The sequence below is a fragment of the Aeromonas sp. R7-1 genome, assembly GCF_040908115.1.
Classification (GTDB): Bacteria; Pseudomonadota; Gammaproteobacteria; order Enterobacterales; family Aeromonadaceae; genus Aeromonas; species Aeromonas caviae.
Genome location: NZ_JBFODD010000037.1, coordinates 56468 through 112774, shown reverse-complemented (window position 1 = coordinate 112774; position 56307 = coordinate 56468). Strand labels below are relative to the sequence as shown.

The 56307-nt window shown below is 62.3% G+C and carries 50 protein-coding genes, 2 tRNA genes, 1 pseudogene and 1 other annotated feature (2 of these 54 only partly in view); of the genes and pseudogenes, 23 read left to right on the top strand and 30 right to left on the bottom strand.

Annotation, left to right across the window (positions count from 1 at the left end; translation table 11 throughout):
• From pykF to AB5Y51_RS08650, 4 genes are all read left to right on the top strand, one after another.
• Positions 1–139, top strand: the 3' end of a protein-coding gene (pykF, locus tag AB5Y51_RS08665) for a pyruvate kinase PykF (protein WP_010673615.1). Its footprint begins 1274 nt before the window's first position; the window shows 139 of its 1413 coding nt (coding positions 1275–1413); its start codon lies off the left edge, out of view; the stop codon is at positions 137–139.
• A gap of 149 nt (positions 140–288) precedes the next feature.
• Positions 289–3606, top strand: coding sequence for a mechanosensitive channel MscK (gene mscK / locus AB5Y51_RS08660; RefSeq protein WP_139737575.1), 3318 nt, complete (start codon positions 289–291; stop codon positions 3604–3606).
• 121 nt (positions 3607–3727) lie between these two features.
• Positions 3728–4336 carry a LysE family translocator gene (locus AB5Y51_RS08655; protein ID WP_102948720.1) on the top strand — a complete coding sequence of 203 codons (609 nt, stop codon included), beginning with the start codon at positions 3728–3730 and terminating at the stop codon, positions 4334–4336.
• A gap of 57 nt (positions 4337–4393) precedes the next feature.
• Positions 4394–5392 carry a beta-propeller fold lactonase family protein gene (locus AB5Y51_RS08650; RefSeq protein WP_368178286.1) on the top strand — a complete coding sequence of 333 codons (999 nt, stop codon included), beginning with the start codon at positions 4394–4396 and terminating at the stop codon, positions 5390–5392.
• Between the two features lie 79 nt (positions 5393–5471).
• Here the strand turns inward: AB5Y51_RS08650 and AB5Y51_RS08645 are convergent, their stop codons facing one another.
• Positions 5472–6212, bottom strand: coding sequence for a dienelactone hydrolase family protein (locus tag AB5Y51_RS08645; RefSeq protein WP_368178285.1), 741 nt, complete (start codon positions 6210–6212; stop codon positions 5472–5474).
• 145 nt (positions 6213–6357) lie between these two features.
• A complete protein-coding gene (locus AB5Y51_RS08640) occupies positions 6358–7596 on the bottom strand; it encodes a uracil-xanthine permease family protein (protein ID WP_041213272.1) in 1239 nt (412 codons plus the stop codon).
• Positions 7597–7913: 317 nt separating this feature from the next.
• On the opposite strand from AB5Y51_RS08640, the gene AB5Y51_RS08635 reads away from it, so the two are divergent.
• Positions 7914–9062, top strand: coding sequence for a Hint domain-containing protein (locus tag AB5Y51_RS08635; RefSeq protein ID WP_368178284.1), 1149 nt, complete (start codon positions 7914–7916; stop codon positions 9060–9062).
• Between the two features lie 117 nt (positions 9063–9179).
• Here AB5Y51_RS08635 and AB5Y51_RS08630 read toward each other — a convergent pair whose 3' ends face one another.
• On the bottom strand, positions 9180–10889 hold the full coding sequence (locus AB5Y51_RS08630) for an NAD-dependent malic enzyme (RefSeq protein WP_200164700.1): 1710 nt from the start codon (positions 10887–10889) through the stop codon (positions 9180–9182).
• 221 nt (positions 10890–11110) lie between these two features.
• Here AB5Y51_RS08630 and mobA point away from each other — a divergent pair, with 221 nt between their 5' ends.
• The 3 genes and pseudogenes from mobA to AB5Y51_RS08615 all read left to right on the top strand — a co-directional run bounded on the left by mobA (position 11111) and on the right by AB5Y51_RS08615 (position 13632).
• A complete protein-coding gene (gene mobA / locus AB5Y51_RS08625; RefSeq protein WP_274799203.1) occupies positions 11111–11725 on the top strand; it encodes a molybdenum cofactor guanylyltransferase MobA in 615 nt (204 codons plus the stop codon).
• Positions 11722–12207, top strand: a pseudogene (gene mobB, locus AB5Y51_RS08620) (molybdopterin-guanine dinucleotide biosynthesis protein B); the annotation flags it as partial. The gene mobA and the pseudogene mobB, both read left to right, overlap by 4 nt.
• Positions 12208–12552: 345 nt before the next feature.
• Positions 12553–13632 (top strand): FUSC family protein, encoded by a 1080-nt coding sequence (locus AB5Y51_RS08615; protein WP_319904337.1) that lies wholly within the window; start codon positions 12553–12555, stop codon positions 13630–13632.
• Positions 13633–13701: 69 nt separating this feature from the next.
• Here AB5Y51_RS08615 and AB5Y51_RS08610 read toward each other — a convergent pair whose 3' ends face one another.
• The 10 genes from AB5Y51_RS08610 to AB5Y51_RS08565 all read right to left on the bottom strand — a co-directional run bounded on the left by AB5Y51_RS08610 (position 13702) and on the right by AB5Y51_RS08565 (position 21108).
• Positions 13702–15075, bottom strand: a complete 1374-nt coding sequence (locus AB5Y51_RS08610; protein ID WP_323946301.1) for an HD domain-containing phosphohydrolase — start codon at positions 15073–15075, stop codon at positions 13702–13704.
• A gap of 84 nt (positions 15076–15159) precedes the next feature.
• Positions 15160–15717, bottom strand: a complete 558-nt coding sequence (locus AB5Y51_RS08605; RefSeq protein WP_368178283.1) for a DUF3332 domain-containing protein — start codon at positions 15715–15717, stop codon at positions 15160–15162.
• 144 nt (positions 15718–15861) lie between these two features.
• Entirely contained in the window at positions 15862–17157 is a 1296-nt protein-coding gene (locus tag AB5Y51_RS08600) for a PAS domain-containing methyl-accepting chemotaxis protein (protein WP_324050269.1), read from the bottom strand.
• Positions 17158–17359: 202 nt separating this feature from the next.
• Positions 17360–17824 (bottom strand): GNAT family N-acetyltransferase, encoded by a 465-nt coding sequence (locus tag AB5Y51_RS08595; protein ID WP_151028717.1) that lies wholly within the window; start codon positions 17822–17824, stop codon positions 17360–17362.
• A gap of 60 nt (positions 17825–17884) precedes the next feature.
• Positions 17885–18340, bottom strand: coding sequence for a DoxX family protein (locus AB5Y51_RS08590; RefSeq protein ID WP_368178282.1), 456 nt, complete (start codon positions 18338–18340; stop codon positions 17885–17887).
• Positions 18337–19089 carry a putative DNA-binding domain-containing protein gene (locus AB5Y51_RS08585; protein ID WP_368178281.1) on the bottom strand — a complete coding sequence of 251 codons (753 nt, stop codon included), beginning with the start codon at positions 19087–19089 and terminating at the stop codon, positions 18337–18339. The genes AB5Y51_RS08590 and AB5Y51_RS08585 overlap by 4 nt, the downstream gene beginning before the upstream one ends.
• Positions 19090–19203: 114 nt before the next feature.
• The gene (locus AB5Y51_RS08580) at positions 19204–20046 is read right to left on the bottom strand and encodes a DUF692 domain-containing protein (RefSeq protein WP_223930619.1); all 843 of its coding nucleotides are present in this window, start codon (positions 20044–20046) and stop codon (positions 19204–19206) included.
• A gap of 59 nt (positions 20047–20105) precedes the next feature.
• Entirely contained in the window at positions 20106–20369 is a 264-nt protein-coding gene (locus tag AB5Y51_RS08575) for a DUF2282 domain-containing protein (RefSeq protein WP_010673595.1), read from the bottom strand.
• 4 nt (positions 20370–20373) lie between these two features.
• A complete protein-coding gene (locus AB5Y51_RS08570) occupies positions 20374–20664 on the bottom strand; it encodes a hypothetical protein (protein ID WP_368178280.1) in 291 nt (96 codons plus the stop codon).
• 63 nt (positions 20665–20727) lie between these two features.
• Entirely contained in the window at positions 20728–21108 is a 381-nt protein-coding gene (locus tag AB5Y51_RS08565) for a hypothetical protein (protein ID WP_368178279.1), read from the bottom strand.
• A 397-nt stretch (positions 21109–21505) separates the two neighbouring features.
• Between AB5Y51_RS08565 and AB5Y51_RS08560 the strand changes: the two genes are divergently transcribed.
• Positions 21506–22447, top strand: a complete 942-nt coding sequence (locus tag AB5Y51_RS08560; protein ID WP_254231619.1) for a hypothetical protein — start codon at positions 21506–21508, stop codon at positions 22445–22447.
• Positions 22447–24171 carry an RNA-directed DNA polymerase gene (locus AB5Y51_RS08555; RefSeq protein ID WP_368178278.1) on the top strand — a complete coding sequence of 575 codons (1725 nt, stop codon included), beginning with the start codon at positions 22447–22449 and terminating at the stop codon, positions 24169–24171. Before AB5Y51_RS08560 ends, AB5Y51_RS08555 begins: the two co-directional genes overlap by 1 nt.
• 260 nt (positions 24172–24431) lie before the next feature.
• On the opposite strand, the gene AB5Y51_RS08550 is transcribed toward AB5Y51_RS08555, so the two are convergent.
• The 5 genes from AB5Y51_RS08550 to AB5Y51_RS08530 form a co-directional block, all read right to left on the bottom strand.
• Positions 24432–24830: a DUF4440 domain-containing protein gene (locus tag AB5Y51_RS08550; protein WP_368178277.1), complete on the bottom strand. Its 399-nt coding sequence runs from the start codon at positions 24828–24830 to the stop codon at positions 24432–24434.
• 124 nt (positions 24831–24954) lie between these two features.
• Positions 24955–26229: a threonine synthase gene (gene thrC, locus AB5Y51_RS08545; RefSeq protein ID WP_049636630.1), complete on the bottom strand. Its 1275-nt coding sequence runs from the start codon at positions 26227–26229 to the stop codon at positions 24955–24957.
• On the bottom strand, positions 26226–27218 hold the full coding sequence (gene thrB / locus AB5Y51_RS08540; RefSeq protein WP_029314022.1) for a homoserine kinase: 993 nt from the start codon (positions 27216–27218) through the stop codon (positions 26226–26228). Before thrB ends, thrC begins: the two co-directional genes overlap by 4 nt.
• Before the next feature lies 1 nt (position 27219).
• Entirely contained in the window at positions 27220–29679 is a 2460-nt protein-coding gene (thrA, locus tag AB5Y51_RS08535) for a bifunctional aspartate kinase/homoserine dehydrogenase I (protein ID WP_042015804.1), read from the bottom strand.
• Between the two features lie 57 nt (positions 29680–29736).
• Positions 29737–29867 (bottom strand) — a sequence feature (Thr leader region).
• A 72-nt stretch (positions 29868–29939) separates the two neighbouring features.
• On the bottom strand, positions 29940–30647 hold the full coding sequence (locus AB5Y51_RS08530) for a tRNA/rRNA methyltransferase (protein WP_368178276.1): 708 nt from the start codon (positions 30645–30647) through the stop codon (positions 29940–29942).
• A 195-nt stretch (positions 30648–30842) separates the two neighbouring features.
• On the opposite strand from AB5Y51_RS08530, the gene aceK reads away from it, so the two are divergent.
• On the top strand, positions 30843–32570 hold the full coding sequence (gene aceK / locus AB5Y51_RS08525) for a bifunctional isocitrate dehydrogenase kinase/phosphatase (protein WP_213320690.1): 1728 nt from the start codon (positions 30843–30845) through the stop codon (positions 32568–32570).
• A gap of 102 nt (positions 32571–32672) precedes the next feature.
• On the opposite strand, the gene AB5Y51_RS08520 is transcribed toward aceK, so the two are convergent.
• Positions 32673–33062 (bottom strand): META domain-containing protein, encoded by a 390-nt coding sequence (locus tag AB5Y51_RS08520; RefSeq protein WP_368178275.1) that lies wholly within the window; start codon positions 33060–33062, stop codon positions 32673–32675.
• A 166-nt stretch (positions 33063–33228) separates the two neighbouring features.
• On the opposite strand from AB5Y51_RS08520, the gene AB5Y51_RS08515 reads away from it, so the two are divergent.
• A complete protein-coding gene (locus tag AB5Y51_RS08515; RefSeq protein WP_323944126.1) occupies positions 33229–33705 on the top strand; it encodes a hypothetical protein in 477 nt (158 codons plus the stop codon).
• A gap of 3 nt (positions 33706–33708) precedes the next feature.
• Here AB5Y51_RS08515 and AB5Y51_RS08510 read toward each other — a convergent pair whose 3' ends face one another.
• Both AB5Y51_RS08510 and AB5Y51_RS08505 read right to left on the bottom strand, forming a co-directional pair.
• Complete coding sequence (locus AB5Y51_RS08510) at positions 33709–34188, bottom strand: putative 4-hydroxy-4-methyl-2-oxoglutarate aldolase (RefSeq protein WP_048208766.1); 480 nt, start codon at positions 34186–34188, stop codon at positions 33709–33711.
• 107 nt (positions 34189–34295) lie between these two features.
• Positions 34296–34694 carry a DUF3293 domain-containing protein gene (locus tag AB5Y51_RS08505; protein WP_323882690.1) on the bottom strand — a complete coding sequence of 133 codons (399 nt, stop codon included), beginning with the start codon at positions 34692–34694 and terminating at the stop codon, positions 34296–34298.
• Positions 34695–35079: 385 nt separating this feature from the next.
• On the opposite strand from AB5Y51_RS08505, the gene arcA reads away from it, so the two are divergent.
• Positions 35080–35799: a two-component system response regulator ArcA gene (gene arcA, locus AB5Y51_RS08500; protein WP_010673581.1), complete on the top strand. Its 720-nt coding sequence runs from the start codon at positions 35080–35082 to the stop codon at positions 35797–35799.
• Between the two features lie 147 nt (positions 35800–35946).
• Here arcA and AB5Y51_RS08495 read toward each other — a convergent pair.
• Positions 35947–36021 (bottom strand) — tRNA-Gly (locus AB5Y51_RS08495).
• A 94-nt stretch (positions 36022–36115) separates the two neighbouring features.
• Positions 36116–36189, bottom strand: a tRNA-Gly gene (locus tag AB5Y51_RS08490).
• Between the two features lie 201 nt (positions 36190–36390).
• Between AB5Y51_RS08490 and cydD the strand changes: the two genes are divergently transcribed.
• From cydD to AB5Y51_RS08470, 4 genes are all read left to right on the top strand, one after another.
• A complete protein-coding gene (gene cydD / locus AB5Y51_RS08485) occupies positions 36391–38166 on the top strand; it encodes a cysteine/glutathione ABC transporter permease/ATP-binding protein CydD (RefSeq protein ID WP_113977878.1) in 1776 nt (591 codons plus the stop codon).
• Positions 38159–39904, top strand: a complete 1746-nt coding sequence (gene cydC / locus AB5Y51_RS08480; protein WP_368178274.1) for a cysteine/glutathione ABC transporter ATP-binding protein/permease CydC — start codon at positions 38159–38161, stop codon at positions 39902–39904. Before cydD ends, cydC begins: the two co-directional genes overlap by 8 nt.
• A gap of 107 nt (positions 39905–40011) precedes the next feature.
• Entirely contained in the window at positions 40012–40383 is a 372-nt protein-coding gene (rcsF, locus tag AB5Y51_RS08475) for an Rcs stress response system protein RcsF (RefSeq protein ID WP_010673578.1), read from the top strand.
• Between the two features lie 8 nt (positions 40384–40391).
• Entirely contained in the window at positions 40392–40778 is a 387-nt protein-coding gene (locus tag AB5Y51_RS08470) for a DUF488 domain-containing protein (RefSeq protein WP_039039351.1), read from the top strand.
• Positions 40779–40849: 71 nt separating this feature from the next.
• On the opposite strand, the gene AB5Y51_RS08465 is transcribed toward AB5Y51_RS08470, so the two are convergent.
• Positions 40850–41845 (bottom strand): NAD-dependent epimerase/dehydratase family protein, encoded by a 996-nt coding sequence (locus AB5Y51_RS08465; RefSeq protein WP_324061754.1) that lies wholly within the window; start codon positions 41843–41845, stop codon positions 40850–40852.
• A 316-nt stretch (positions 41846–42161) separates the two neighbouring features.
• Between AB5Y51_RS08465 and tsaA the strand changes: the two genes are divergently transcribed.
• On the top strand, positions 42162–42866 hold the full coding sequence (tsaA, locus tag AB5Y51_RS08460; protein ID WP_368178273.1) for a tRNA (N6-threonylcarbamoyladenosine(37)-N6)-methyltransferase TrmO: 705 nt from the start codon (positions 42162–42164) through the stop codon (positions 42864–42866).
• 70 nt (positions 42867–42936) lie between these two features.
• Here tsaA and AB5Y51_RS08455 read toward each other — a convergent pair whose 3' ends face one another.
• The 3 genes from AB5Y51_RS08455 to AB5Y51_RS08445 are packed head-to-tail and all read right to left on the bottom strand — an operon-like array spanning position 42937 to position 46123.
• A complete protein-coding gene (locus tag AB5Y51_RS08455; protein ID WP_039039348.1) occupies positions 42937–44058 on the bottom strand; it encodes a beta-ketoacyl-ACP synthase III in 1122 nt (373 codons plus the stop codon).
• Between the two features lie 55 nt (positions 44059–44113).
• Positions 44114–45277: a VWA domain-containing protein gene (locus AB5Y51_RS08450; protein WP_368178272.1), complete on the bottom strand. Its 1164-nt coding sequence runs from the start codon at positions 45275–45277 to the stop codon at positions 44114–44116.
• A gap of 3 nt (positions 45278–45280) precedes the next feature.
• Entirely contained in the window at positions 45281–46123 is an 843-nt protein-coding gene (locus tag AB5Y51_RS08445; RefSeq protein WP_277856100.1) for a MoxR family ATPase, read from the bottom strand.
• A gap of 163 nt (positions 46124–46286) precedes the next feature.
• On the opposite strand from AB5Y51_RS08445, the gene cysK reads away from it, so the two are divergent.
• The 5 genes from cysK (at position 46287) to AB5Y51_RS08420 (ending at position 51081) form a co-directional block, all read left to right on the top strand.
• A complete protein-coding gene (gene cysK, locus AB5Y51_RS08440) occupies positions 46287–47255 on the top strand; it encodes a cysteine synthase A (RefSeq protein ID WP_010673571.1) in 969 nt (322 codons plus the stop codon).
• 443 nt (positions 47256–47698) lie between these two features.
• On the top strand, positions 47699–47956 hold the full coding sequence (locus AB5Y51_RS08435; RefSeq protein ID WP_005303128.1) for an HPr family phosphocarrier protein: 258 nt from the start codon (positions 47699–47701) through the stop codon (positions 47954–47956).
• 44 nt (positions 47957–48000) lie between these two features.
• Positions 48001–49728, top strand: a complete 1728-nt coding sequence (ptsI, locus tag AB5Y51_RS08430; protein ID WP_041213301.1) for a phosphoenolpyruvate-protein phosphotransferase PtsI — start codon at positions 48001–48003, stop codon at positions 49726–49728.
• Between the two features lie 43 nt (positions 49729–49771).
• Positions 49772–50281 carry a PTS glucose transporter subunit IIA gene (gene crr, locus AB5Y51_RS08425; RefSeq protein WP_010673569.1) on the top strand — a complete coding sequence of 170 codons (510 nt, stop codon included), beginning with the start codon at positions 49772–49774 and terminating at the stop codon, positions 50279–50281.
• Positions 50282–50535: 254 nt separating this feature from the next.
• Entirely contained in the window at positions 50536–51081 is a 546-nt protein-coding gene (locus AB5Y51_RS08420) for a cytochrome b (protein WP_368178271.1), read from the top strand.
• An 81-nt stretch (positions 51082–51162) separates the two neighbouring features.
• Here AB5Y51_RS08420 and AB5Y51_RS08415 read toward each other — a convergent pair whose 3' ends face one another.
• The 3 genes from AB5Y51_RS08415 to AB5Y51_RS08405 form a co-directional block, all read right to left on the bottom strand.
• Positions 51163–54918, bottom strand: coding sequence for an AAA family ATPase (locus AB5Y51_RS08415; protein WP_368178270.1), 3756 nt, complete (start codon positions 54916–54918; stop codon positions 51163–51165).
• A complete protein-coding gene (locus tag AB5Y51_RS08410) occupies positions 54915–56141 on the bottom strand; it encodes an exonuclease SbcCD subunit D C-terminal domain-containing protein (protein ID WP_319915563.1) in 1227 nt (408 codons plus the stop codon). The genes AB5Y51_RS08415 and AB5Y51_RS08410 overlap by 4 nt, the downstream gene beginning before the upstream one ends.
• Positions 56142–56251: 110 nt before the next feature.
• Positions 56252–56307, bottom strand: the 3' portion of a protein-coding gene (locus AB5Y51_RS08405; RefSeq protein ID WP_010673565.1) for a GNAT family N-acetyltransferase. 373 nt of this gene lie beyond the right edge of the window; only the last 56 of its 429 coding nucleotides appear in the window; its start codon lies beyond the right edge, outside the window — the gene reads right to left on this strand; the stop codon is at positions 56252–56254.

The following is a 56307-nucleotide window of genomic DNA, read 5'->3' as shown; positions in this document are numbered from 1 at the left end:
CACCGACGACTTCTATCGCATCGGCAAAGAAGCCGCGCTGGAAATCGGCATGGGCGTGAAGGGTGACGTGGTTGTCATGGTCTCCGGTGCCCTGGTACCGAGCGGTACCACCAACACCGCCTCCGTTCACGTACTGTAATCAGTCCTGAACCGATGAAAGCGGCGCCTGCGGGCGCCGTTTTTTTTTATCTCTCCCCCTGCTGCCCCTCTTGCGCCGGTGCTAGAATCCACGCGGATTTTACCCTGGTGGAAAATCCCCCGAACATCGCATAATCACCCGGACGCTTTATGCTCTCAACACGCTTCAAAAGAGCCTCGGCCACCCTGCTGCCGCTGCTCTGTTTACTCATCACCTTCTGGACCCCGAGCACCCTGGCGCAGGATCTGCCCCAGCGCGCCACCGTGCAGCGGGCGCTCGATGCCCTCGGCAAGTCGGACACCCCCACGGCCAGCCAGCAGGCGGACCAGAAGTTCCTGACTGATACCCTCTCCCTCCTCGACAGCATCGACAAGGAGAAGAGCAAGGCCAAAACCCAGAGCGAACGCCTGCGCACCCTGCCGACAGAGCTCAAGGAGATCGGCGCCAAGCTCGACGCCCTGACCCAGGGCAAGAGCCCGGAGCAGCTCAAGAGCGAATACGCCACCATGAGCCTGGCGGAGCTCGATGCCCGCCAACCCGAGATCATGGCCAACATGCAGGCGGCCCAGGAGGCCCTTGGCACCATCGGCAGCCAGATCACCAACCTGCAGACCCTGCCGGAGCGGGCCCAGGCCAGCATGAGCCGCGCCTATCAGCGCAGCCAGGAGATCCGCACCCGCCTCAACGCCGGGGACGGGGTGAGCAGCGCCGAGAAAATGAAGCTTAATGCCGAGCTGGCCCTGCTGGATCTGCAACTGGCCAACCTGCAAAAGGAGCTGGACAACCGCACCAGCATGCAGGATCTGGTGGTCAAGCAACGGGACTACCAGAGTGCCCGTCTCGCCAGTGAAGAGCAGAAACTGCAGGCATTGCAGGAGCAGAGCAGCGCCAAGCGCCTGGGGGATACCGAGAAGACCGCCGAAGAGACCGGCGAACTGGTGGCCGCCGAAGACAACCCCCTGGTGCAAAAAGAGCAGGAGCTCAACTACCAGCTCAGCCAGCAACTCATCAGCTCCACCAACAGCCTCAACACCCTGGCCCAGAAGAACCTGCAGGCGAAGAGCATGCTGGAGCGCGGCACCCAGACCGAGCGCAACCTCAACGAACAGGTGCAGATGCTCAAGGGCAACCTGCTGCTCTCGCGCATCCTCTATCAGCTCTACCAGCAACTGGAAGCGGCCCCCTCCACCCTGGTGAAGAACCTGGAGGAGCAGATCGCCGACCTGCACCTGGCCCAGTTCGAACTGAGCCAGCAGCGTGACCAGCTGTTCCAGAAGAACCAGTATCTGGACAACCTCATCGCCAGCAGCGGCGAGACGGTGAGCGACGAAGACAGGGCCAGCCTTGCCAAGCTCATCGACACCCGCATCGGCCTGCTGGATCAGCTCAACCGCCAGATGGATGCCCAGCTCACCAACGCCATCAGCCTGCAACTGACCCAGCAGCAGCTGACCCGGGTCTATGCCTCCATCGAGTTCACCCTGCAACAGCACATCTTCTGGGTGAGCAGCAACAAGCCCATCGACGCCAAGTGGTTCATCACCTGGCCGGCCCAGGCCTTCAAGCAGGCCTCCGACTGGGTGCTGAAACCGGACTGGAGCGGCTGGGGCGACATGCTGCTGGCGGTCTCTCTGCTGGCACTGCCCCTGCTGCTGGTGGGGGGCCTGCTGCTGTGGAAGCGCGGCACCCTGCTCGAGCGCCAGAAGAAGATCGTCAAGGATCTGGGACGTTTTCGTCAGGACAGCCAGTGGCACACCCCCCGTGCCCTGCTGTTCACCGTGCTGCAACGCCTGCCGGGCACCCTCTTCATCCTGGCCGCCGGCCTGCTGCTCGCCTATTGCGGTCTGCTGAGCCCGAAACTCATCTTCCAGATCACCCTTAACCTGGCCCTCGGCTACCTGGTGTTCAGCGTCTACCTGTCGGTGATGCGACCGGGGGGCATCGGCGAGACCCACTTCCGCATGCCGCGGGACGAGCTGCAGGCCAAGCGCAACAGCATGCGCTACCTCTGGCTGCCCCTGCTGCCCCTCATCATGTTGTCGACCAAGGCGGTGGTGGAACCCTCCTCCCTTGGCAACGACGTCATCGGCCAGGGCATGACCATGCTGCTGCTGGGGCTGACCGCCTACCTGGTGCTGCCCATCTCCCGCGCCCGCATCAAGGGCGAGGCGAGCATGTTGCAGACCCTGACCGCCGTCGCCCTGGCGCTGGCGCCGGTGGCCCTGATGGTGCTGGCAGCCCTTGGCTACTACTACACGGCCCTGAAACTCACCGGCAGGCTCATCGAGTCCTTCTACCTCATCATCATCTGGGGTCTGGTCTATCGCACCGCCCTGCGCGGTCTTGAGCTGGCGGCCCGTCGTCTGGCCTATCGCCGCGCGGTCGCCAAGCGGGAGCACAAGACCCAGGAGGATGCAGAAGGGGGCGAAGCCATCGAAGAGCAGCCCATGGATCTGGAAGAGGTCAGCCAGCAGTCCCTGCGTCTGACCCGCATCATGCTGCTGCTGGTGTTCGGCGTCGCCTTCTACTGGCTCTGGTCTGATCTGGTGGCGGTCTTCACCTACCTCGACAGCGTGGTGCTGTGGCACAAGAGCGAGGGGACCGGGGCCAACGCCGTGCTCTATCCCATCAGCCTGAGCGACGTGCTGACCGGCCTGTTCGTGTTTGGTGCGGCTCTGTCGCTGGCCCGCAACCTGCCGGGCCTGCTGGAGGTGCTGGTGCTCTCCAAGCTGCGCCTTGCTCAAGGCACGGCCTACGCCTTCACCACCATGCTCAACTACGCCCTGATCGGGGTGGGCAGCCTGACGGCGCTGGCCATGCTGGGGGTCCAGTGGGAGAAGCTGCAGTGGCTGGCCGCCGGTCTCTCGGTCGGTATCGGTTTCGGCATGCAGCAGATCGTCTCCAACTTCATCTCAGGCATCATCATCCTGTTCGAGCGCCCGGTGCGGATCGGCGACACCGTCACCATCGGCACCATCTCGGGCACGGTCAACAAGATCAGGATCCGCTCCACCACCCTCACCGACTTCGACCGCAAGGAGGTGATCATCCCGAACCAGCAGCTGATGATAGAGCGACTCATCAACTGGTCCCTGTCCGACACCGTCACCCGGGTCATCGCCCGGGTCGGGGTGGCCTATGGCTCGGATCTGGATCTGACCCGCAAGCTGTTGATGCAGGCCGCCATGGAGAACAGCCGGGTGCTGAAAGACCCGGCCCCCATCGTCTACTTCCTCACCTTCGGGCCCAGCACCCTGGATCACGAGCTGCGCTTCTTCGTGAGCGAGCTGGGGGATCGCAACCCGGCCATCGACGAGCTGAACCGCCGCATCGACGTGCTGTTCCGCGAGCATGGCATCGAGATCGCGTTCAACCAGATGGACGTCTACATCAAGAACATGCAGGGAGACGAACAGAAGGTGGAATCCCGCCCGGCGCTGCCGCCGGCAGGGAACCAGCCCGTCTGATCCCGCCCGCTTCACAGGCCCCGTCACGGGGCCTGTTTTTTTTCTGCCCGCCCCCCGCCTTGGAAAGCGCAGATCGCCCCCAATATAGGGAAGACAACGGACTGTCTGCACGAGGAACCCAATGGACTCGCTCTACGCCGTGGTGCTCTTTGCCATCTCGGCATCGGTCACCCCCGGCCCCAACAACATCATGGTGATGAGCGCCGGCGCCAGCGTCGGGATACGCAAGAGCCTGCCCCTGCTCATGGGGATCTGCGTCGGCTTCACCCTGATGCTGTTGCTGGTGGGGCTGGGCTTTGGCCAGCTCTTTACCCGCTTCCCCGAACTCCACTTGTTCATCAAGTGCGCGGGCACCCTCTATCTGCTCTATCTTGCCTGGCTCATCGCCCGCCCGACGGACGGGATGGCTGACAGCAACGGGACCCGCCCGTTCGGCTTTTTCAAGGGAGCCCTGTTCCAGTGGGTCAATGCCAAGGCCTGGGTGGTCGCCACCGGCGCCATCGCCGCCTTCACCAGCGCGGGGAGCGACCCTTTTGAACAGCACCTCGTCATCGCCCTGACCTTCTTCATCGTCTCTTTCCCCTGTGTCGGACTCTGGCTCCTGTGCGGTTCCCTGCTCAAGCGCTGGCTGGCAAACGATCTTGCCCGTCGCCGCTTCAACCAGGTGATGGCAGCCCTGCTGGCACTGTCAGTGGTGCCCGTCATTCGCGAGATCCTGATCCCCGCCTGAGACGCCGGGACTCCCCTTTCCCTTGACCCGACGGACGGCCGTCGCAAAGGAGATGCAATGCAACAAGTGGTCTATGTGGCCAACCCGGTGAGCGGGTTGATCCATGTGTTTCGCCTCGAGGCAGGCACCCTCGCCCCGCTGCAGGAAGTGCAGACCGGCGGCGAGGTGCAGCCCCTGGTCATCAGCCCGGACCGGCGCTGGCTCCATGCGGGGGTGCGCCCCGATTTTCGGGTGCTGAGCTTCCCCATCTCCGCCGATGGGCGGCTCGGCGCGCCGACCTCGGCGCCGCTGCTCGGCAGCGCCTCCCATACCTGCACCGATGGGAGCGGCCGCCTCTTCTTTGCCGCCTCCTACGCCTTCAACCACGTCACCGTCTCCCGCCAGGATCAGGCGGGCCGGATGCAGCCCCCTCACCAGCGTCTCGACCACCTGATGGCGGCCCACTCGGTCACCTGGCTTGCGGGGCAAAACGGGGAGCAGGAGCTGCTGGTGGCCTGCCTGAAGGAGGACAGGGTGCGCCGCTTTGCCCTGGTGAACGAGAAGCTGGTTCCCCATCCCTTGGGGGACATTCACACCGCACCCGGCGCCGGGCCCCGCCATCTGGCCCTGCACCCGGACAACGGCGATCTCTATTGCCTCAACGAACTCGATGCCACCCTTAATCGCTACCACAGGGAGGCGGACGGACAGATAGTGGCGCGCGAGAGCCTGGACATGCTGCCCCCAGGCCATGAGGGGGAGCGCTGGGGCGCCGACCTGCACCTGACCCCGGATGGACGCTTTCTCTACACCAGCGAACGGGCCAGCAGCCTGCTCACCCTGTTCGGCGTCTCCCCCCAGGATGGCGCCCTCACCCCCCTCGGCCACTTCCCGACCGAGGCCTGTCCCCGGGGCTTTGCCATCGACCACAGCGGCCACTGGCTCATCGCGACCGGGCAGCAATCCCACGAGGTGGCACTGCATGCCATCGACCCCGAAAGCGGCCAACTCACCCCGGGCCCACGTCGCGAGGTGGGCAAGGGGGCCATGTGGGTGAGGGTGCTATCCCTCCCTTGAGATGGCGAAAAACGGGCATAAAAAAAGCCATGGCACTGCCATGGCCTGCGTAAGCCGGCCCCCTCAGGAGCCGGTCACCTCAGGAGCCGGTCACCTCCTTCAGGAAACCGGTGAAACGCTGCCAGGACTTGGCATCGGCATCGGCGCGGTAGTTGTCCGAGCCAAAGACGCTGAACGCGTGGGGAGCACCGCTGTAGCTGGTCGCCTCGTGCTTCACCCCGGCGCTCTCCAGCTCGGCCACCAGCGCCGCAAACTGACCCAGAGAGACCGCCTCGTCGGCGCTGCCGTGCTGGACAAGCAACTCTCCCTTCACCTCTTTGTAGTCCTGCCCGGCCGGGGTCTCCAGCCCGCCGTGTACGCTCACCACCCCTTTGAGATCCGCCCCGCTGCGGGCCAGCTCCAGCACGGCGGCGCCGCCGAAGCAGTAACCGAGGGCCACCGCATTGTCGAGCCGCCCCCCCTGCCTGCCCGCCTCCGCCAATCCCCCTTGCAGCAGGATGCGCATCCTGGTCCTGTCCTGATAAAGGGCCCCGGTGAGGCGCTTCTTGTCTTCCACCGTGCTCGGCCTGACCCCGGCACCGAACAAATCGACGGCAAAGACACTGTAGCCCAGGGCCACCAGCATCTCGGCCCGCTTGATCTCGTAACCGTTGAGCCCGTCCCAGTCGTGCACCAGCACCACCAGAGGGGCCTGCTTGTCGGCAGCCGCCAGGTAATAGCCCTCGAACGGCTTGCCTTCGACCTCGTAGCGCACCGCACCGGCCTCGGCCGCTCCGCTTCCCATCAGCCCCAGCAGGGCCAGGATCCATGCCCTCTTCATCCTTTCGTCCTCTCCCGTCAATGGTGCCCCTGAGTGTAGCCGCTTGACATGGGGAGCCCGGGTTCAGTGGTACGCAGGCAAAAAGAGAGAGGCCACCCGAAGGTGGCCTCTTTTTCATCATCTCAACGTACAGCAAGCCAGGCGCTTAATCCTTGGCGCTCTCCATGGCACCCGTTTCGGAGTGCTGGGGCAGGATGAGGTTCAGCAGGATCGCCGCCACCGAGGCCAGCCCCACGCCCGCCAGGGCGAAGTCACCGATCTTCATCTCCAGGGCGCCGACACCCACGGTCAGGGTCACCGCCACGATGGCGATGTTGCGGGACAGCCCAAGATCCACCTTGGACTCCACCAGGGTCTTGAGACCGATAGCGGCGATGGATCCGAACAGCAGCAGCATGATGCCGCCCATCACCGGCATGGGGATGGAGGTGAGCAGGGCGTTGAACTTGCCGAAGAAGGCCAGAATGATGGCGAACACCGCGGCCCAGGTCATGGTGACCGGGTTGAAGTTGCGGGTGATCATCACGGCGCCGGTCACTTCTGCATAAGTGGTGACGGGGGGACCACCGATGAAACCGGCGAAGCAGACGCCGATGCCGTCACCGGCCAGGGTGCGGTGCAGGCCGGGATCCTTGGTGTAGTCCTTGCCGGTCACGCCGCCGATGGCCAGCACGCCGCCGATGTGCTCGATGCAGGGGGCGATGGCCACCGGCAGCATGAAGAGCGCCGCGGCCCAGTTGATCTCCGGGGTCTCGAAGTGGGGCAGCGCCAGCCAGGGGGCGTTGACCATGCCGTCGAAACTCACCTGGCCCATCAGCACGGCAGAGACATAACCGGCGATGACACCGCACAGGATGGGGATGAGCTTGATCCAGCCCTTGCAGAACACGGCGGCAATCAGGGTGACCGCCAGGGAGATGCCCGCCAGGGTCAGCGCCGTGGTGGCAGGCACCACCTGCTCACCGCCGGCACGGCCCATGGCCATGTTGCAGGCTACCTGGGCCACCGACAGGCCGATCACCATGATGACGGGACCGATGACCACGGGGGGCAGCAGCTTGTGCACGAAGCCCATGCCACGAGCGCGGATGATGGCCGCCAGGATGAAATACATGAAGCCCGCGGCAAACAGACCGAACATGGTGGAGGGCAGGCCCCAGGTCTGGGTGGCATAGATGATGGGGGCGATGAAGGCGAAGCTGGAGCCGAGGAAGATCGGCACCTGACGACGGGTGCAGAGCTGGAACAGCAGGGTGCCTACACCGGCGCCAAGCAGGGCCATGGAGGGGTTCAGACCGGTGAGCAGGGGCACCAGCACCATGGCACCGAAGGCGACAAACAGAATTTGCAGCCCGGCGACGCTTTGCTTGACCAAGGAAAACATGGGTATCCTTAATTTTTTGATAACTGACAGGGATATTTGACACTTTTCAGTCATCACAAGACGTTTTCAAGGCAGCCAACGGGCCAAACGGCGTCGTTTGTTACCTTTTACTGCTTGGGGAGGGCATGAAACTGGCTTTTTAGGCGGGATTCGCTGCTACAAGCATCGAGGAAGCGATTTTACGCACTTTTATGGCCAACGCCAATCGTTTTTCCGGTGAGTTGACATGACAAGGCTTTCAACTGGTCGACGCAGATATCGCCCCAACCCCCTCTCTATACTCGAAGGCGTGACCCCACACCGACAAGGAGTTCCCCATGTCACTGCCCTCGTTCAAACCCAGCCAGCGCCGACTGCTGCTGGGCTCGGCCATCGCCCTGGCCCTGTTCGTCACCCCGCTGAGCTATGACTTCGACCACCACCAGTGGCAGGCAAACCAGGCCCATGCCAAGTCCTGCTTCATCGCCGGTACCCGCATCCTGATGGCCGATGGCTGCGAACGCCCCATCGAGACCCTGCGGGTCGGCGATCGGGTGCGGGACAGGCACGGGCAGAGCAACCGCATCCAGGCCATCGAGCGGGTGGCGCTGGGGGCGCGCAGGCTCTACGGGCTCAATCATCTGCCCCCCTTCTTTACCGCCGAGCACCCCTTCCTCACCACCCGGGGCTGGGCGGCCATCGCACCGGCCATGACCCGCACCGAAAACCCGGCCCTCGCCGTGCTGCCGCTCTTTACCGGCATGCACCTGCTGGGTTGGTCAGAGGGGGGTAGCGCGGGCAACCTGGCGCTGGCGCCGCACCCTGTCGAACTGCCGGTGGCCTCCCTCTCCTGGGTTGATGCCCCGCCCGCCACGGCGCTGTTCAACCTGATCCTCGATGGCAGCCACAGCTATGTGGCCAATGGGCTGATCGTGCACAACAAAGGGGGGGATGGCGGCGGCAACAGTGGTAGCGGAGGCGGCAACAGCGGCGGCGGAGGCAGCAACAGCGGCGGCGGAGGCGGCAACAGCGGCGGCGGAGGCAGCAACAGCAGCGGTGGGGGCAATAGTAGCCACAGTGGAAACAATAGCGGAAATGGAGGCGATAGTAGCCATAACGGAAACAATGGCGGGGACGACAGCGGCCACGGCGGCGATGACCGTGGTCAGGGCGAACATGCCAGTGGCGACCAGCACGCTGGCGGCGATCGCCACGGCGGTGGCGACAAGCATGCAGGTGGGGAGCGTCATGCCGGTGGCCGGGTGGACGACAACGGTGTGGACGCCGTCGACGCCAATGGCAACAAGCTTCGAGGCGATGGCAGCGTGGATGACAACGGCGTGGACGCCGTCGACGCCAATGGCAACAAGCTTCGAGGCGATGGCAGCGTGGACGACAACGGTGTGGACGCCGTCGATGCCAATGGCAACAAGCTTCGAGGCGACGGCAGCGTCGATGACCGCCTGGTGCCCCCGCCCGCTCAATAGGTGGCAGCGTCCTGCCCCGCACACACAGCAGGGCAGAAAAAAGAGAGGGTGGCCTGGGCCACCTTCTCTTTTTCTATGGCATCGTCATGCCCGCGACACGTGCGGGCAGGTCGCACCTCAGACCCGGCGGTACGGCAGGTAGACCGGCTCCCACATATGGCTCAGGATGTGCTCTTGCAGATCCTGACCGATGAGCGGGTGGGAGGGGTCGCGGCGCACGATATCCTTGAGCACCGCGGTCGCCACGTGCACCGAGATGTTGCGCAGCTCGCTGATCCTCGGGTAGACGGTGCCCCGGGCGAGATCCGCCTCGCTCACGCATTCCGCGAGCGCAAAGGCGGCGGTGGTGAAGATGTCCGGGCTTATCTCGCGGATCTGGCTGACGATGGCCGCCAGCCCCACGCCGGGGAAGATGAAGACGTTGTTGCCCTGACCGATGCGATAATCCTGCCCCTCATGGTGCACATCCTTGAACGGGCTGCCGGTGGCGACGATGGCGCGCCCCTGGCTCCAGCGGAAGATGTCTTCCGGCAGGGCCTCGCAGTTGGCGGTGGGGTTGGAGAGGGGGAACACCATGGGGCGCTCGCAGTGGGTCAGCATCAGCTGGATGTGCTCCTCCTGGAAGGCGCCACCGGCGCCGCTGGTGCCGAGCAGCACTGTGATGGGCACGTGGCGCAGCACCTCGGTCAGCCCCGCCTTGCCCTGCAGATCCCACTGGGCCAGCAAGAGGCCCGGCTTGGCGTAGCGGCGCTTGTACTCATCCAGCCCCTCGCGGTTGTCACACACCAGCCCCTGGGTATCCAGGATGTAGATGCGATCCCGCGCCGCCTGCGGGTCAAGCCCCTCGCGGATCATCCCCGCGCAGATCTGATCCGCCACCCCGACCCCGCCAGCACCGGCCCCGTAGACCAGGTAGTGCTGCTGGCCCAGGGTTTCCCCCTTGGATTTGACGGCGCCTATGATGCCCGCCAGCACCACGGCCCCGGTGCCCTGGATGTCGTCGTTGAACGACGGCAGCGCCTGCTGGTAGCGGGCCAGGTTGTTGAAGGCGTTGGACTTGCTGAAGTCCTCCCACTGCAACACGGCGTTGGGGAAGTGGCGCTTGACCCCGGTCACGAATTTGTCGATGAAGTCATCGTACTCCTTGCCGCGAATGCGCCTGTGGGGCTGACCCAGGTACATGGGGTCATCCAGCAGCGCCTGGTTGTCGGTGCCCACGTCCAGCGCGATGGGCAGGCAGCAGGCGGGGTGGATGCCCGCCCCCAGGGTATAGAGGGCGAGCTTGCCGATGGGAATGCCCATGCCCCCCACCCCCTGATCGCCGATGCCGAGGATCCCCTGGCTGTCGGTCACGACGATGATGCGCACCGCCTTGGCATCCATGTGGCGGGCGAGAGAGCCCATGTCATCGACGTTCTTCGGGGTGATGTAGAGGCCGCGCGGCTTCTGGAAGCGGTGGCTGAACTCCTGGCACGCCTTGCCCACGGTCGGGGTGTAGATGTAGGGAGTCATCTCCTCCACGTGGCGGGACAGGAGGGCGTAGAACAGGGTTTCGTTGCGATCCTGCAGGGCTCGCAGGTTCTGGTACTTCTCGATGTCGCTGCAGGCGCTCAGGAAGGCCTCATAGACCCGCTCCAGCTGGGCTTCGAAGGTCTGCACCTGGGGCGGCAAGAGGCCGTCGAGCTCAAAATCGGCCCGCTCCTGTTCGGTGAAGGCGGTACCCTTGTTGAGGTTGCGATCGTTGAGCAGATTGGTGCCCGTCAGCGCAACGGGGCGAAAATCGTGACCCTGTGCATCTTTCCACAGCAGATATTGTCCGGTAGCCATAGTCATTCTCTTTGATTTACATGAAGTTGCCATCAGGCAGGAGAGCAAGACTCAGAATGCTGGGGATCATATGACGTTTGCCGATCCGGTTTTGTGAGCTTGGACAAACCCTGCGGCCAAAGGCGCCTTTGCCGGGGCAGCCGAAGGTTGCTCCCGCGCCCGCCTTGGCGCAAGATCCCGACACGCCCCTGTGGGCATCCCTTTGCGAGCAACGGAGCACCATGACCCCTTCCTCTTCCCCCGCTTTTCTCGTCAGCGGCGTCATCCTCGCGGGCGGTCGCGCCATCCGCATGGGGGGCGATGACAAGGGCTGGGTGCCCCTCGCGGGCACCCCCCTGATCGAACACGTGCTGACCCGCCTGCGCCCCCAGGTGGACGAGGTGCTGATCAACGCCAACCGCAGCCAGGCTCGCTACCGGCAACTTGCTCCCGTCATCGGGGACGCGCAGGCCGACTTCCAGGGGCCGCTGGCCGGCATGCTGGCGGGGCTGACGGCGGCCCGTCACGACTGGGTGCTTTTCGTCCCCTGTGACGGCCCCGCCCTGCCCCTTGATCTGATGACCCGCTTTCGCGCCGCCATCACCCCGGACACCGATCTGGTGGTGGCCCACGACGGGGAGCACCTCCAGCCCGTGGTCGCCCTGTTGCGCCGCGCCCTGCGCCCCTCTCTGCAACAGGCGCTGGCGGACGGGGAGCGCAAGACCGGGGCCTGGTTTGCTCGCCACCGGATGGCGGTAGTGCCCTTTGCCGATCTGCCCGACGCCTTCGTCAACCTCAACAGCCCGGCCGAACTCGCCGCCTGGGAGGCGAGGCTGCGGGAAGGGGGCGCGCCATGAGCCCCCTGCCCCTGCTCGGCTTCGTCGCCTGGAGCGGCACCGGCAAGACCACCCTGCTGGAGCGCCTCATCCCGCGCCTGGTGGCACGCGGTCTGCGCCTCGGGGTGCTCAAGCACACCCATCACGCCTTTGACATGGACCAGCCAGGCAAGGACAGCCACCGCCTGCGCCAGGCGGGCGCCACCCAGGTGATGGCGGCCTCCGACCGGCGCCACGCCCTGATCCGGGAGACCCCGGAGGGGGAGCCCCCCTTCGAGGCGCTGCTGGCCCGCTTCGATACGAACGCCCTGGATCTGCTGTTGGTCGAGGGGTTCAAGCACAGGCGCTTTCCCAAGGTGGAGCTGTATCGCGCCGCCATCGGCCGGCCCCTGCTCTTCCCCGATGATCCTGACATCGTCGCCCTCGTGAGCGACGCGCCCCAGGCCACGACCCTGCCCCGATTCCCCTTCGAGGATCTGGAGGCCATCGCCGACTTCATCTGCGCCCGGTTGCCCCCGCACGCCCCCCGTCAGGCCCCGCCGCCCCTTCGCCTCTGCGCCCGGCTGCTGGCGGCCCTGCCCCCATCGGCAGAGCAGGGCGTTGTGCCCGGCTTGCTCAGTCAGGACGAGGCGGGCACCCTGCTGGTGCGCCCGGTGGATGGGGGCCACGACAGTGCCAACTGCCGCATCGAACGGGCGCCGGGTAGCGCGGCCCTTCCCCCCGGCGAGCGGGTCATGGTGCGCCTGCCGACAGGTGCGCCCCCATGAACCGGGGAAACGACGCAGGTCAAGGCAAATGCCGTCCTCCTTGCTATCCTCACAACCCTGACCCGAGATAAGAGAACGCCCTTGCACCTCAATGCCCCGCTCTCCCGCTTCGATCTGCTCATCTATGGCCGCTACCGCCTGGTCCACGGCCTGCGCATCGCCCTGGCCTTCACCCTCACCTTCCTGCTGACCCGGGAGCTCAAGCTGCCGGAGAGCACCTGGCCCCTCATCACCCTGGTGGTGGTGATGGGCCCCATCTCGTTCTGGGGCAACGTGCTGTCGCGCGCCCTGCAACGGGTGGTGGGCACCGTCTTCGGCGCCGCCTGCGGGGTGGTGGCCCTCTATCTGGAGCTCTACTCCCTGCCCCTGATGCTGGCCTGGTGCTGCGCCATCATGTTCCTGTGCGGCTACCTGGCGCTCGGCAAGCGCCCCTATGTGGGGCTGCTCATCGGTATCACCCTGGGGGTCATCGTCGGCGGGGTGCCCGGGGACATCGAGACCGCGCTCTGGCGCAGCGGCGACGTCATCCTGGGGTCGGTGCTGGCCCTGCTGTTTTGCAGCATCTACCCCCAGCGGGCCTATACCCACTGGCGTCTGCAGATGCACGACACCCTGCAGCAGGCCGGGCGGCTCTACCACACCCACCTCTCCCCCAACGTGCTGGAGCGCCCCAAGCTCACCCGAAGCCATGCCCGCCTGCTCGCCAAAATAGTCAGCCTGCGCCCCCTGCTGGCCCCGGCGGTCAAGGAGACCCGCCTTGGCAGCCCGCTGTTCGAGGCGACCCAGACCACCCTTCGCAACAGCGTCTGCACCCTGGAGATGCTGGCCAACACCTATTGGCGGGATCGCCAGAGCCACTTCCTGATGCAGAGCCACCCCGGGCTTCGCGCCTGCCAGCAGGCGACGGAGTCGGTGCTCACCGAACTCGCCCTCATGCTCAAGAGCGGCGATACCACGGCGGCCGACCAGGCCATCGGCCGCCTGCAAGCCGCCGCCGCCCGGCTCGATGGGGACGCAAGCCAGGCGCCAGGCCAGGGACACGACCCCACCCTTGGCGGCTACCTCTGGCTCAATCTCCATCTCATCGAGCAGCTCGCCCACCTCCATCGCCTGCTGGGGCTGGTGCTGCAACCCTATGCCAAGCCCTCGGCCCGCCCCTGATCGCGCCGCCTGCAACCGCCCACAAAAAAGCCCCGCCGTTGCGGGGCTTGTTTGTCTCCGGCTCGCGCCTTAGCTTGCACGAGCCAGGGGCTGCTCCGGAGTGAGGTAGAGGGAGAAGTCCTCTATCCCCGCCTTCAGGGCGGCAAAGCAGTCGGGGTCGATGGCCGTGCCCAGGTTTTCCGCCATCATCTCCAGGGCCCGCGGCACCGGGATGGCATCCCGATAGGGACGCTTGGCGGTGATGGCATCGAAGATGTCGGCGGTGGTGATGATGCGCGTCTCCAGGGTGATCGCCTCCCCCTTGAGCCCCTTGGGGTAGCCCTTGCCGTCGAGTCGCTCATGGTGGGCGCCAGCCACCTGGGCCAGCTCCTCGAAGGCGCCGATGCGGCTCAGGATCTCCTCGGTGTAGGCGGCATGCATCTGCACCGCCGCCCACTCCTGCTCGTCAAGCTTGCCCGGCTTGTCGAGGATGGCGTTGCTCACCCCGAGCTTGCCCACGTCGTGGAGCAGGGCACCCCGCTTGAGCCAGCGCCGCCGCGGCTCGGACAGCCCCATCTGGGCGGCGAGGATGTCGGCATAGAGCGCCACCCTGCCGCTGTGCCCCGCGGTATAGGGGCTCTTGGAGTCCACCACCTGGCCGAAGGCCGCAGCAATCTCATCCAGATAATCCTCATCCAGCGCCACCTCCCCCTGCCCCGCCGGGTGGGCGAAGACCCGCTCCGCCAACGCGGGATCCGCCAGCCCTTGCCAGAAGGCCTCGTCTGCCAGCGCCTCGAAGGCCCTGACCAGGGCGGGATCAAACCAGTTGCCGCTGCGCTCGCGCAGCTCCCTCATCGCCGCGTCCGGCCCGGCGGCGGCGTGAAACACGTCCACCACCTGACAGAGCAGGGCGATGCGGGAGAAGAGCGGGATGGCCTCCCCCGCCAGTTGTTGCGGCCGCCCTTTGCCGCTCCAGTGCTCATCCAGGGAGAGGATCCCCTGGGCCACCTCGTCGCTGAAACGCAACTGGCGGGCGATGTCCGCTCCCCGGTGGCAGCGGGTCAGGATCAACTCGTTGGCTATCTGATCCCCGTTGCGAAAGATGTGGAACAGGCTGCGAAAGCGGCCCAGCAGATCCGCCTGCAAGCCGGTGTGACCCAGTACGAAGTTGACCACCTCGGAGAGGGAGCCATCCACCAGCTTGAAGTCGCGCTTGAAGTGAAGATCGTCGGTGAGATAGAGCTCGCAGATGCGGGCGGCATTGCTGCTGCACCCCAGATCCTTGAGCAACAGAGTGTAGTAGAGGTCGTGGCGCTGCCGGGCATCCAGTCCCAGTTGCTCCCCCAGACGAGAGCCTATCCAGCAGCAGCGGATGCAGTGGCCTCTCGGCTGCCCTTCTGTCATGTCCAGGGCATGACTGAGAGAACCAATCAGCTCTGCCAAACGCAATCCATTTACCGTCATAGCCCACTCCCTCTACATCGGGGCGTACTTGCCCGCAGGCATGTATAGCATTTGTCGGGAGTAAAGGATCAGGGGCGCGACAAATTATGCCTGCACCGCTCCCCGGCTTGCCGCCGCATCGCGCTGCTCGCGGCTCAGGGTCGAGACCAGTTTGTCGTCCAGATAGAGATCCAGTCGCTCCCCGCGCATCTCTCCCCGCATCAGGCTGCGCTGACCGTCGATGTAGTGGATCTCCATCTGGGCGGTGCGCTCGTCCGGGTAGCTCACCTGTACCTCGCGCACCCCTTGGGGCAGCAGGGCCAGCGGCACCTGGTTGAGGGCAGGATCCAGGTGCTGGTTCACCTTGATGATCGCATCGCTCTTCTGATCCACCAGGGCGGGCGACTTGCCGGTAAGGGGGTTCTTGCCGGACCAGAATTCGATGGTGTTGAACACGAAGAGATCCGCCGTGGCCGCCAGGCCATAGACGGGGGAGAGCAGCACGAAGACGCCGGCACGGCCGTAGCGGTTGTCCACCACGCTGAGGTTGCCCTTGGTCACCATGGAGGAGAGGCCCATCTGACCCATGCAACCGCCGAGCCCCAGGCTCGTCCCCATTCCCAGCAGCAGGGCCAGTGCCCTGCCTCTCTGTCGTACTGCCATTGTTGTCTACCTGCTCAATAAAAAGGAGGCGGCAGCCTAAACAAGGGGGCCGGGCGGCACAATGACGAAGGGGGGCGTCATACAGCCAGGGTTCAGCCTGGCCGTCCGATCGCTCACTCTGTTGGCAATCTTGCGGTCAGCCCCTCAGATGGAGAGGGCCGACACCGTCTGGGAGACCCTGTCCGCCTCCTGGTGGATCTCGCTCATCAGCTTGTCCACGCCGGCGATCTGCTGCTTGCCGAGTTCGGCGCTGCCCGCCACCCCGGCCATGTCGTCGGTCACCCTGGCGGTCAGCTCGCGGTTCTTCTGCACCACCTTGGCGATCTCGTCGGTAGAGAGCGACGTGCGGGCGGCCAGCTGGCGCACCTCGTCCGCCACCACCGCAAACCCGCGCCCCTGCTCCCCCGCCCGCGCCGCCTCGATGGCGGCGTTCAGGGCCAGCAGATTGGTCTGATCGGCGATGGCGCTGATGGTCGAGACGATGGCCTCGATGCTTCTGGACTGCTCGTTGAGCTGGCCGATGAGGGCGATGGCCTCATCCACCTGGGAGGCGATGAGGGAAGAGGTCTGCACCACGGCGCGCAGCAAGCCCGCCCCCTCCTCTGCGCTGTGCAGGGTCTCCTGGGCGGTGCTGTGGGCCAGGCGGGCGGCCTCCCGGGTGGCGTGGTTCTGCTCGATGCGCGCGGTGATGTCGCTGGCGAACTTCACCACCCGCACCACCTTGCCGCTGCCATCCCGGATGGGATTGTAGGTCGCCTCCAGCCAGACGGCCTGCCCCCGGCTGTTGTGGCGCATGAAGAGGCCGGATTTGAACTGGCCCCGGGCCAGCTCCTCCCAGAAACGGGGCTGCTCGCGCAGAAAGGCCTCGTCACAGAAGAGCCTGTGGTGCCTGCCCGCGATCTCCCCCAGGGTGTAACCCATGACGCTCAGGAAGTTGGCATTGGCATGGAGGATGTCGCCGTTCGGGGTGAACTCGATCATGGCCCGGGAGCGGTCCAGCGCCTCGGTGAGCCCCTCGAGTCGCTCCAACCGCAGGTGCTGTTCGGTGACGTCGCTGGCCATCTTGAGTACCCGGGTCACCCGGCCCTGGTGCTTCACCGGGAAATAGGTCGCCTCCAGCCAGCGCGTCTCCCCCTGCCGGTTCACGCGCTCGAAGGTGCCTGACTGCACCTCCCCCTGGGCCAGGCGGCGCCAGAACTGGCGATAGTCACCGGACTCCCCCCAGGCCCTTGGACAGAGCTGGCTGTGGGGCTGCCCAATCAGTTCGGCGGCACCATATCCCATCAGGGCCAGGAAAGGGGGGCTCGCCTCCTGGATGATCCCCTCCGGGCTGAAGATGACGGTGGCGGCACCCGCCTTGATCGCCTCTATGATGCCCTGCTCCTCGTCGAGCCGGGTCTGGCATGCCTGCAACTGCGCTTTGAGCTTCTGATTGAACATGACACTTCTTCCTCGTTGACCATCCCCATGGGCACCACGGCCTCACCCACAGAGGGTATCGGCACCGCCAGCGCCGACATAAGTGGTCGGACGACTGAAACGAATGGGGCGCGCAGTGTATAGAAAAGCGGCGATGCCGCCAAGGGCTCCCAGTACGCAGCCCTTGTGAAAGAGGATCAACCCGGTGCAGAAAAAGAGGAGGCTAACGGCCAGGTACGCACTCGAGGCAGGCGGGATTGCCGGCAAAGCCGAACCGTTCGTAGATCGCGCGCCCATCACTGCTGGCATGGAGCCACAGCTTGCCCAGTTGCTGCTCGCGGGCATACGCCACCATGGCCACCAGCAGGGCATTCGCCATTCCCCGTCTGCGCCAGGCCGGCCGGGTGTAGATGTTGAGCAGGTACCCTTCCCGCCCCGCCAGATTGCCCGGGTAGGGCGGGCGCACGAAGAGTGCCAGGGTGGCGCACGCCACCACCTCGCCCTCCTCTTCCACCACCCAGCTACGGGCGCTGCCCTCTTCCTGCGCCTGCATGAAGTAGGCCTGCGTCGCCTCCCTGAGGACCGGATCCTCATCGGGCCGGGCAAGTTCCCCCACCTCGCAAAAGAGCGCCATGCGCAGTGTCGTCAGGGCGGGAATATCGGCCGCCAGGGCCTCGCGTACCTTCATCTCTTCTCCTTTGCATTCCTTTCCCACCCCTCAGTCAGGCAGGGCTCGTGTGCGGCCACCTTACGCCGGAGGCGAGCGACGGGCAAGGCGCCATCTGTCCAGCCCCAGGGGGCCCGCCCCCCACACGGCCAGGGTCAGCAGCATCCAGCCCCACAACTGGTGATCGTGAAAGCCTCCCGCCCAGAGGGCCGGGTAGGAGATGACCGCCATGGCGTTGAAGCCAAACAGCAGCAAGGCGACCGGACGGGTGAAGAGGCCCGCCAGCAGGAAGAGGGGCAGCAACAGCTCGGTCGCCGTGCCCGCATAGGCCGCCCACTGCCAGGGCAGCAGGGGCACCTGATATTCGAACTCGAACAGATAGAGGGTGCTGTCCCAGGCCGTGAACTTGAGCCAGCCGGATCGCAGAAAAATGGTGGCGACCCAGAGCCTGGCAAGCAGCAACAGGCCACCGCTGCACCAGGGCAAGATGCGTTCAACAAGGGGGCCAAGGGGCCTGGCAAGGGTTTGCGTTGTCATGGGGCAAGCTCCAGATCGACCAGCAGGTCGAGGGTGATGAGGGGGGCCAGGTGTTCGGCCATGGCGGGATCCTGAGCCAGCAGGCTGGCCAGCGGCCTGCCCTGCAGGCAGCCTTGCAGCAGACGCCAGGCGGCGGCATCCAGGGGAATGGGGTCGACCCGGTGTCCGGGGTGTTTCTTGAATGCCAGGGAGCAGACAGCATCCAGTTCCCTGACCGTCTCACCGCCGTGCAGGGCCATCTGCCAGAGCGCCAGCACCGGATGGGGGCTCTCCAGGAGTTGCAGATCGCAGGCAGGATGCAGCACCAGCCGCTCCCAGTGGTCAGGGGTCATGGCGGCAAGCCGCTCGGCGGGCCAGCGCCGCGTCTCTGGCGCAAGCAGCGAGACCCGCTCCAGCCCCCACTCGAAGCGGGCCAGATCCCCGAGCCAGGGCAACGCAGCTGTGGTGGGCAAGCGTGCCAGCCAGTCGCCAAAGCCCTCCCCGTAGTCCATGACGCTCCCCTCCTCCAGAGGTGCCGCCAGCACGAACCCTCGTGCCGCCGCCTCAAAGAAGGTCTCGCCAACCATGGCGCGTACCGCGGGGTAGCTGCTGGCGAGCACCTCGGTGAGGCCGAGGATGAAGTTGTTGCGATAGATCTGCAACAGGGCATCGGGGGCAAAGCGCCCCGGCTGGATGTGCCCGAGGATGGCATCATCCTGGCCGAGCAGACCGCTCGCAAAAGCGCGTTGCAGGGAAGCAAGCTCACACATGGGCGGCCTCCCCGAGCAGCCCGCTCACAAAAGTACCTTGCGGGGAAACAAGCTCAGACATAAGTGGCCTCCCCGAGCAGCCCGCTCGCAAAAGTACCTTGCGGGGAAACAAGCTCAGACATGGGCGGCCTCCCTGGATGTTTGCTGTGCCGCGCTCAGGATCTCGCTGGCACGCTGCGCCTCTCCCAGCAGCACCGGCAGCGGGGGGATCGCCAAATCCCATTCAATCAGGGTGGGGATGGCGCGCTGCTGGCAGACCTGCTCGTAGAGCGCCCAGACGGGCTCGGCCACGGGGGTGCTGTGGGTGTCGATATAGAGGGGCCCCTGGGGCAGGTGCTTCTCGGTAAAACCGGCCAGGTGAATTTCGCCGACCGTGTCGAGGTCGATAGTCGCCAGATAGTCGTCCACCTCCAGGCCGTGATTGACCGCGCTCACATGGAGGTTGTTGAGATCGAGCAGGACGCCGCAACCGCTGCGCCCAGCCAGCTCGGCCAGAAACTCGGCCTCCCCCATCTCCCCCGCCAGTTGCAGGTAGGAGGAGGGATTCTCGATGAGCAGTTGTCTGCCCAGTGTCTGCTGCACCCGATCTATCTTGTCGCTCATGTGCAAAAGAGCGGCCCGGGTGTAGGGCATGGGCAGCAGATCGTTGAAATAGCGCCCGCCGATGCTGCCCCAGCTCAGGTGCTCCGACACCCGCACCGGCGAGATGGCCGCCACCAGGGCTGCCAGCTGGCGCAGGTGCCCGGCATCGAGCGGATCGGCGGAGCCCAGCGACATGCCGACTCCGTGAAGGCTCACGGGGTAGTGCCTCGCAAGCTCCCCCAGCACCTCGAAGCCCTGGCTGTGGCGCTCGAAGTAGTTTTCGCTGTGTACCTCAAGCCAGCCCACTCCGGGCAGGGTGTGGCGGATCTCGTCGTAGTGCGGGGGGCGTAAACCGATACCGATCAAGGGGTTCATGGCTGGGCTCTCAATAGATAGGGCCATGATGTGGCGGGCGCCACACCATGGCATGCGGCTTACTTGGGTTGCAGGGACCCGCCAGCGAGCTTCTCGCACAGCCCCTTGGGCACCACCACGAAGGCATCCCCCTGGGCATCCATCTTGGCGGTGCCGGCGCAGGATCCGCCCTTGGTGGCGCAGTCGTTCTTGCCCGCCTTGACCACGCCGTAGCACTTCTCCTTGTCATCCGCAGCCATGGCCGGCGCGGCGATGAACTGGGCACCCAGGGCCAGCAGACCCGTCATGGCAGAGGCGATGGCAGTACTTTTTTTCACGTTCATGTCTCTATTCCTTGTTGTCGAGAGTGATGTCTCCGGCGCATCTCATCCGGCTACGTTCAATAGAACCGGACGAGGGGGGAAAAGATTTCCCAAAAATTGAAAAAACCTGAAATAAAGCCAACAGAAAACCAGCAAGTAATTGTTTTTTAATGAATATAAATTTAATCAAAAAAAGAGGCGGATCGGCGTAATCATCACTCACCAAGGGGCCTTGCGCCGCCCCTGCCGGGGGTGCCGGGATAACGTCCATCTTGCTTGGGCACCACACCGGCATAACAACAAGAGAGGGGCCCATGGCCCCTCTCTATCCCTTAGGCGAGCCCCTTCCCAAGGCGCTCGCTCACCCCTGGCCCCAGGCTCAGGTGGTCTTGACACACTTTTGCACGAAGCTGTTTTTGGCCGCCCCGGCAAGCTTCTTGTCCGCCGCCGCCTTCTCGCACTGAGCCGCCTTGTCGGTGGCAGCGTCCGTCTTCAGGCACTTTTGCACGAAGCTGTTCTTGGCCGCGCCAGCCAGCTTCTTGTCGGCGGCCGCCTTTTCACACTGACTCGCCTTGGCACTGGCGGAGGCATCCTTGACACACTTGCCCACAAAGCTGGTCTTGGCGGCGCCCGCCAGCTTCTTCACCGCCGCCTGGGCCTCGCACTCTTGCTGCGCGCCAGAGGTCGCGCTCTGGGCTACCCCCATTCCCATGCCCATGACCGTCACACACAGACTCAACACCATCAGGATCCGCTTCATATGTCACACTCCCATCATTCTATCCATTGTGGTTAGCCCCCACTCACGCGGGCCAAACGAGGCACCCTTGCCTCGCTGCACTATAGTCCCCCTGCCCCGTGACAACAAAATGCCCCTTACTCCTCGACAACCCCCTCCCTCCGGCCACCCGGCGCCTTCACTTCAATTGTTGAGCTGGCGCAAAAATCCAGCGCTTCCTTGCGGTTGCGTCAACTTTTGACTGGTTTGCGTATGAGGCTTGAGGATATGCTGGCCATTCGGCGCCTACTGCACCATCCGGGCCCCGCCCGCTGGTCGATGGAGCGCATTGGAAGCTGTAATCCAGGGGCGGTAGCTTGGGTTGGGGTCGGAAACACTCGATTTTGCAGGTGAACGTTGAAGATAATAAGGTTAAAAAATGGATAGGCTAATTAGCAACGAAAGTTTGCCGGATTCTGTCTGGTGTTCCAATAGTTCTGAAATGAGATTACCTGATAACTTGGTAAGTTCTTGGAAACAACTTTTAATTAATAACAATTTAGAAGATCTTGCAAAAACACCAGCGGAGAAAGGTTTTGTCGGAGGGATTTCTAAGGAAGACACGGATAAGCATCTAGCCTGGCGTTATAATGGGTCTTGTGCAAGAGTTATTCTATCTATGCTTGATCCAAAGCAAGAGCTCACTGAAATATCAAATGCTTATGCAACACTATTTGCTGGTAATAGAGTTCTTTTGGCAGACATACCAAGTGGCAGTGGTGCTGCTGCAATTTCAATCCTTTGCACATTAGCAGAATTACGCGAGAAAAATGTCATTCCAAGACATCCACTAGAAGTGGTGATTGTTGCTGGAGAAATTTCATTGTGCGCTCTTAATTATTTCAAGGAGCAATTAGAATTTATTGCACCTGTTTTATCAAAGCAAGCAATTACAATTGTTAATAAATCACTACTGAGCTGGAATGTTCTTGATAGCATGAGCACGACTGAATTAATTAGAGCGATGACAATAAACAGTATTAATTGCCAAAACAGAATGCTGATACTTTGTAATTTTAGTGGCTTTTTAACGAGCGATAGCAGTCGATGGAAAACAGCCAACACCAAATTTGAAGAGATTTTCAGACATAGCACCGATAATAACAGCGCGGTTATTTGGATTGAACCACAAACGAATAATGCAGGTACCCTTTTCTCAAAACTAACGGCTTGGTTCTCCTCAAAATTTAGTGCCTTGCTTCCCCATCAGAAAAAAACCGAGCAACTTAACTCTACAGTCGAATGCAAGCAGTCTTTGATTGATGGCAAATTTCAAGTGCATCTTTCCGTATATCGCTTTGATTTACCTAGGAACATTTAATGACATCGGTGATTGCGCTAAAAGCGCTAAATCAATATCGGCGAAGAGATATTTATGCTTACTTAGGGTTAAGGTATTACCTAAATAACTCTAGTGCTAAAAATGATTATTGGATTGAAGAGGTTTGCTGTAAATTAGTATTAGAAAGATCAGAGTACGGTTATCTTCAAAGCTATCATTACAAGGATTGCATTGATAAGAAATACATTTATAGAGATGTATATCTACCAACACCAATCGAAACATTAAGTGAAGCATTACTCATATATAATCTATCAAAATATAAAGAGTTCCACCCTAAACCATATGTCTTCAGCTATAGATATGCTGATGAAAATGATTTCACTGGATTGTTTTCTTCATACTTCGATGGCATCAAAGAACGGCATAAATTCATAGCAAATTTATGTTGGGAAAATGAAAATAGCTCTGTCCTTTACACTGACATAAAAAAATTTTATCCCAGTATTAAATGTGAAGATGCGTTACGCGTTTGGAACGAAAAGTGTCATAAATCTGCTCTGCAACCTAGATACGTCCAACTGGGAAATAAAATATTAGAAAATCATTTCGAGTTAAATTCAAAAAATTCTTCCGGTCATAGCATATTAACAGGCCCCATGTTCAGTCACGTCATAGCAAACCTTCTTCTTGACGATATTGACTCTAAAATGCATGAACTCACAAATGGCCGCTATTGTAGATATGTTGATGATGTTATCTTCGTAGGATCTCCACCCGAGCTGAAAAGTTGGAGAGGCCAGCTTGAAAAAATGTTTGATAACTTAGGGCTTGATTTACATGATGGTCAAAAGGATTTTTCTGTTGTTAATAGCGAGTGGTTAGAAGGAGAACACGACTTCAACAACTCAATCAGCCTCGACTGGATAAAGCTAATAGCGAATATAAAGAGATTTATTTTTTCTAATCCAGATAAAATAGAAATTTTATCTGAAGCATTTAAGGCGAACAGTATACGAATCCCTGTTCTAGATTACTCTGCTGTAATGAAAGAATCATCATCCCTCCAAAAACTATCTGATTGGATTAAGAAGTATCACTGGTCTTCAAAAGCCATTAGAAAAATATCTATCCAGAGCCTTATTTCTCAAGCTTTATCTTGTAAGCATGAAATGCTGAAAACAGCAAGCAAATATATCACCCTCATGTTAACCGCTAATAACTATGAGAAAAAAAGATACATACCAAAACTACGATTCATTTCCGGTAGGTTATTGATCCTTCTTAATCAAGAAGAATTACAGCAATTATTTGAAAAATTATCTAAACTTGACGAATTCCAGCAAATCACAATATCAATTCAATGTTTAATAACTAGGGATGTAACTGAGATATTAAAATTAGGTTCTAATACAACACAGGCTGTAGCTCAGTTATTAGCTATTGATTCGGCGCCAGTATTAATTGATGAAAAACGTTTAACGGACTCAAACCAAAAAGTAATAGAGCAATCTCTAGCGATATTGGATATAAATGGGATTGAATATTACATTGACACAATACCAAATGAGCTGAGGAAATTCTCAAAGGGTTTTGACATGGAAAAGTTAATGGAGTCTACCGATAGATATATCAAAGAGCTGGCATCATTGCATGGCGTAGGAAATTGTCGACATAGGGATATTATCTTGTCTTGCTTTGATCGAAATGAAGATCTTGCTATCGATATATTGAATCAAGTACAAAGCTCCAAAAGTGGGTGAGCTTGTATTCACTCCACCGGACCGCCACTTACAAGAACAATCTGGGACACTCCCCTTTCTGAGCCAGCCATTACTTGGCTGGCTCACGATTTAATCCCCCTCCAACCAATACTCCCTTTCAATTCCCACCCCGGCCACAAAGTCAGGATCGTGGGAAACCAGCAGCAAGGTGCCCAGGTAGTCGGCCAGCACCTGAGTGAGCAGTTGGCGAGAAGCGTGATCCAGATGTTTGTCCGGCTTACCCAGCAGCGGTCTGCCACTTATAGGATTACATCAAGCAATGTCGTCCCATAGGAGTTATCTATGGTGCAACGCCACTGCCCGCCTGGCTCTTTGCGAAACACATAGGTAGCGCGCCGGGTCTCGTCGATCCACCCCTCCCCGCCCGGGTAGCGCAGCCGGGTCTCCATGATCACCAGGGCATTGTCTGCCCCCTCGATCACCTCCATGGCCCCCTGGTTCACCTCAAGCTGACCGTCAAAGTAATCGGAGATGGCAGTGAAGGCGCGGCGGATGGCGGGAATGCCGCGCACCACCATGCCGGGTTTGACCACCAGGGCGGCGTCTTCGGCGTAGAAGGTCATCAGGGCGTCGAAGTCGCGCCGGGAGATGGCGGCGTCACAGGTCTCGATCAGGGTACGAAGGGGATGCGGGCTCATGCCGTGCTCCTTGTTTCAGGGGTATAGGGCGGGTTCCCCGCCCTATACCGGACATCAATACCGGACATAAAAAAATCCCCCGCTTTCGTGAAAAAGCGGGGGATCGTCAGCGTCTCATGACGGCTTAACCGAGCAGGAAGGCCTTGAGGCGGCCAAAGTCTGCGGGCAGATCGTGGGACAGGAGCGGCAGCGCGGCGTGCTTGGCGAGCGGGCCCGGCAGCGGCACATCCAGATTCAGGATCTCGTCCACCGACTCCTTGAACTTGGCCGGATGGGCGGTGCAGAGGAATACACCGACCTCGTCTTGCCCAAGCTGCTCGTTCAGCAGATCCCAGGCAATCGCCCCGTGGGGCTCGCACAGGTAATCCAGCTGATGCAGGCGTTTGAGCGCATCGCGGGTCTGGGCATCGTCGCGCATCCCTGAGCCCAAGGTTTCCAGCGCCCAGCCCTTGCGACGGCACAGCTCTTCCACGCGCGGCCAGTTGTTGGGGCGGCTCACGTCCATGGCGTTCGACAGGGTCGCGACCGTCTGGTGCGGCTCCCACTGGCCGGTTTTCAGGTAGCGCGGCACGGTGTCGTTGGCGTTGGTGGCGGCGATAAAGCGCTTCACCGGCAGCCCCAGCGCCTTGGCGATGAGACCCGCAGTGAGGTTGCCGAAGTTGCCGGACGGCACGCTGATGACCGCCTTGGCGCGATCCGCTTTCGGCAACTGGGCCACGGCTTCGAAGTAGTAGCAAACCTGGGCCAGCAGGCGGCTGATGTTGATGGAGTTGGCGGAGTTGAGGCCGATGGCGGTCTTGAGCCCTTCATCGTCGAAGGCATCCTTGACCAGCGCCTGGCAGGCATCAAAGTCGCCGTCGATGGCGAGGGTGCGAATGTTGCCCCCTAAGGTGCAGAAGAGCGCCTCCTGCAAGGGGCTTATCTTGCCCTTGGGGTAGAGGATCACCACTTCAATCCCCTCCAGGCCGTAGAAGGCGTGGGCCACGGCGGCGCCGGTGTCGCCGGAGGTGGCGGTGAGGATGGTGATCTTGTCATTGGTTCTGAACGCAGCCAGACACTGGGCCATGAAGCGGCCGCCGAAATCCTTGAATGCCAGGGTCGGGCCGTGGAACAGCTCGAGGGCATAGGTGCCATCTTTGAGCTTCACCAGAGGCGCCGGGAAGGTGAAAGCGGCGTCGATAAGCTCGCTCACCTTGGCAGCCGGTACTTCGTCACCCAGCAGGTGGCTCAGGATGCGGGCCGAGCGCTCGGCCAGCGGCAGATCCAGCAGGGCATCCACGTCGGCCAGCGGCTCCAGGGTCTCTGGGAAGAACAGCCCCTGCTCGCGGCCCAGACCCTGACGCACCGCCTGGGCGAAGCTCACCTGTTCACTCTTGTCCTTGATGTTGTAAAGATTCATAGCTCGCTTCCTGTTACCCGTGCCCCGGCCATGTCCAGTTTGCAGACCCGGGCAAATCCATCTTCATTGCGCACGAAGTGCGCTTCCATCCACTCTTTCATGCGTTCGGCCTGGGCCAGATCCTTCATCACCACGAACACGGTGGGACCGGACCCCGAGATGCCGGTGGCGAGCGCCCCGTTCTGGGCCCCCTGGGCCCGCACCTCGTTGAAACCTTCAATCAGGGCCGCGCGATAAGGCTCGGCGATGACGTCTTTCAGGACGCTGGCGGCCAGCCCTTCCTGGCGGCTGTAGCTGGCATGCACGAAGGCGGCAAGCCGGCGGCCATAGGTGAGGCAGTCCTGGCGGCGATACTGGGCTGGCAGGATGGCGCGGGCGGCGGCGGTGGAGACCACGGTGCCCGGGTAGCAGACCACCCAGTACCACTCGTCAAACACCGGGATGCCCTGGCTGATGACGCCCCCCTCCTCCAGCACCAGCTGCATGCCGCCCAGATAACAGGGCGCCACGTTGTCGTAATGGACGGAGCCGGAGATCTTCCCTTCCATCTCCCCCATCAGCAGCAGCAGGTCGTGTTCATTCAGGGGCGCACCGTGGAAGGCGTTGAGCCCTTCCAGCGCCGCCACCACGCTGCAGGCGCTCGATCCCAGGCCCGAGCCCACCGGCAGGTTCTTCTCCAGCACCATTTCCAGCGGCTTGAGACCCAGGCCGCGCTTCTCCAGCGCCTCGCCATAGGCGACCCAGCAGTCGTGGAGGATGTTCTTTTTCGGGTCGTCCGGCAACTTGTGGGCGTAACGGCCCACGGAAGAGAGAGCGAAAGGCACCTCTGCCGATTTGACCTGGACGCGGTCACCCAGCAGGGAGCCATCCACGGGGGCGAGCGCCGCCCCCAGGACGTCAAAGCCCACACTCAGGTTGGCGCTGGAGGCCGGGGCGTAGGCCACCACGCTGCCGCCGATTTCTACATTCGGGTTCATCTCTGAACTCATGTTACAGCTCCTGCTTCCAGTTCTGGGTGCGCAGCACGTCGGCGAAGACACCGGCGGCGGTCACTTCGGTCCCTGCGCCATAGCCGCGCAGTACCAGGGGGATGGGCTGGTAATAGGTGGAGAAGAAGGCGAGCGCGTTCTCCCCGTCTTTTACCTTGAACAGGGGCTCGTCGCCCCCCACCGCCTTGATGGCCACCTTGCACTTGCCACCCTCGATGGAGCCGACGTAACGCAGCACCTTGCCTTCACGCTGGGCCGCCGCGAACTGGTCGCGGAACCAGCCGTCGGCCTCGGGCAGGCGGGCCATGAAGGCTTCCACGTCGCCGCTCACGTCAAAGCCCGGCGGCAGTGCCTGCTCCACCTCCACATCGGAGAGCTCCAGCGCCATGCCGGCCTCGCGGGCCAGGATCAGGAGCTTGCGAGCCACGTCCATGCCGTTCAGGTCATCGCGGGGATCCGGCTCGGTGAAGCCGTTGCCGCGGGCGATCTGGGTAGCCTCAGAGAAGGCCATCCCCTCATCCAGCTTGCCGAAGATGAAGGAGAGCGACCCAGACAGGATGCCGTCGAAGGCGCGCAGCTTGTCACCGGCCTTGATGAGGTTTTGCAGGTTCTCGATGACCGGCAGGCCCGCGCCCACGTTGGTCTCGTACAGGAACTTGCGACGGGTCTGGCGGGCGGTGCGGCGCAGCGCCTTGTAGTAATCGAGTGACCCGGTGTTGGCCTTCTTGTTCGGGGTGACCACGTGGAAGCCGGCCCCCAGGAAGTCTGCGTACTGGACGGCCACGGCTTCGCTCGAGGTGCAGTCGACGATCACCGGGTTGATAAGGTGGCTCTCTTCCACCAGCTTCTTCACCGCCTCCAGGCTGAAGCTGCCCTGGGCTTCCACCAGCTGTTCACGCCAGTTGGCGAGGACCAGGCCATCCTTGTTGACCGCCATCTGGCGGCTGTTGGCAATACCCACTACCCGCAGACCGGTGCCCTGCTCGGCCAGTACCGGCTGCTGGCGGGCAATCTGATCCACCAGGGCTGCACCGACGCCACCCACCCCGACCACGAAGAGATCGATGAACTGCTGGCTGCCAAAGAAGTTCTGGTGGCACGCCTTGATGGCTTCCGCCACCTTGCCGGAGCGCACGACCGCGGAGATGGAGCGCTCGCTCGACCCTTGTGCGATGGCGACGATGTTGATGGAGGCCTGGGCCAGGGAGGTGAAGAAGCGCGCCGCCATCCCCTTGGAGGTGCGCATGCCGTCACCGATGAGGGAGATGATGGCCAGATCGGTCATGATCTCGAGCGGGTCCAGCAACTGGTTCTTGAACTCCAGCTCGAACTCGCGCTCCAGCACCTTGCGGGTCTTGTCGCTGTCGTAGCTGTGGATACAGAAGCTGACGCTGTACTCGGAGGACGACTGGGTGATCAGCACGATGCTGACCCCGGCGCGGGAGACGGCGGAGAAGATGCGACCGGCCATGCCCACCATGCCCTTCATGCCGGGACCGGAGACGTTGAACATGCACATGCCGGAGAGATCCGAGATGGCCTTCACCTTCAGATCGTCATCCCCCTGATCGACCCCGATGAGGGTACCCGGACCCTGAGGGTTGAAGCTGTTCTTGATGAGGCAGGGGATGTGGAACTGGGCCACGGGGGCGATGGTCTTCGGGTGCAGCACCTTGGCACCGAAGTAGGAGAGCTCCATCGCCTCTTTATAGGAGAGGGTTTTGAGCAGGTAGGCATCCGGTACCAGGCGCGGGTCGCAGTTGTAGCAGCCCTCCACGTCGGTCCAGATCTCGCAGCACTCGGCATCGACACAGGCGGCCAAGACGGCTGCGGAATAGTCGGAGCCGTTGCGGCCCAGCAGCACGGTCTCGCCCTTGTCGCTGCCACCGGTGAAGCCCGGCATCAGGTAGAGACAGTCAGAGCGCAGGCCCTTGGCGGCGAAGCGCACCCGGGAGGCTTCGATGTCCACATGGGCTTCGAGGTAGCCGCCATCGGTGACCAGCAACTGCTCGGGCACGATGAGATCCAGCTCGAGGCCGCGCACCCGCAAGAGCTCGTGCATGAAGGCGATGGAGAGGTTCTCGCCACGGCTCAGGATGCGGGCCTGGACGTTGTCCGGGCACAGCCCCAGCAAACGGATACCCTGCATCAGCCGCTCGACCTGATCCAGTTCACTGGTCAAACGAGCCTGCAGCGCCTTGTCATCCAGCGCGGGATAGGCGGCCTTCAAGCCGGCCAGCAGGCGGGAGAAGATGCCGTTGATCTCGAACAGGGTACTGCTTGCATCCATGCCGCGACTGGTCTGTTCCACCAGGGCGACCAGGTGATTGGTCACCTTGGCCGGTGCCGACAGCACCAGGGCCACCTGGGATTGGCCGTGGGTATTCACCGCGATATCGGCAACCCGCAAGAAACGCTCTGCGTCGGCCAGTGACGACCCGCCAAATTTCAACACTCTCATCGCTATCTCCCTGTATTCCCTGCAAATTGATCTGCTAATAGGTCTAAAAACAATCCAACAAAAAAGGCCCGTACTGGGTGGGTACGGGCCTTTTTCTGATTTCTGTGCTTGTTCGTCAGCGCATCAACCGGCCCCAGTGCCACCTGTGGTGGTACCGGTAATAATGGTGGTGGTGATGATGTTGGTGAATAGCTGCATGACGAACACTCTTGAACGAATCTGGTTGTTAGCAATACCGCGCCCGGCGAGGGGCTGTCAACCTAAACCTCCTTGCCAAACTTGCGGGCAAGGTCTTTGCAGAGCAGATGGAGCATATTGAGATCCCGCTGCGGCAGCATGGGCACTCGGTCCATCACCCATTGATGCAGTTTTTCATCCTGCAAAACTCCGAGTTCACCAAGCAATTCTGCTGTTTTTGATTTCAGCACGCGAACCTGCCCGGCACTCTCGAAATTTTCTGCTACGTCCTGCTCGTCGCTCACTTTCTGGTCATCGAGCAGCGGACTCAGCTCATAGGCATACAGCATGATCGCCTGACCCAGGTTCAGGGACGGGTATGAGACCTTGAGAGGCAGGTAGCTGATGAGATCCACCTGGGCAAGCTGTTCGTTGGAGAGTCCGGACTCCTCGCAGCCAAACACGATGGCCACCTTCTCGAGGGAGGGCTTGGCCCGGATCTGGTCGCGAATGTCCGCCGGGGTGAGGTAGTGCTGGTAGCGGCCGCGCTGCCGGGCGGTGGTGGCGACCACCAGATCCATGTCCGCCAGGGCCTCTTCCAGGGTGTCGAAGGCTTGCGCGTCCGTCAGGATCTCCTGCGCCCCGTGGGCAACCCAGCTCGCCTCCTCCTCTTCGTGCACCCGGCTCCCCACCAGTCGCATGGCATCGAAGCCCATGGTCTTCATGGCGCGGGCAGCAGCCCCCACGTTGGCGGCACGGGCGGGCGACACCAGCACAAAATAGAGTTTCATCGGGTTCTCTCCAGGATGGGGCCGACGCCGCGAACTGCGGCGAACCGTCGGCAAAACAGGGGCGCAATCTACCGTTTATCCCGAAATATTGCCACTTGAACAGATGTTTGGATGTTGCCATAGTGGCCTTGGACGCGAGTCCGCCGCCTCAGGGCACTGACGCCATGGGCCCGACAGATCACAAGGAAGAGAGAGATGCAGCAGCCATTGGAGCAGGCGGTCGCCGAGACGATCCTGCAACGTTTTGAGTCGTTTTACAGCCGCTTTCTCGAGATAACCCAGGGCAGCAAGAGCCGTTTCGAGAACAGCGACTGGCTGGGGGTGCAGCTCGCCGGTCGAGAGCGCATCCGCCTCTATGATCACCATGTCGGCGCCACCACGGCGCAGATCAAACAGATGATGGGGGAGCAGCTGCCGACCCAGGCCCTGCTCAAGCAGGTGAAAGGCGCCTTCAGCGATCTCCTGCCCCGCTGCGAGAACTTCGAGGTGGCGGAGTCCTTCTTCAATTCCGTCTATCGCCGCATCTTTCGCCATCGCAACATCCGCGACGAGAACCTTTATATCCACCCCTTCGTGAGCCGGGGTGACAAGCCTGACCTGGGATCCTTGCTGCGTATCTATCGCACCGATCTCTCCCACCTGCCCCAGACCCTGAGCCAGTTGCTCGGGGATTACAGCTTCACCCTCCCTTTCGAAGACAAGCAGCGGGACATCATGGACATCCACCGCCATCTGGCAGAGAGCGGCCCGGCCATCCTGCACGAGGAGCCCTTCGCCATCGAGCTGCTCAGGGAAGTGTTCTATCGCAACAAGGGAGCCTATCTGGTGGGGCTCATCCGGGTGAAGGGAGAAGTCTATCCCTTCATCCTGCCCCTGCTCAGCACCGGTCAGAGCATCTATGTGGACACCGTCATCTTCGAGCCGGAGCTTGCTTCCATCGTGTTCGGCTTCGCCCGCGCCTACTTCATGGTCTATGCCCCGGTGCCGGCGCTCTTTGTGGCCTTCCTTCGCCAGATCATGCCCCGCAAGCCGGACTATGAAATCTACAACGCCATCGGCTGCCAGAAACACGGCAAGACCGAGCTCTATCGTCACTACCAGCAGCACCTAGCCCAGAGCCGGGAGCAGTTCGTCATCGCGCCCGGCATCAAGGGGATGGTGATGAGCGTGTTCACCCTCCCCTCCTACGATGTGGTGTTCAAGGTGATAAAAGACGAGTTCACCCCGCCCAAGGAGGTGAGCCACGAGCAGGTGAAGGAGAAATACCGGCTGGTAAAACAACACGATAGAGTGGGCCGCATGGCAGATACCCAGGAGTTCACCAACTTCGAGTTTCCCCTCGATCGCATCTCGCTGGAGCTGTTGACCGAGCTCAAGGCGGTGGCGCCCTCTGCGCTTACCCTCACCGCCGACAAGCTGGTGATCAAACACCTCTACACCGAGCGCAAGATGATCCCCCTGAACCTCTATCTGGATCAGGCGGACGAACAGCAGACCCGCCTCGCCCTGGAGGAGTACGGCAACGCCATCCGCCAGCTCGCGGCGGCCAACATCTTCCCCGGCGACATGCTGTTCAAGAACTTCGGGGTGACTCGCCACGGCCGGGTGGTCTTCTATGACTACGACGAGATCTGCTACATGACGGAGTGCAACTTCCGCCAGATCCCGCCGCCGCGCTACCCGGAGGACGAGTGGAGCGCCGAACCCTGGTATTCGGTGGCCCCCAACGACATCTTCCCGGAGGAGTTCGCCACCTTCCTGCTGCAAAAACCCCAGGTGCGGGAGATCATGATGCAGTTGCACAAGGAGCTCTTCGATGCCAACTACTGGAAGATGCTGCAGAGCAACATCAAGGAGGGGATGTTCGAGGATGTCTATCCCTACCGGCGCAAGAAGCGGTTTCGCTTCCAGCGAGGGGGATGACCCGGCATCAGGCACAAAAAGGGACGCCATCGCGTCCCTTTTCACATTTTTATGCACGCCGGCGCAGGGGTCGCCTGCGACAGCCTTTGACGAGATTCCGGCTTATTTCACGGCGTCAAAGGTCAGCAAGGTGGCCTTGTCGGCATCCTTGAGTACCAGCTGTTTGCCGCTGATCTGGAAGCTCGCCACCTTCTCCAGGGTCTGCAGGTAGTTCATCTCCTTGCCGGCCAGATCCCCCGCACACATCATGCGCGTCGAACCCATGGCGCCCAGCGTCAACACGCCGTCACCCTGCTCTGTGATGTCGCCAAAGTAGCGGTTGCAGCCGCCCTTGCCCGCCACCTTGTCACCGGCGACCTGCAGGGTGAAGGTATCACCGCTCGCCCCTTGCAGTTGCCAGGTCGATGCCTGCAATTGTGCCAGCGTGGAACCCGTAGTCATGGCGCAGCCTCCCAGGGCCAGAGCGGCCAGCAGGATCAGTTTGTTGTTCATCAGTTCACCTCGTGATGGAGCGTGTCGTAACGACACGGAGTGAGGGGCCTGTGTACCATGACTGCGGCGTCAATCAAAACTCTTTTATTGTGATCGGGGTTCCCTTTACTCCCCGCTGGCATGTGCCATGCTTGTAGTCCTGTTCGGACCCAGGGAGGGGAAACGAATGGTCAAGTCTCTCGTCATCGCCATGGCATCCAGCCTCGTCTTTTCGGCTCAGGCCGCCGACTGGAGTTTTCTCCAGACCGAATCGGACAACCCGCTCTACGTCAAAAGCTATTCCGGCGTACTGCTCGGCAACCAGAGCCATCTTGGCGACAACTTCGACCTCTGGCTCATCAATACCGGCTACCAATACCCGCTTCAGGATGACATCAGCCTCTACATGGAGGCCGGCCCCGCCATCGGTCCCCAGAGCGGGCAGGCCGGGTTCAATATCAGCTCTGGGGTGCGCTATCGCCTCTCCCAGTCACTCAACATCGGCAGCCAGCTCAAGCAACTGGAGGTGAGCAAGGCCAGCACCTTGGTTGAGCTCAACAGCAGCCTGCTGCTGACGCCCCAGCTCGCGCTGACCGCCAACTACGGACTCAGTGCCTTCAGCACGGAACACTTTCTCACTCTGGGCGTGGGCTTCAACTTCTGAGGTTCAGAGGAGCCTGGCGCCACTCACCAGCACACCGTTGAGGTCGGCGTAGACATAGTCGCCGGGCGCTATGGTCACACCGGCAAAAGAGACCACGGTGTCCAGCGTGCCCAGGCCCCGTTTTTCGGTCTTGACCGGGCAGGGGGCCAGGGCCTTGACCCCCAGCGCCAGGGTCGCCAGCGTCCCCACATCCCGCACGGCACCATTGATGAGGATCCCCTCCCACCCCTGCTCCACCGCCTTGATGGCCAGCTGATCCCCGAGCAGCGCCCGACGCAGGGAGCCGCCCCCGTCGATCACCATCACCTTGCCATGGCCGGGACGATTGACCAGATCACGCACCAGGCTGTTGTCTTCAAAGCAGGAGAGGGTCACGGCCTCGCCGTAAAACAGCGCCTTGCCGCCATAGTCCTGAAACAGGGGGTCAGCGATCCTAAGGGCGTCGCCATGTTCATCGCAAAGGTCGGGCAGCAGGTCCAGCATGATCATCATCCTTCCATGGAGTGAAATGTGTCCGCTCATTCTTTCATCATGTCAGGGCGCTGACAATCCACCGGCCGGGTGCCCTGTGCGGATGGCGGGGGGCCATGTCAGCCCAAAGGCCTGAACCGCCAGCGGGACGCAAGCGCCCCCAGATGACAGGGCGGCCCTTCCAGCAACACGGGCACCAGCCAGAGCTCCCCTTCACGCACCCAATAGAGGGCATTCTGGCCAAATCGGGCGGCCAGCCGGATCGCCTCTGGCTGCGAAAGCGGCAACAACAACGACGCCTCCTGCCAGCGCTCATCCTCATCGCTCCCCCAGACCTCTCCCATGACGGGACAGTCGCCCACTTGCCGGACAAGGGCTCGCTGGCGACGGGCATTGCGGCGCAGCCCCACCCACCGGCTGGCCGGGTTCCAGGCCGTGACAATGGCATAGGCTGGGCAGCTGGGAGGCGCAAAGGGGGCGATGAAGCACACTTTTCTGTAGTTTTCCCACAAAGTCATGTCAACCACATGTTACATCCCATTACATTTATTAAGGGCGAAAAAGCGGGTCAGCCCAAGTATGATGCAGCGAACTCGGGGATTGACTTATATCAAAGCTGAGTTAAAAAGTTGCTATCTGACGGCAAAGAGTGTTGTTATGCGCCTGTTAACTGATAAAATGCAGCAACTTTTGTAATGGACTACCTCTCCGGGCTTCTCTTGTTCAGACTTGTTGAGAGCCCATGTACGGCACAGGGATGCTTGCCGACATAGTTACCAAATTCGCGATGATTCGACCTGATATTCATACCCAGGATGACGTAATAAATTTTCAGGACCGGTCGGATAACGCCAAAGAGTGTTAAAATTTCGATAATTAACTGATAAGAATCTGGGAATACTCATGCAAACACCACATATTCTGATCGTCGAAGACGAGCTGGTCACCCGCAACACCCTCAAGAGCATCTTCGAAGCCGAAGGCTACATCGTGCTGGAAGCCAACAACGGTGACGAGATGCACCAGGCCCTGACCAGCCACACCATCAACCTGGTGATCATGGACATCAACCTGCCGGGCAAGAACGGCCTGCTGCTGGCGCGCGAGCTGCGTGAAGATGACAACATCGCCCTGATGTTCCTGACCGGTCGCGACAACGAAGTGGACAAGATCCTGGGGCTGGAGATCGGTGCAGATGACTACATCACCAAGCCGTTCAATCCCCGTGAACTGACCATCCGTGCCCGCAACCTGCTGAGCCGCACCATGAACGTGGCCGCCGGTGGCGAAGAGAAGAAGCTGGTGGAACGTTATCTGTTCAATGGCTGGGCTTTGGACATCAACAGCCGCGCCCTGGTCAGCCCGGCTGGCGACATGTTCAAGCTGCCCCGCTCCGAGTTCCGCGCCATGCTGCATTTCTGCGAGAACCCGGGCCAGATCCAGACCCGTGCCGAGCTGCTCAAGAAGATGACGGGCCGCGAACTCAAGCCTCACGACCGCACCGTGGACGTGACCATCCGCCGTATTCGCAAGCACTTCGAGAGCGTGGGCGACACCCCGGAGATCATCGCCACCATCCATGGCGAAGGCTATCGCTTCTGCGGCGAGCTGGAGCAGGAGTAATCCTCCCCACTCCCGAGTTGAAAAGGCGCCCTGTGGCGCCTTTTCCATGTCTGCGCCTTTCAGCTTGGGCGCTTTGGCACTCTCGCCGGCATCAAAAAACAGACAACAAAAAGCCCACTCACAGGAGTGGGCTTTTTGTGTGAAGACTGGAGCGGGCAGCGGGAATCGAACCCGCATCATCAGCTTGGAAGGCTGAGGTAATAGCCATTATACGATGCCCGCTAGGCATCAAAACGTGCTCGGTGTGATGGGGAATCCCCACGACAGACAGCCATCTGGCCGATATGGACAACGGCGCGTGCCGCTATCTGGAATGTGGAGCGGGTGATGGGAATCGAACCCACGTATGCAGCTTGGGAAGCTACCGTTCTACCATTGAACTACACCCGCGTCAGTGGCCTCTACTATATGCATTTTGCCGCCGAGCGCAATCACCGACTTCGCATTTTTTGCCATAAATCAAGCTGTTCGGCCAACTAATGAGCATGAAGCCGATTTTTCACACAATGATGTTCATCCGCCCGGTTCTGCAAGGTTGCCAAGCCGTGGGGGCGACGATAGTCTTGCGCCACTCGTTTGAGGAGGGTGGTAATGGACAAGAACAGACAGAAACATCTCTATGGCTGGTTGCGCAAACAATCGGGCCATGGTCGGCGCTGGATCGGCATCTCCATCGCCTTCGGGCTGGGTCAGGGCGTCCTGATGGTGATGCAGGCCTGGTTGCTGGCGACCCTGCTGCACGGTTTCATCATCGAAGGCTCCACGCCGGAGCACTCCGCCCCCCTCTTCATCAGTCTGTTGCTGGTGACCCTGACCAAGGCGGCCCTGGCCTATGGCCGCGAGGTGGCGAGTTTCAAGGCGGGCAGTGCGGTGCGCCAGGCCATCCGCGAGCTGGTGCTCACCCGCCTCGCCAGGCTCGGCCCCGCCTATATCCAGCGTCGCCCCGCCGGTAGCTGGGCCAGCCTGCTGCTCGAGCAGATCGAAGAGATGCAGGACTTCTTCTCCCGCTATCTGCCCCAGATGGCCATCGCCGTCTTTATTCCCCTGGTGATCCTGGTCTCCGTGTTCCCGGTCAACTGGGCGGCGGGCCTCATTCTTCTCGGCACGGCCCCGCTCATTCCTCTCTTCATGATCCTGGTAGGGGTGGGCGCCGCCGATGCCAACCGCCGCAACTTCCAGTCGCTGGCGCGCCTCTCAGGCCACTTCCTCGATCGCCTCAAGGGGCTGCGCACCCTGCAGCTTTTCATGCGCACCCGGGCGGAAGGGGAGGCCATCCGCGATGCATCGGAAGATTTTCGCGAGCGCACCATGGAGGTGCTGCGCCTCGCCTTCCTGAGCACGGCCGTGCTGGAGTTCTTCGCCGCCATCGCGGTGGCCCTGGTGGCCGTCTACTTCGGTTTCTCCTACATCGATCACCTCAACTTTGGCAGCTATGGCGTCAAGGTCACCCTCTTTACCGGCCTGTTCGTGCTCTTCCTCGCCCCCGAGTTCTACGCGCCGCTGCGGGAACTCGGTGCCCACTATCACGCCAAGGCACAGGCCATTGGCGCAGCCGAACAACTGCTGGAATTTCTCGAGGCCGACGTGAGCGAACCCGCCTCCGGGACGCTCTCCTTCCATGCGGATGGCCCCGTCAAGGTAGAAGCCCGCAGCCTGGAAGTGCTGAGCGCCGAGGGCAAGGTGCTGGTCGGTCCCCTCGATTTCACGCTGGAAGCCGGCACGCGCACCGCCCTGGTCGGCATCAGCGGCGCGGGCAAGAGCTCCCTGGTCAATGCCCTGCTCGGTTTTGCCCCCTATCGCGGTTCCCTGTGCGTCAACGGAGTGGAGCTTCGTACCCTGGACATCAGCCAGTGGCGCCAGCAGCTAGGCTGGCTCTCCCAGAATCCCCAACTCTTCCACAGCTCCCTGCGGGACAACCTGCTGCTGGCCAGACCATCCGCCAGCGACGCCGAGCTGGAAGCCGCGCTCAAGCGCGCCCAGGCCTGGGAGTTCGTCAATGAGAAAGGGCTGGACTATCGGGTCGGGGATCAGGCGGGCGGGCTCTCCGTCGGCCAGGCCCAGCGCATCGCCCTTGCCCGCACCCTGCTCAAGACGACCCAGATGATGGTGCTGGATGAACCCACTGCCAGCCTGGATCGCCATTCTGAGCGGGCCGTCATGAGCGCCCTCGAACAAGCCGCACAAGGTCAGACCCTGCTGATGATCACCCACCGCCTCGATCAGCTCAGCCAGATGGACAACATCCTGGTGCTGGCGCACGGCAAGCTGGTGGAGCAGGGACGTTTTGCCGCACTCGGCGAGGCCCAGGGCCCCTTCGCCCGCCTCCTGTCGCAATCCCAAGGTTTCGGAGACTCTCTCGATGACTGATCTATTGCCGTTCCTGCGCCTTTATCGCCAGCACTGGCTCAGCCTCTCCATCGGCCTGCTACTGGCCCTGGTCACCCTGGTGGCCGGCATGGGCCTGCTCTCCCTCTCCGGCTGGTTCCTCTCCGCCGCCGCCGTCGCCGGGCTGGCGGTCGCCACCCGAGACACCTTCAACTACATGACCCCTGCGGGGGGCGTGCGTTTCTTCTCCATCGTGCGCACCGCCAGTCGCTGGGGCGAACGGGTCGTGAGCCACGACGCCACCTTCCGGGTGCTGACCCGGCTGCGGGTCTGGTTCTGGCAAAAGCTCTCCCCTCTCTCCCCCGGCTCCCTTGCCGGTTTTCGCCAGGCTGACCTGCTCAACCGTCTGGTGGCCGACATCGATGCCATGGATCACGTCTATCTGCGCCTCATCACCCCCATTGGGGCGGCGCTGCTGAGCTGCGCCGGGCTAGTCTTCTTCCTCTCCTTCTTCGATGGTCGCCTGGCGCTGACGCTGGGAGCCATTCTGCTCTTTGGCATGCTGGCCTTGCCCCTGGTCTTCTATTTTGCCGGGCGCGCGCCGGGCCGCCAGCTCATCGCCGAGAAGTCCAACCTGCGTACCCGCATGGTGGACTATCTGGACGGCCAAGCCGAACTGCAGATGTTCGCCGCCGCTCCCGAGGCGCTCACCGGATTGCAGCAGGCGGAGCAGGCCCTGATCCGGGCCCAGGCCCGCATGGCCCGCGTCAGCGGCCTGGCCGCCTTCTCGGTGCAGTTGCTGAGCGGCTGGACTCTGACCCTGATGCTCTGGCTGGCCGGTCACGGCGTCGGTGGCAGTGCCCCTGACCCCATCACGGCACTCATGGTGTTCGCTACCCTGGCGAGCTTCGAGGCGCTGCTGCCGCTGGCCGGTGCCTTCCAGCACCTCTCCACCAGCCTCACCTCCGCCCGCCGTCTCAACGAGATCCTGCAAGAGGCCAAGGCGCCGGAGTGGGGAGCACAGCAAGCCCCCGCTGCCCGGGGTGCCGTGCAGATAAGCGACCTGCATTTCACCTATCCAGGCCAGGATACACCCGTGCTGCAAGGGTGCACCCTGCAACTGCATGCCGGAGAGAAGCTGGCGCTGCTGGGGCAGACCGGCTGTGGCAAGTCCACCCTGATGGGGTTGCTGACCCGGGAGTGGACGGCCCTATCGGGGGAGATCCTGCTCGATGGCAAGCCCCTCACCGATTACAGCGAAGAGGCGCTGCGCGCCTCCTGCTCCGTGGTGAGCCAGCGGGTCCACCTGTTTGCCGATACCCTGCGTGGCAACCTCACCCTGGCCGCCCCCGGAGCCAGCGACGAACGGCTCATCGAGGTGCTCACCCAGGTGGGGCTCAGGACTCTGCTGCGCGATGAGGGTGAGCAGGCAGAACAGGGGCTGGATGCCTGGCTCGGGGATGGCGGGCGTCCGCTCTCCGGCGGGGAGCGCCGCCGCATCGGCATCGCCCGCGCCCTGCTCCACGATGCACCGCTCTGGCTGCTGGACGAGCCCACCGAAGGGCTCGATACCCAGACCGAACGGGAGATCATGGATCTGCTGCTGACCCTGGGGGCGGATCGCACCCTGCTGCTCATCTCCCACCGCCTGCTGGGGCTGGAACGGATGGACAGGGTAGCCCTGATGGAAGAGGGTCGCATCCGTCTGTGTGCCCCCCACCAGGAGCTGCTGGAAGATGATCACTACCGTAGCCTGCACCGACGACTGGCCCCCGCTTGATCCGGGGTCGTCTCGCTACAATCCATTGATATGGCTAAAAATGGGGCTGGTCGCCATCGGCGACTGCCCCCTATAATGGCCCACTCGCCACCCAACAAGATGCCGATATGAAACGCCTGATCCTGATGATGCCCCTGATTGCCTCCGGTTGCGCCGACTTCGCCTTCAACAGCAATCTGGACAAGGAAAACTTCGACGAGTACTTCAAGCCGGGGAGCGTGCGGATCTACGAGCAGAGCGAGCTCGCCGACCTCAACTACCTCTATCTCGGCACCGTCGAGGGGGAATCCTGCCAGAGCGATGCCAATCAGGCGGTGCCCAATGCCGGTGAAGCCCGCACCCTGGCCCGCCGCCGCGTGGCGGACATGGGGGGCAACGGCGTCAGCTTCGACAAGTGCGCCGAGTTCAGCGACGTGCCCGGCTGCCTGAAACAGGTGATCTGCTACGGGCAGGCGCTGAAAGTGGCCGAAGAGAAGTAAGTCCTGCCATGGCGATCGCCATCGTGCGACTCGGCAGCCCCCGCCTCGAGGATGAGGGGCTTCGCATCGGTACCGTGCGTCGCCCCCCTCGCGGCGTGCCCAAAGCGGCGTTCGCCAGCCAGGATTGGTACGACGTCTGGTTCCCCAATCTGGCCCCCAGCGCCGAGACCATGAAACTCGGTCAGACTGCCGACACCCCGGCCCGGTGGACCGCCTTCTGCAAACAGTACAAGGCCGAGATGGCCGCCCCGGCCGCGAAGCACGATCTGGCCCTGCTGGCCGCCCTCTCCCACACCACCCATTTCTCGGTGGGATGCTACTGCGAACAGGAGTCCCGCTGTCATCGCAGTGTGCTGAGGACCCTGCTGGCCGACGCGGGTGCATTGCTGCGCTGAGCGCCCGTCATGGATGAACACCCCACATGAGAAGAGGGCACCCCGGGGTGCCCTCTTCTTTATGATGTCGGCTAGTACGCATTCGATGACAAGGAAACCTCCACTCGTCGTCGCAGGGCCTGTTCCTCATCAGGGGTCATGCCCGGCAGCGGCCCCCGGGGGTTGCTGGCAAGCCATACCACCAGATCGTCAACCGTCTCCTCCAGGGGGCGAAAGTTCAGCCCATGGACGATGGCGGCCTCGGCGCTGATGGTGCCATACCCAGCATACTCGGGCAGCTCGTTTGGCAGCAGTGTGGGATAGCTTTGCCAGGGCGCCACCCCTGCCGCCATCAGGTCACGCCAGGGAGCCCACTCGAGCTGCAAGGGGGTCACTGGCGTCAGCCGGGCAGCGAGGCGCTCCACCCAGTCGTTCAGTGCGATGCCGGGCTTGATCAGGTTGAAGCACCCAGCGAGTCGCTGCTCGGCAGCCCGCAGCACGAACTCGGCGCAGTCGCGCACATCCAGGTATTGCAACCTGTCCTCCCCCAGCCCCGGCAAGAGCCAGTGCCCGCCCCGCTGCACCCGCCTCACCCACCAGGCAAGACGAGCGGTCGGGTCAAAGGGGCCGCAGAGCACGCCGGGGCGCAGGGTGCACAGGCGATCTCCCCAGCGGGCGCGATACACCGACTCGCACAGCACCTTGAGGGGGCCGTAGTCGGTGAGCGCTCCTGCCATCTCGTGCAAGGGGGCCGACTCATCCATGCCGGGTTGGGAAAAATCGCGATAGACACTGATGGTGGAGATGAAGATGAGCCGATCACAGCGCCCCAGCAGAGCGTCAGAGAGTCCTTCGGCCTGCTCGGGGCGATAGCAGCAGGTGTCGATGACCAGATCCCAGTGCCGCCCCTCGCCCCGCAAGGGGGCCAGGTCCCCGTCTCTGTCCCCGTGAAGCTGGGTCAGCTCCCGCCAATCCGGGTGCTGGCGGTGGCCGCGATTGAACAGCGTCACCTCGTGCCCCCAATCCAGGGCCAGCGTGGTCAGGTGGCGACCCAGAAAGCCGGTGCCGCCGATAATCAACAATTTCATCCCTGTCTCTCCTCTATGGCGCCCTCTCCTTGCAGCCCCTCCACGGGCAGCCGAAACGGCCATGGCCTGGCATGGTGAGCACACGTCCCAGGCACGCCCTGATGCCGCCAGGCATATCGTCATGGTGCGGGCAGCAGATTCCTTGTCCGCTCCCCCGCCACCCCTTTTGCCGCCCCACCCTACGCAAGTTGGCACCAGGACACAGCCCCCGGGCACCGGGTCTGGGATCGGGATCACAGGGGCTGCGTCCTGGTGCTCCCCCTGCGTTTTCGGCGTGCCTGTGCTACATTGCCCGGGTTTTCAGCCAGGATCCGCCATGAAGTTCGATATAGATACCCTAGGGATCATCCGCTCTCCCTACAAGGAGAAGTTCGCCATACCCCGCCAGCCCGGTCTGGTCAGCGCGGCTCGCGCCCGCCTCGAACTGCTTCCTCCCTATGATCAGCCCGATGTGCTGCGCGGCATCGAGCAATTCTCCCATCTCTGGATCTGCTTCGTGTTTCACCAGACCATGGATCAGGGCTGGCACCCGACGGTGCGCCCGCCGCGCCTCGGCGGCAACGAGCGGGTCGGGGTCTTTGCCACCCGCTCCACCTTCCGCCCCAACCCCCTCGGCCTCTCCGTGGTCGAACTGCACGGGGTGGGACGTGAGCGCGGCAAGCTCTGGCTCGAGCTGGGCGCCGTGGACTTGCTCGACGGCACCCCCGTCGTCGACATCAAGCCCTATGTCCCCTATGCCGACAGCCTGCCCCACGCCCGTGGCGGTTTCGCCCCCGATGCCCCTACCCCGCCGCTGGCGGTGAGCTTCAGCGCCCAGGCCGAGCAGCAGCTCGCCCCCTGGCTCAAGGCCCACCCGGAGCTGCGTGAACTGGTGAGGGAGGTGCTGGCTCAGGATCCCCGCCCTGCTTACAAGAAGGGCAAGCCAGATGACAAGGTGTACGGTGTCAGATTGTTCGATGTGAACGTGCGATTTCAGATAAAAGAACCGCAATGTCAGGTACTGGCCATCGAATCCGCTTGAAAAAAGCCTCTCGGGCAGCATGAAAAAAGCCACCCTCTCGGGTGGCTTTTTTATGGGCAAAACAGGGTGCTCAGCGCCGCTGCAGCAGCAGGCTGCCGATGGAGTAACCGGCCCCAAAGGAGCAGAGCACCCCGCGAGCCCCGCTCGGCAGATCCTGGTTGAAGAGGTGGAAGGCGATGATGGAACCCGCCGAGCTGGTGTTGCCGTAGCGGTCGAGGATGACAGGTGCCTCCTGCTGGCTGGCGTCATGGCCCAGCAACTTGCGACCGATGAACTGGTTCATGGTGAGGTTGGCCTGATGAAGCCAGAGCCGGCTCAAGCCATCGGCCGCCCATCCCTGCTCCGCCAGCTGGGAGGCTATCTGATCGCACACCAGGGGCAGCACCTCCTTGAACACCTTGCGCCCCTGCTGGCGAAACAGCTTGTCATCGCCGTAGCGGGTGCGCGGGCTGAGCCGGTTCAGGAAGCCGAAGTTGTTGCGGATGTTGTTGGAGTACTGGGTCACCAGCTTGCTGGCCACCAGTTGCCAGGGGTTGGCCACCTGGCAATCGGCCTCCCGTTCCAGCAGCACGGCGGTACAGGCGTCGCCGAAGATGAAGTGACTGTCCCGATCGCGGAAGTTGAGGTGACCCGAGCAGATCTCCGGATTGACCACCAGCGCCAGCCGGGCGGTGCCTGCCGCCAGCATGTCCGCGGCGGTCTTGATCCCGAAGGTGGCGGAAGAGCAGGCCACGTTCATGTCGAATGCCAGGCCGCTGGCGCCGAGATAGTGCTGCAATTCGATGGCCAGCGCCGGGTAGGGGCGCGGCATGTTGGAGGCGGCGACGATGACAAGATCGATCTCCCCCGGTTCACGACCGGCGGCAATCAGCGCCTGCTCGGCGGCCGCCACCGCCATCTCCACCATGATGGAGGGCTGATCGTCCGGGCGCTCCGCCATGAGCGGTTGCATGATGTCGGGATCCAGCACCCCCTCGCTGCTCACCAGATAGCGGCTCTTGATGCCGGAGGCCTTCTCGATGAACTCGCAGCTCGAGTGCTGTTTGGCAGGCAGCTGCCCTGCATCGATGGCGGAGGCGTTCTCCTCGTTGTAGAGATCCACGTACTGGTTGAAGGCCGCCACCAGCGCTTCATTGCTGACGGCAAAAGGAGGGGTATAGAGGCCTGAGCCACTGATTACGATAGAGGTCATCTTTGCTCCTGGCCGGGTGCAATCCCGGCTTGTCTGTTTTTTAGGGTTCAGAGGGTCACAGCTGGTCGATGGCCGCAGCCAGACCCGCCAGGGTCAGCGGGTGCATCCGCCCGCCGATCAATTCGTTCATCAACTTGATGGAGGGGTGCCACAGCCACTCCTGCCTTGGCAGCGGATTGACCCACACCATCTTGGGGAAATGTTGTTGCAGGCGCCCGAGCCACACCTGGCCGGGCTTCTCGTTCCAGTACTCTACGCTGCCACCTGGCCAGGTGATTTCATAGGGGCCCATCTTCGCATCCCCCACCACCATCACCCTGTAGTCGCTGCCGTAGGTACGCAGCAGCCGCAGGGTATCGAGCCGATCATCAAGGCGCCTGGCATTGTCCTGCCAGACGAAGTCGTAGAGGCAGTTGTGAAAATAGAAGAACACCAGGTGCTTGAACTCGTGGCGCAGGGCCGAGAAGAGGCGCTGTACCTCGGCCACATGGGCATCCATGGAGCCCCCTACGTCGAAGAAGACCAGCAGTTTGACCCCGTTGTGGCGCTCGGGCCGCAGCTTCACATCGAGCCAGCCTTGCCTGGCCGAGCTTTGGATGGTGTCGTCGAGATCCAGCTCGTCGGGATTGCCCCGGCGCACCCAGCGCCTGAGCTTGCGCAGGGCGAGCTGGATGGCGCGCTGCCCCAGGGGCGAGTCGTCACTGAAGTTGCGAAAGTGGCGCGCCTCCCACACCTTGGTCGCCCGCCCGTGCTGGCCCTCTCCCCCCATGCGGATCCCTTCCGGGTGATAGCCGCCGTGACCGAACGGGCTGCTGCCCCCGGTGCCGACCCACTTGTTGCCGCCCGCGTGGCGCGCTTTCTGCTCGCTTAGCTGCTGGTTGAGGGTCTCCAGCAGCTGGTCGAGCCCGCCGAGGGATTGGAGCAACGCCTTCTCCTCCGGGCTTAACAGTCGCTCGAACTCCTGGCGCAGCCAGTCGTCAGGCAGGCTCTCCGGCAACAGGGGGATGGCGGCCAATCCCTCGTAATACTCGGCGAAGGCGCGATCGAAGCGATCGTAGTGCGCCTCATCCTTCACCAGCAGGCAGCGGGATAGCTGGTAGAACTCGTCCATGTCGAGGCTGGCCAGCTGGGCAGCCAGCGCCGCGTGCAAGTCCAGCAATTCGCGCAGGCTGCAGGGGAGCTTGTGACGGCGCAGATGGGTAAAAAAGTCGATCAGCATGGGTCAGCTGCCGCGTCTGGCCAGAAAAGCGAGCTTCTCAAACAGATGCAGGTCCTGCTCGGTCTTGAGCAGGGCACCGTAGAGAGCGGGCACCAGCTTGCCGGGCTCACGGGTGCGCAGGGCCTCGGGGGCGATATCGTCGGCCAACAACAGCCGGATCCAGTCCAGCAGCTCGGAGGTGGACGGTTTTTTGCGCAGCCCCTCTACCGCACGCAGCTCAAAGAAAAGCGTCATCGCCTCGTCCAGCAGCCGCTCCTTGAGGTCGGGGTAATGGAGCTTGACGATGGCCTGCATCTCGGCCTTGTCGGGAAAGCGGATGTAGTGGAAGAAACAGCGGCGCAGGAAGGCGTCCGGCAGCTCTTTTTCGTTGTTGGAGGTGATGATGACCACGGGGCGCTGGCGCGCCTTCACGCGCTCGCCGGTCTCGTAGACATCGAACTCCATCCGATCCAGCTCCAGCAGCAGATCGTTGGGAAACTCGATGTCCGCCTTGTCGATTTCATCGATGAGCAGCACTGGCCGCTGCTCTGCGCTGAAGGCCTGCCACAGCTTGCCCCGGCGGATGTAGTGGCCTATCTCCCCTACCCTGGGGTCACCGAGCTGGGAGTCTCGCAACCGGGCGACGGCATCGTATTCGTAAAGCCCCTGCTGGGCCTTGGTGGTGGACTTGATGTGCCAGCTGATGAGCTCGGCGCCCAGGGATTCGGCCACCGCCTCCGCCAGCACTGTCTTGCCCGTACCGGGCTCACCCTTGATGAGCAGCGGCTTCTCCAGCACGATGGCGGCATCGACGGCCATCTTCAGCGCCTGTGATGCGAGATAGCGGTCGCTTCCTGCAAATCCCATGAGATCCCTTCCATTGGATGCCCAGGCAGCGGGAGCCCCCTCGGCAAGAGAGAATAAGTTCTATATGTTGTAATAACATATTGTTATAACGATTCGTCACTTCTCATTCAGAAACCACAGGGTAATCTTGTTTCATCGCCTTAACAAACACAGGGATAGCACCATGAGCAAAATTTTTGAGGACAACAGCCAGACCATAGGCAACACCCCGCTTGTTCGTCTCAACCGTGTTACCAAGGGCCGCGTGCTGGCCAAGATCGAGAGCCGCAACCCGAGCTTCAGCGTCAAGTGCCGGATCGGTGCCAACCTCATCTGGGATGCCGAGAAACGCGGCGTGCTGACCAAGGGCAAGGAGATCATTGAGCCCACCAGCGGCAACACGGGCATTGCCCTGGCATTCGTGGCTGCGGCCCGCGGCTATCCCATCACCCTGACCATGCCGGCCACCATGAGCCTGGAGCGCCGCAAACTGCTCAAGGCCCTGGGTGCCAACCTGGTGCTGACCGAAGGCCCCCTCGGCATGAAGGGCGCCATTGCCAAGGCCAACGAGATCCTCGAATCCGAGCCGGGCAAGTACGTGCTGCTGCAACAGTTTGAAAACCCGGCCAACCCGGAAATCCACGAGCAGACCACTGGCCCCGAGATCTGGGACGCCACCGATGGCGAGGTGGATGTGTTCGTGGCGGGCGTCGGCACCGGCGGCACCATCACCGGGGTCTCCCGCTACATCAAGAAGACCAAAGGCAAGGCCATCGTCTCCGTGGCGGTCGAGCCCAGCGAATCCCCCGTCATCAGCCAGAAACTGGCGGGTGAAGAGATAAAGCCCGGTCCCCACAAGATCCAGGGCATCGGCGCCGGCTTCATCCCGGGCAACCTGGATTTGAGCCTGCTGGACCGCGTCGAGCAGGTGAGCAGTGACGAAGCCATCGAGATGGCCCGCCGCCTGATGGAAGAGGAAGGGATCCTGGCCGGTATCAGCTCCGGCGCTGCCGTGGTCGCTGCCAATCGTCTGGCCGAGCAGCCGGAGTTCGAAGGGAAAACGATTGTCGTCATCCTGCCGAGCGCCGCCGAGCGTTACCTCTCCAGCGCCCTCTTCGCCGGTGTGTTCAGCGAGCAGGAATTGCAGCAGTAGTTGATCAGCCAACACCAAAACGACGGCGCTCCTCGGAGCGCCGTTTTCATTATGCGCTAAACTCTCTAGCCATCAGTGCCACTCGGCCCCTTATTTTTTGGGGTAAAATAACAAACTTGGATATGACAAAAAAAGCAGACATTCTGTGATAAATCTCATATCCTGTGCGGCGTCACGAGGTGTTTGCTGGCAAGGTATCACAAGGTAACAAAGTGTTATTTTTCGTTATAAAATAATTTCAGGCCAGGCCTGACGCGGCTTGCAGCCTGATAGCGAAAAAATACCTGGCCACGACGCCGAATACTGCACAGAAAATTGACCTGGATTAAACCATTGCAGGTCTGATTTCGTTACTTTACAACATATCCATACTGACACGGTGAGACAGGAAGCCTCATTGGCGACCATCTCTCCAAACAATATCAATAATATGGGGTGAAACCATGTACGAGAAGTCTGTTGTTATTACTGCTGAAAACGGCCTGCACACCCGTCCTGCAGCTCAGTTCGTGAAAGAAGCCAAAGAATTCCAAAGCGAGATCACTGTGGTCTCCGGTGGCAAATCCGCCAGCGCCAAGAGCCTGTTCAAGCTCCAGACCCTGGGTCTGACCAAAGGCACCAACGTGACCATCCAGGCTGACGGCCCGGACGCTCAGAAAGCCGTTGAGAAGCTGGTTGCCCTGATGGACGAGCTGGAGTAATCCAGCTTTATTCCTCCCCCACAGTCGTTTTAATAGGAAGGATTATGATATCTGGCATTCTTGCGTCCCCCGGTATCGCATTCGGCAAGGCGCTTCTTCTGAAAGAAGATGAAATCGTTATCAATCAGGGCAAGATTCCCGCCGAACAGATTGATGCCGAGATCAACCGCTTCCTCGAAGCCCGCACCAAGTCAGCCGCACAGCTGGAAGCCATCAAAGAGATGGCCGGTCGCACCTTCGGTGAAGAAAAAGAGGCCATCTTCGAAGGCCACATCATGCTGCTCGAAGATGAAGAGCTGGAAGGGGATATCAGATCCTTCATCAAAGAACACAAAGCCTCTGCCGACAGAGCCGTTCACGAGGTGATCGAACAGTACGCCAAGATGATGGCCGATCTGGATGACCCCTATCTGCGTGAGCGCGCCACCGACTTCCGTGACATCGGCACCCGTCTGGTCAAGAACGTACTGGGCATCGCCGTTGTCAACCTGAGCACCATCGACGAAGAGGTCATCCTGGTCGCCAAAGACCTGACCCCGTCTGAAACCGCTCAGATCAACCTGAAATACGTGCTGGGCTTCGTCACCGACATCGGTGGCCGTACCTCCCACACCTCCATCATGGCCCGCTCCCTGGAGCTGCCGGCCGTCGTGGGCACCAACGACATCACCGAGCGCGTCAAGAACGGTGACATGCTGGTGCTGGATGCGATCAACAACCAGGTCATCATCAACCCGACCGCCGACCAGTTGAACGAAGCCAAGAAGTTCCAGGCCCAGTTCCAGGCAGAGAAGGACGAGCTGGCCAAGCTCAAAGACCTGCCTGCCATTACTCTGGATGGCCACCAGGTCGAAGTGTGCGCCAACATCGGGACCGTCAAGGATACCGAGGGTGCCATCCGCAACGGCGCCGAAGGCGTGGGTCTGTACCGTACCGAGTTCCTGTTCATGGACCGTGACGCGCTGCCGACCGAAGACGAGCAGTTCAAGGCTTACAAGGAAGTGGCCGAAGCCATGCCGGATCAACCGATCATTGTCCGTACCATGGACATCGGCGGCGACAAAGAACTGCCCTACATGAATTTCCCGAAAGAGATGAACCCCTTCCTGGGCTGGCGTGCCGTGCGTATCTTCTTCGATCGCACCGACATCATGCACGCCCAGCTGCGGGCCATCCTGCGTGCGTCTGCCTTCGGCAAACTGCGCATCATGTTCCCGATGATCATCTCCGTCGAAGAGTTCCGCAGCCTGAAGGCTACCGTGGAGACGCTGAAAGCCGAACTGCGTGCCGAAGGCAAAGCCTTTGATGAATCCATCGAAGTGGGTATCATGATTGAGACCCCGGCCGCGGCCGTGATGGCTCATCATCTGGCCAAGGAAGTGGATTTCTTCAGTATCGGTACCAACGACCTGACCCAGTACACCCTGGCTGTCGACCGTGGTAACGAGATGATTTCCGCCATGTACAACCCGCTGTCACCCTCCGTCCTGACCCTGATCAAGATGGTGATCGACGCTTCCCATGACAATGGCAAGTGGACCGGTATGTGCGGTGAACTGGCTGGTGACGAACGCGCCACCCTGCTGCTGCTGGGTATGGGTCTGGATGAGTTCTCCATGAGCGCCATCTCTGTACCGCGTATCAAGAAGCTTATCCGCAACACCAACTTCGAAGATGTGAAGGCCATGGCCGACCAGGCGCTGAGCTTTGCCACCGCCGCCGAAATCGAAGCGTGCGTAGATAACTTTATTAAGCAGAAGGCAGTCTGCTAAGATCGGCTGCAAACAGCGACAATCATCTCTAGGAGCTTTTACTATGGGTCTGTTCGACAAACTGAAGAAACTGGTTTCCGACGACAGTTCTGACACTGGCGGCATCGAAATCTTTGCTCCGCTGTCCGGCGAAATCGTCCCCATCGAAGATGTGCCTGACGTCGTCTTCGCCGAGAAGATCGTCGGCGACGGCATCGCCATCAAACCGGCCGGCAACAAGATGGTTGCTCCGTGCGACGGCACCATCGGCAAAATCTTCGAGACCAACCACGCGTTCTCTCTGGAGTCCGACTCTGGTATCGAGCTGTTCGTTCACTTCGGTATCGACACCGTCGAGCTGAAGGGTGAAGGTTTCACCCGTATCGCTCAGGAAGGTCAACAGGTCAAGCGCGGTGACACCATCATCGAGTTCGATCTGGCCGTTCTGGAAGCCAAAGCCAAGTCTACCCTGACACCTGTGGTCATCTCCAACATGGACGAGATCAAAGAGCTGGTGAAGATGACTGGCGCCGTGACCGTGGGCGAAACCCCGGTGATCCGCATCAAGAAATAATGCGCCCTGGCCTGACGCCAGCGACCGCCAAAAACCGAAGCCTGGTGCTTCGGTTTTTTTTTGCCCCTTCCATCTCCTGATACTCCATGGGCTCCCGCACAGGTCAGCATGACGGCAAACAGGCAGAAATGTTATCGAGATCAACACGGGCATAAGCAAGCCGAGTACCCTCAAGAGGGATACCTGCGGGTCCTTTGGCTCGATATGAGACGGGATGAAAAGAGATAAGCCGCTTAAGTGGCGAGGAGACAACGATGCTGAGAAATTCCGAACAACGTTATGGCAGCCTGAGCATAGGGCTGCACTGGTTGACCCTCCTGCTGATGATCGCCGTCTATGCGCTGATGGAGTTCAGGGACATCTTCCCCAAAGGGTCGGCCGGCCGCGACCTGATGAAGGAGTTTCACTTCATGGTGGGTCTGCTGATCCTGGCGCTGGTGGTCGTGCGCCTGCTGGTGCGCGTGGGTAGCCCTTCACCGCATATCGTGCCCGAGCTCTCCCCCCTGATGCTCACGCTGGCCAAGCTCGCCCACCTGGCGCTCTATGGCTTCCTGATCCTCACCCCGCTGCTGGGCTGGCTGCTGTTGAGCGCAGGGGGCAAGCCCATTCCCTTCTTCGGCCTGGCGCTCCCCGCCCTCATCGCCCCCGACGACGGCCTGAAGGGTACCATCAAGGAGCTGCACGAGACGCTGGCCAACATTGGCTATGCGCTGATTGCCCTGCACGCGGCGGCAGCCATCTACCACCACCATGTGCTCAAGGACAATACCCTGACCAATATGCTGCCCGAGCGCAAATAACCAGCGACGGGTTGCACACCAACAAAAAGGCCCCTGTGACAGGGGCCTTTTTGTTCATGGAGGGTCATGGGCGACACGTCGTCAGCCGGGCAACACTACCCGGCTTTCGCCGCCGCCGAGGGCCTCCACCCGCACCTGCACGCCGATCCGCTCCACCAGGGTCTGCACGTGGGAGATGACCCCGATCTGGCGACCGGCCGCCTGCAGGGAGTCGAGGCTGGAGAGCGCCAGATCCAGGCTGTCGGGATCCAGGGTGCCAAACCCCTCATCGATAAAGAGCGATTCGACCTGGGTCTGGCGCGACGACAGGCTGGAGAGGGCCAGCGCCAGCGCCAGCGACACCAGGAAGCTCTCGCCGCCGGAGAGGGAGTCCACCGAGCGCACCTCGTCCCCCATGTCGAGATCCACCACCTGCAGCGCCAGATCGGTGCCGGGCACCCGCTCCAGCCGATAGCGGGGGGAGAGCTCGGCGAGCTGGGCGTTGGCCTCCAGCAGCAGCCGCTCCAGCGTGAGGCTCTGGGCGAAGGTGCGCAGCTTGGCGCCGCTGGCCGAACCGATGAGATCGGAGAGGCGCTGCCAGTGATCCGCCACCGTCTGCTGGGCGGCCAGTTCCTCCTGCAAGGTGCCCGCCTTGAGGGCCGCCACCTCGGCCTGGGCCAGCGTGCTCTTGCACTGGAACAGCTGCTCGTCGAGGGCGCGGCAGTGCGCCTCCAGCGCCGTCAGCCGGCTGGCTAGCTCCTGTGGCGCCAACGCGGCCAGCTCGGGGTGATGCTCGCGGTAACGATCCCGCTTGCTCTCCTCCAGCGCCAGCGCCCGCTGCCGCTCGGTCAAACGGGTTCGCGCCTCGGCGCGGGCATCCTCCAGCGCCTGCAAGGCGGCGCGGCGCCCCTTGAGCTCATCCGGGCTCATGGCCAGCAGGCGGCGCAGGTCGTATTCGGCGATGCCGAGGCTGCTGGCGTGGGCAGCCCAGCGCCCCAGCACCTCCCGTCGCCGCCGGCTGCTTACCTGTTTCTCCTGCTCCAGATGGCTGAGACGGGTCTTGAGCTCGGTCTGGCGCTCGCGCAGGGTGCGGGCCGCCCCCTGCATCGTCTCCAGCTCGCTGGCCAGCTGCTGCAGCCGCTGCTGCCAGCGGCTCTCGACCAGGGCAATCTCCTCGCCCCCCAGACAGGTGGCACGACTGGTAACCAGCCCCTGCCGTTGCTGTTCATGCTCCTTGTAGTCGCGCTCGAGCTTGTGCAGCAGCTCACGCTGGGTCTGCAAGCGCGCCTCCTGAGCACTCAGGGCCGGGGTGAGGCTGGCAATCTCGCCAGCCAGCTGCTCCCACTCACTCTGGCCGTGCAGCCAGGCCTCGCAGGCCCGCTGCCACTCGCGCCACTGCTGGCTGCCCAGCCACTGACGCCAGGGCTGGCCTCCCATCTGCTCGTCGAGCCGGCTGCCCCCCTGCTCAAGGCGCTGGCGCAGGGTCGTTTCCTGCTCGCCCATCCCCTTCACCTCCCCTTCCAGGGCGATGCGCTGGCGATCGGCCTCCTGCCACTGCTGCTCGAACTGCTGGTGCTGGCTGGCCAGCTGGCTCAGCTGCTGGCGCACGGCCTGCAACTGCTGCTGCCCCTGCTGGGCCTCGCGCAGTTGCTGCTGGCTGCGGGCCAGCCCCTGCTCCAGACTCTGGCCGCGGCCGAGCAGGGTACTCATCAATTCGTTCCACTCGATCGGGCTCTGACGCAGCGGCAACGGATGGCCCAGCAGCTCGGCACCGCCCAGCTGCTGCCAGCGCTGGGTCAGCTGCTCGGCGCGCGTCTCCAGCTCAGGCAGATGTTGCTGACGCACCGCCAGCTGGCGGGCCAGCTCCTGGCGCTCGCTCTCGCACTGAATGTATTGGTGATTGAGCCGATCCCACTCAAGCTCCAGGCTGCGGACGCGCTCCGCCAGCTGGCCGAGAATACCGGCCACCTGCGGCTGGCTCTGGTGATAGGGGTGCTCCTCGGCGCCACACAGCGGGCAAGGTTCACCGTCGCGCAGGATGTGGCGATGCTGCTCGAAACTGGCGATGGCACGGGACTGCTCCAGCGCGTGGCGTGCCTCGTCCCGTTGCAGGGCGAGCCGCTCGCGGGCCGGCGTCAGCTCGTCGCCGAGGATGACCAGCTTGCCGAGCGCCTGCTCCAGCTGGGCGATCTCCTGCTGCAGGCGACCATGCTGCTCACCGTGATTGCGGCTATAGTCCGCCAGCTCCAGCAGCTGACGCAGCTGGCCCAGCTGCTCGGTCTGCCCTTGCCACTGCTCCTGCGCCTTGGCCAGGCGCCCCTCCCACTGCTGCTCCTGCAGCTCGTGCTGTTGCTGCTGCAGCCGCTCCTGCTCGCGCTGCCAGTAGTCGCGCTCCTGCTGCCCCTGCTCCAGCTGGCGCTGCAACAGCCTGAGGGCGCGCAGCTTGTGCTCGCGCAGGGTAAGAAGCTGCTGCAGCCTGTCGGCATCCTCGGCCCAATCCTGCATGGCGGTGAGCAGGGGCTGCCACTGGCGTGCCACCGGCGCCAGCTCCTTGTGATCCTCAAGCCAGGCACCCCACTGCTGGTGCTGGGCCTTGAGCTGCTCCACCTGCTGGCGCTGCTGGCGCCAGCCTTGCTCCAGGGTGAGCTGCACCTCCCGCTCCTGCGCCCCCTCCTGCTGGATCTTCTGCAGTTGCTGCTGCTTTTCCCGAATGCGGGTGTCGAGCTCCTGCGCCCGTTTGAGTTCAGGCTGCAGGGCGCCCCACTCGCGCTCGGCGGCGATCTTCTCCGCCAGCAGCTGCTGTTCGGTGAGGGCGCTCTGCTGGGTCTGCTCCTCCAACTTGCCAAGTTCGGGACCAAGCTCGGCCAGCGCCTTCTCCTGCTGCTGCACCTCCAGGGTGAGGCGGGCCAGCTCGTCGTGATCGGCGCGGGCCACCTGGGCCTGCTCGGCGCGGGCGAACTCCTCCCGCTCGGGGGCGGCCGCACCGTGGGCAGCCTCCGCCGCGGCAAGGGCCGCCTCTCCCTCCTGACAGGCCTGCAACTGGGCGGCGATGCGGGCGTTGAGATCCCGCAAGTCCTGCATCAGCTGCTGTTGCTGCTGCTCGTGCTTGAGGCTGGTGGCGAGGCTGACCTGCTGGCTCACCCACTGCTCGCGGGTCGCCTCGTCCATCAGCGCCACGTCGCCGAGCCTCTGGCTGATGGCGGCAAGCTTCTGCTGCTCCTCCCGCGCCCGCTCATGGGTCTGGACCGAAATGGCGGAGTAAAGCTCGGTGCCGGTCATCCGTTCGAGCAGGGCCGAACGCTCGTCGGCGCTCGACTTGAGGAAGGCGGCAAACTCCCCCTGGGGCAGGATGACGGCGCGGCGAAACTGCTCCCAGGAGAGCCCCACCAGCTCGTCGATGCGATCCTGCAGCTCCCGCTTGCTGCCACTGAATACCTGGCCCGACACCACGTCGGTCAGGCTGCGCTCCTGGGCCTGAAAGCGCCCCTCGGCGCGGTTGCGCGCCCGGCGCACCGCCCAGCGGGCCAGCCAGACCCGGCCATCGCAGCCGCGAAACTGCACCTCGGCAAAACCGCTGGCGTGGCCGCGGCTGAGGATGCCGCGCACATCGTTGGCCTTGAGCTTCTCCTCGTCATCCATGCGACCCACTTCGGCCACGTTCTTGCGATTGGCGATAAAGCGCGGCATCTCGTCGTAGAGCGCCAGACAGATGGCATCGAGCAGGGTGCTCTTGCCTGCGCCGGTATTGCCGGTGATGGCAAACAGGCCGGCTGCCCCCAGAGCGCCACCGGCAAAATCGATGGTGAATTGACCGGTCAGGCTGGCCAGATTCTCCCCTGACAGCGACAAGATTTTCATTGGCTGGACTCCTTCACCTGCTCCAGGATCTCTTCAAACGACGCCACCAGCGCGGCCTCCGGCTCCCCGTCGAACTGACGCTGATAGCAGAGGCGAAACACTTCGGTGGGGGAGAGCTCATCGAGCTGGCGCTGGCCGGCACCGTCCGCCAGCCCCTGGCCCGAGCCCTGATAGCTGGTCGTGATGCGGGCCAGGCGCACCGGCTTGTCGCCGATGGCGGCCAGCACGCGCTCGCGGATGCGGGCCTCGGGTTTGGGCAGCAGCAGCCGCACCTCGAGGAAGGGCTGCGCCTGCTGCGGGCAAGCGGGCAGCGCCAGCGCCTCGATGGCCTGGAGCGCCTCGTCGAGGCCGCTCTGGGGCAGGCGGATCATCTCCACCGCGCGGGGCACCGGGATCCGCTCAAGGCGGGCCAGTTTGCCCCCCTCAAACGTCACCTCCAGCACCTGATGGTTGTAGTTCGCCTCGGCCAGCGAGAGCGGCAGCGGCGAGCCGCTATAGTGCACTCCCTCGGCCGGGCTCTGCGCCAGGTGCAGGTGACCCAGCGCCGTGTAGTCGGCGGCGGCAAACAGCTCGGCAGGCAGGGCATGCTGGTTGCCGCCGAGCACTCGCCGCTCGGAGAGCTCGGAGAGCTGGCCCGCCGCCAGATAGGCGTGGCCCATGGCGATGAGGGCCTGATCCGGATGGCAGCGCGCCCGCCCCTCGCTCAGCACCGCTTCATAGACCTGGCGCACCCCTTCGATGAGTCTGTCCTGCCCCTCGCTGAGCCCTTCCGGGCGCAGATCGCTGCTGCGCAGAAACGGCACGGCGGCGCACCAGGCGGCCACCTCGCCGTTTTTGCCTCGCAGCGGCACCAGCAGGCGCTCAGTCTCGAGGCGCCCCTCGTCGTCCCGGCTGATGCTGCCCACCAGATGCAGGTCGAAGGCGCGCAGCAGCTCGTGGGGAGCATCCAGCTTGGAGGGGGAGTCGTGGTTGCCGCCGATGAGCACCATCTCCAGTGCCGGGAGCTCGGCCCGCAGACGTGCCAGGAAGCGGTAGAGCTGCTGCCAGGCACTGGCGGGAGGGTTGGCGGTGTCGAACAGATCGCCCGCCACCAGCAGGGCGTCGATGTCGCGGCGCTTGATGGTGTCGGCCAGCCAGTCGAGGAAGGCGTCGTGTTCGAAGCGGCGGTCGTGGCCGTGAAGCTGATGACCGAGGTGCCAGTCGGCGGTGTGCAGGATCTTCATGGAAAACGGCTCGATAAGGAGAAGAGAGCGGGGGCGAAGGCGCCCCGGGATGGAGACAAGATGAGGATGGTGCCCCCCGTTTTCAACCGGGGCAGCCCCAGACGTCAGATTCAGACGGCTTGGTAATGCATCTGGTACTGAAGATGGCCGGTGAGGGGATCGGGCA

Bases quoted from the DNA above. Each gene is read 5' to 3' on its own strand.
- AB5Y51_RS08610 (WP_323946301.1), bottom strand. From the start codon at position 15,075: ATGACGGTAAATGGATTGCGTTTGGCAGAGCTGATTGGTTCTCTCAGT.
- AB5Y51_RS08470 (WP_039039351.1), top strand. From the start codon at position 40,392: ATGGCGATCGCCATCGTGCGACTCGGCAGCCCCCGCCTCGAGGATGAG.
- AB5Y51_RS08515 (WP_323944126.1), top strand. From the start codon at position 33,229: ATGGTCAAGTCTCTCGTCATCGCCATGGCATCCAGCCTCGTCTTTTCG.
- AB5Y51_RS08630 (WP_200164700.1), bottom strand. From the start codon at position 10,889: ATGGCTACCGGACAATATCTGCTGTGGAAAGATGCACAGGGTCACGAT.
- AB5Y51_RS08420 (WP_368178271.1), top strand. From the start codon at position 50,536: ATGCTGAGAAATTCCGAACAACGTTATGGCAGCCTGAGCATAGGGCTG.
- AB5Y51_RS08605 (WP_368178283.1), bottom strand. From the start codon at position 15,717: ATGGCAGTACGACAGAGAGGCAGGGCACTGGCCCTGCTGCTGGGAATG.
- AB5Y51_RS08520 (WP_368178275.1), bottom strand. From the start codon at position 33,062: ATGAACAACAAACTGATCCTGCTGGCCGCTCTGGCCCTGGGAGGCTGC.
- AB5Y51_RS08445 (WP_277856100.1), bottom strand. From the start codon at position 46,123: ATGGGATTTGCAGGAAGCGACCGCTATCTCGCATCACAGGCGCTGAAG.
- AB5Y51_RS08575 (WP_010673595.1), bottom strand. From the start codon at position 20,369: ATGAACGTGAAAAAAAGTACTGCCATCGCCTCTGCCATGACGGGTCTG.
- crr (WP_010673569.1), top strand. From the start codon at position 49,772: ATGGGTCTGTTCGACAAACTGAAGAAACTGGTTTCCGACGACAGTTCT.
- cydC (WP_368178274.1), top strand. From the start codon at position 38,159: ATGACTGATCTATTGCCGTTCCTGCGCCTTTATCGCCAGCACTGGCTC.
- rcsF (WP_010673578.1), top strand. From the start codon at position 40,012: ATGAAACGCCTGATCCTGATGATGCCCCTGATTGCCTCCGGTTGCGCC.
- cysK (WP_010673571.1), top strand. From the start codon at position 46,287: ATGAGCAAAATTTTTGAGGACAACAGCCAGACCATAGGCAACACCCCG.
- AB5Y51_RS08590 (WP_368178282.1), bottom strand. From the start codon at position 18,340: ATGACAACGCAAACCCTTGCCAGGCCCCTTGGCCCCCTTGTTGAACGC.
- AB5Y51_RS08580 (WP_223930619.1), bottom strand. From the start codon at position 20,046: ATGAACCCCTTGATCGGTATCGGTTTACGCCCCCCGCACTACGACGAG.
- AB5Y51_RS08510 (WP_048208766.1), bottom strand. From the start codon at position 34,188: ATGCTGGACCTGCTGCCCGACCTTTGCGATGAACATGGCGACGCCCTT.
- AB5Y51_RS08635 (WP_368178284.1), top strand. From the start codon at position 7,914: ATGTCACTGCCCTCGTTCAAACCCAGCCAGCGCCGACTGCTGCTGGGC.
- AB5Y51_RS08595 (WP_151028717.1), bottom strand. From the start codon at position 17,824: ATGAAGGTACGCGAGGCCCTGGCGGCCGATATTCCCGCCCTGACGACA.
- AB5Y51_RS08645 (WP_368178285.1), bottom strand. From the start codon at position 6,212: ATGAAGAGGGCATGGATCCTGGCCCTGCTGGGGCTGATGGGAAGCGGA.
- AB5Y51_RS08655 (WP_102948720.1), top strand. From the start codon at position 3,728: ATGGACTCGCTCTACGCCGTGGTGCTCTTTGCCATCTCGGCATCGGTC.
- AB5Y51_RS08415 (WP_368178270.1), bottom strand. From the start codon at position 54,918: ATGAAAATCTTGTCGCTGTCAGGGGAGAATCTGGCCAGCCTGACCGGT.
- AB5Y51_RS08650 (WP_368178286.1), top strand. From the start codon at position 4,394: ATGCAACAAGTGGTCTATGTGGCCAACCCGGTGAGCGGGTTGATCCAT.
- thrA (WP_042015804.1), bottom strand. From the start codon at position 29,679: ATGAGAGTGTTGAAATTTGGCGGGTCGTCACTGGCCGACGCAGAGCGT.
- aceK (WP_213320690.1), top strand. From the start codon at position 30,843: ATGCAGCAGCCATTGGAGCAGGCGGTCGCCGAGACGATCCTGCAACGT.
- tsaA (WP_368178273.1), top strand. From the start codon at position 42,162: ATGAAGTTCGATATAGATACCCTAGGGATCATCCGCTCTCCCTACAAG.
- AB5Y51_RS08600 (WP_324050269.1), bottom strand. From the start codon at position 17,157: ATGTTCAATCAGAAGCTCAAAGCGCAGTTGCAGGCATGCCAGACCCGG.
- cydD (WP_113977878.1), top strand. From the start codon at position 36,391: ATGGACAAGAACAGACAGAAACATCTCTATGGCTGGTTGCGCAAACAA.
- AB5Y51_RS08465 (WP_324061754.1), bottom strand. From the start codon at position 41,845: ATGAAATTGTTGATTATCGGCGGCACCGGCTTTCTGGGTCGCCACCTG.
- AB5Y51_RS08435 (WP_005303128.1), top strand. From the start codon at position 47,699: ATGTACGAGAAGTCTGTTGTTATTACTGCTGAAAACGGCCTGCACACC.
- AB5Y51_RS08555 (WP_368178278.1), top strand. From the start codon at position 22,447: ATGACATCGGTGATTGCGCTAAAAGCGCTAAATCAATATCGGCGAAGA.
- mscK (WP_139737575.1), top strand. From the start codon at position 289: ATGCTCTCAACACGCTTCAAAAGAGCCTCGGCCACCCTGCTGCCGCTG.
- mobA (WP_274799203.1), top strand. From the start codon at position 11,111: ATGACCCCTTCCTCTTCCCCCGCTTTTCTCGTCAGCGGCGTCATCCTC.
- AB5Y51_RS08410 (WP_319915563.1), bottom strand. From the start codon at position 56,141: ATGAAGATCCTGCACACCGCCGACTGGCACCTCGGTCATCAGCTTCAC.
- AB5Y51_RS08455 (WP_039039348.1), bottom strand. From the start codon at position 44,058: ATGACCTCTATCGTAATCAGTGGCTCAGGCCTCTATACCCCTCCTTTT.
- thrC (WP_049636630.1), bottom strand. From the start codon at position 26,229: ATGAATCTTTACAACATCAAGGACAAGAGTGAACAGGTGAGCTTCGCC.
- thrB (WP_029314022.1), bottom strand. From the start codon at position 27,218: ATGAGTTCAGAGATGAACCCGAATGTAGAAATCGGCGGCAGCGTGGTG.
- AB5Y51_RS08505 (WP_323882690.1), bottom strand. From the start codon at position 34,694: ATGACTTTGTGGGAAAACTACAGAAAAGTGTGCTTCATCGCCCCCTTT.
- AB5Y51_RS08530 (WP_368178276.1), bottom strand. From the start codon at position 30,647: ATGAAACTCTATTTTGTGCTGGTGTCGCCCGCCCGTGCCGCCAACGTG.
- ptsI (WP_041213301.1), top strand. From the start codon at position 48,001: ATGATATCTGGCATTCTTGCGTCCCCCGGTATCGCATTCGGCAAGGCG.
- AB5Y51_RS08450 (WP_368178272.1), bottom strand. From the start codon at position 45,277: ATGCTGATCGACTTTTTTACCCATCTGCGCCGTCACAAGCTCCCCTGC.
- arcA (WP_010673581.1), top strand. From the start codon at position 35,080: ATGCAAACACCACATATTCTGATCGTCGAAGACGAGCTGGTCACCCGC.
- AB5Y51_RS08640 (WP_041213272.1), bottom strand. From the start codon at position 7,596: ATGTTTTCCTTGGTCAAGCAAAGCGTCGCCGGGCTGCAAATTCTGTTT.
- AB5Y51_RS08560 (WP_254231619.1), top strand. From the start codon at position 21,506: ATGGATAGGCTAATTAGCAACGAAAGTTTGCCGGATTCTGTCTGGTGT.
- AB5Y51_RS08585 (WP_368178281.1), bottom strand. From the start codon at position 19,089: ATGTGTGAGCTTGCTTCCCTGCAACGCGCTTTTGCGAGCGGTCTGCTC.
- AB5Y51_RS08550 (WP_368178277.1), bottom strand. From the start codon at position 24,830: ATGAGCCCGCATCCCCTTCGTACCCTGATCGAGACCTGTGACGCCGCC.
- AB5Y51_RS08570 (WP_368178280.1), bottom strand. From the start codon at position 20,664: ATGGGCCCCTCTCTTGTTGTTATGCCGGTGTGGTGCCCAAGCAAGATG.
- AB5Y51_RS08565 (WP_368178279.1), bottom strand. From the start codon at position 21,108: ATGAAGCGGATCCTGATGGTGTTGAGTCTGTGTGTGACGGTCATGGGC.